Raw genomic sequence first — 55,290 nt, forward strand, 5'->3', positions numbered from 1 at the left:
AAAGTCGCGACCGTGTTCTGGAACGGCAGAACCGTCAGGACTTCGCCCATCGAGACATCGCCGCTATCGATGGAGGAGCGCAGGCCACCGCTATTTGCGAAAGCGATGGTGACGCCCTGATCCTTGACGCGGGCAAGGGTCGCATCCGCTACCAGATTACCCATGGAGCATTCTTTGACGCGGCAAACCTTGCGGTCACCTTCGATCGGGCCTTCCGAAGTGCCGACGACCTTCGATTTCAGCGCCTCGATCGGTGCTTTCAGTTCATCGATACGCTTGAGCGTTGCTTCGTCGGGTTTGAAGGATGAATCGATCAGGATCGGATCGCCCTTGCTTTCCTTGACCACGCCGCTGTCATCGAAGACGACGCGCAGGTCACCCAGATATTTGCTGTATTGCCCTGCCTGAACGACCGGAACCTTGTAGCCGCCGGGATTGTCGACGAGTGTCGGATAAGGCCCTTCGGCCTTCTGGTCGGTGTTGGAGAGCAACGTATGCGAGTGGCCGCCGACAACGACGTCCACATCCGGGATTTTCGCGATAAATTCGAGGTCGCGTGGATATCCGACATGGGTCAGGGCAATGATCTTGTTTACACCCTCGCCTTTCAGCTTCTGCACCTGTTCGCTGATTTTCGCGACATCTTCCGCAATGGTGATGTTGGGGCCGGGGGTCGCAAGTTCCGCCGTGTCGTTGGCGACAGCGCCGACAATGCCGATTTTCTGGCCGCCGACTTCAAGGACGATGGACGGCTTGACGCGATCGCCGATTTTCGAGGCGGCGCTGGCAACCACATTGGCGGTCACGACCGGAAACTGAACCTTGTCGAGGAAGCCCGCAAGCCCGTCTTCGCTATCGTCGAATTCATGGTTGCCGACGGTCATGGCGTCGAACTTCATGGCGTTCAGCACTTCGGCTTCAACGGTACCCTTGTAGGTGGTGTAGAACAGAGAGCCTTGAAAATTGTCGCCGGCATTGAGCAGGAGAACGTTCTTGCCTTGAGCCTTGAGCGCGTCCCTTGTCTGGTTGATTGCGGTCAAGAGGCGCGCGGCGCCGCCAAAGCATTCGTTTTTGCCTTCCTCTTCCGCCGAGCAGGTCGAGTCGAATTTATTGATCGATTCGATACGGGAGTGAAAATCGTTAATGTGAAGAATGTTGAGTTCGTAGTCGGCCAGAGCCGCTCCGGCTGAAAGCGTTATCGCGGAAACGCTCAGCATACTCAGTCTCAAAATTTTCTTCATGGTCCCTCTCTCCTGTTCAAAGCGGAAGCCCTGGCCGGTCGATCATCATCAGGCCGTGCTCATTCTCTAGTCTGAAAGTATGTCAGTCTTTCAAAGCGCGATGTTTCCATTTAGCGGCAGCTGCCGCAAGCGGAAATTGTGACAGTGGCGCAATAAAGCAAAACGCACGCTTGAGGCGTGCGTTTTAAAAGCTCATGCCATTGAAAAGTCTGTGTTATCAGCCCTGACGCGTTAGCGAGAACTGGCTGTTGCTGTCCGTCGTGCAGTTCAGTTGTGACGGGGAGACGAGCGCGCAGTTGACGCGCGATTGCGTGTTGCGCACCAACGACGTCATGTTGATTTCATAGAGCGTCGGCGAAATCGTGACATAGGTGCCTGATGCCAGAAGCGTGTTGGTATCGGTCGAACGGGTGGAGAAAGCACCGTTCTGGAATGTCGATACGATGCCGTTGCGGTCGATCCAGCGGCCATCCACGGCCGGGCCGCGGGCAAGCGAGGGTGCCATCGACGTCTGCTGGGAGGGACCCGGCGCAACGCATGAAGACACCGCGATTGCGGCACAAAGCAAAGCAGCGCTTGTCTTGAAGTTCATGAGCCTGTTCTCCTGCGATTCGATGAAACCCTGATGTTTCGACCATGCCGTGAAGCGTTATTTATTTCAAGGCAACGTTGTTTGCTCTCCCGGGTTCCTGACATCCGTCATGAAAACACCTGCGTGACAAATATGAGACGCCATGTCCTCAGCGCACGAGGATGTTGCGGAACTGCCAGGGATCCGAGGTGTCGATATTGTCTGGAAACAGTCCCGGGCGACCGTCGAGCGGCGTCCAGTCCGTGTAATGTCCTTCGACCGGTCCAAGATAGGGACGCTGCACCTCAAGGCAACGGCGATAATCCATTTCATCCGCCTCGACGATGCCGGCCTGCGGATTTTCAAGCGCCCAAACCATTCCGGCCAGTACCGCGGAGCTGACCTGCAATCCGGTCGCGTTCTGGCTGGGGGCGAGCGCCCGTGCCTCCTGCAAGGTTAGCCGCGAGCCATACCAATAGGCATTTTTGTCATGGCCGTAGAGAAGAACACCCAGCTCGTCGGCACCATCGACAAGCTCGTCTTCGCCAAGCACATGCTGGATCGGCTGCGGCGTGCCGCCATTACCGAAAAGTTCGTGCAGGGAAAGGACGGCGTCGTTGCAGGGGTGGTAGGCATAGTGACAGGTGGGCCGGTAGATCAGATCGCCTTCGTCATTGCGGACGGTGAAATAGTCGGAAATCGAGATCGCCTCGTTGTGGGTGACCAGAAATCCATATTGCGGCCCTTGTCCGGGACACCATGTCCGTACCCGCGTATTGGCGCCGGGCTGATCGAGATAGATCGCTGCCTTGCTGCCCTTTTTTTGTTTTTTCGCGTTTTTCGGCATCCAGTTTTCATGCGTTCCCCAGCCGAGTTCGGCGGGCTGAAAACCTTCGGCGATAAAACCCTCGACGGACCAGGTGTTCCAGAATGCGCCGAAGGGCTTGGGATTTTTTGCCCGCTGCGTATCGCGCTCTGCCACATGCACGCCCTTGACGCCGAGCTGCTGCATGAGCTTTGCCCATGCCTGCTGGTCATGCGGTCGCGGCTCTTCGATGTCGAGACCGCTATCCTTGGCGAGATTGACCAGCGCCTGTTTTACGAACCAGGACACCATGCCGGGATTTGCACCGCAGGTGGAAACGGCCGTTGTGCCGCCCGGTTTCCGAGCCTTTTCTTTCAGCATGGTCTCGCGCAGCGAATAATTGGTACGGGAGGCATTGTCGGCGTCTGCATCGAAGTAAAAGCCGGGCCACGGCTCCACTACGGTGTCGATGTAGAGCATGCCATGTTTGCGGCAGAGCCTCATCAGATCGACGGATGCGGCATCGACCGAAAGATTGACGCAGAAGCCCTGACCCTGAACCCCTTTAAGGAGTGGCTTGAGCACCTCCTTGTAGTTTTCTTTGGTCAGATGCGTACGGATATGGCGAATGTTTCTCTCGGCCAGATACGCTGCGATATCCTCGCGCGGGTCGATGACGACGAGCCTGGTCTTGTCGAAGTTGAAATGACGTTCGATCAACGGAAGAGTGCCGCGCCCGATGGAGCCGAAGCCGATCATGATGATGGGGCCGTCAATATCGCCGTAAATCGGATGGTTTGCGTCCGTCATTCGTCATTTTTCCTTTTTAAGCCAATAAGTAAGCTAGATCATAAAAGCGTGCCACAATAAAGGGCAGGTGCATGACGGACATATGACGGTAGCGCAAGCCCGGGATGCGAAAGTTGTGACGGGTTGGTGTGTGGTGATCCCGTTCTGCGCGGTTGCGATCCGGCGAGATTGAAGTCGAGACCTTCCGACCGCATTCTTCCCCTTCGCATTTTAGAGACTACGTTTATAATCAAGTTCTTCTTTTCGTGTATATGCCCTAGGGCTTGGGGGCTTTTGCAAGATGACGAAAAGGGGGCTTTTCGTCATCACAGGAGTGTTGCCTGTTGAATAGTCTTATTGAGCGTGTCGCAGCGCTTCAGAGCGCCACCCCCGTTCTTATTGCACTTTACGATTCCGAAGACCGGTTGCGGCATGCCAACCCGTCGTTTCGGCAGAGCTTTCAGCTTGCCGACGATGATTTTTCGACCTGGGCGGAAATCATGCGCTTGAACCACCGTCTGCGAACCGGCGTGGTCGTCAGAAACAGCGATTTCGAGGGCTGGCTTTTGTCGGCGCAGTCCCGGCGCGGCAAGCTGCCGTATCGTGCCTTCGAGATGGACATGTATGACGGCCGCTGGTTCTGGATGACGGAGACGGTGCAGCAGGATGGCTGGATGCTGTGTGTCGCAAGCGATGTCACCGAATTGCGCCAGGGCTACAGAACCCTGCGGCAGGACCGGGATCTGGCGGTGCGCGCCTCGCAGACCGACGAATTGACGGGAACGGCGAACCGGCGTTTTGTTTTCGCCAAACTCGCGCTGCAGGTGGAGCGGGTCGGCAAGGGGCTTGAAGCGCCCTTTTGCCTTTGCACGCTCGACATCGACTTTTTCAAGCACATCAACGATCGTTTTGGCCACAAATGCGGCGATGCGGTGCTGCGCGATTTTGTCGGGATCGCCCATTCCGTCGTCCGGCGGGTGGATTGTTTTGGCAGGATCGGCGGTGAGGAATTCATGCTCATCCTGCCGCGCAGTTCGGTTGTTGAGAGCCGGGAGATCGTCGAGCGGCTACTGCAAAAGGTGCGTCTTTCCAGACCTCTGGCCGAGTTTCCGGATTTTTCCTATAGCTGTTCCGCTGGAATGACGACCTATCGGATGGCAGAAAGTGCCGACGATGTTTTCATGCGCGCCGATCAAGCGCTTTACGCTGCCAAGGAAAAGGGCCGCGACCGGCTTTTGGCGGTGACGGTCTAGACCAGCTCCGCCGCAATCAGCCCATGCAGCGAATTTCCCACGAACAGCCGTCGACCGGCAATATCCTCCGGCTTCAATGCCTGCCCGCGTGCCTTGCGCTGGCGGATGAGATCGGCACGCAGAACGCCCGGCAGAATACCGCTGTCGAGCGGCGGCGTCAGCAATTGCCCGTCCGGCATTTCGACGAAGATGCTGGTCGATGATCCCTCGCACAACTCGCCGCGCTCGTTGAGCAGCAGAACCTCGTCTGCATCCCCGGCTGAAAATTCGGCGCGGGCGGCATCATAGGGTTCCCGGCGCGATGATTTGTGGCGATAGAAGGTGTCGGTGGAATCAAGCCTGGTTTGCGTCGCGATGCGGATCCGCCAGACGGTTCCCTCCTGCAACGGCCGAAACTCGGCCGTTTCGATATCGAGCTCACCCTTGTAGTTCATGACCAGCTTCACGCAGAGCGGACTTTCGCCGCCCACCTTCTTCTCCAGTACCTGAACCGCGTTGGCCGGTGCTCGGAAACCGAGCGCATCGGCTGAGCGCAATAGCCGGCGCATATGCTGGTCAATGCGCTGAAAGCCCGATTGCGGCTCCCAGCGCAGCGTTTCTCTCAAGGTCAGATCGGCGGGTTTGCGTTTCATTGCCTTTGCTCGTCGCCTGTCATCGGTATTTTTCGGAGGCAATCAGGCCTGTTTGCTGTCAAGCGCTTCCAGTTCGTCGATCAGCCCTTCGATCACGGCAAGACCCTTGTCCCAGAAGGAAGGGTCTGTCGCGTCGAGGCCGAATGGTTTCAGAAGTTCCGAATGGTGCTTGGTGCCGCCTGCTTTCAAAAGCTCGAAATATTTCTCCTGAAAGCCGGTCTCGGCCTTCTGGTAAACGGCATACAGCGAGTTCACCAGGCAATCACCGAAGGCATAGGCATAAACATAGAAGGGAGAGTGGATGAAATGGGGGATGTAGGTCCACCAGGTCTCATACCCTTCGGAAATCTTGATCGCCGGGCCGAGGCTCTCGGCCTGAATGGAAAGCCACAATTCACCGATCTGTTCGGAGGTCAACTCACCCTGCTTGCGGGCGGTGTGCAGCTTGCGTTCGAATTCATAAAACGCGATCTGTCGCACGACCGTGTTGATCATGTCCTCGACCTTGCGGGCGAGCATGGCCTTGCGTTCCCTGACGTCCTTCGTGTCGTCAAGCAATTTGCGGAAGGTCAGCATTTCTCCGAAAACGGAGGCAGTTTCGGCAAGCGTCAGCGGCGTCGCGCACATCAGCGCGCCTTGGTCGCCGGCCAGCACCTGGTGCACGCCGTGGCCAAGCTCATGGGCAAGCGTCATCACGTCGCGCGGTTTGCCGAGATAGTTGACGAGGACATAAGGATGGGCCGAAGGCACGGTCGGATGCGCGAAGGCGCCCGGCGCCTTGCCGGGCCGGGCGGGGGCGTCGATCCATTGCTCATCGAAGAACCGGCGGGCAATATCGGCCATCTCCGGCGCAAAATCACCATAGGCGGACAGCACGGTGTCCTTCGCCTCATCCCAGGGAATGATCGTATTCGATGTATCGGGAAGCGGCGCGTTGCGGTCCCAGTAGTTCATCTGTTCCATGCCGAGCCATTTCGCCTTCATGGCGTAATAACGATGCGAAAGGCGCGGATAGGCGTTTTTCACGGCGGCAGCCAGAGCGTCTACGACCTCGCGCTCCACACGGTTTGCCAGATGGCGGCTGTCGGCGATGTCTTCGAACTTGCGCCAGCGGTCGGAAATATCCTTGTCCTTGGCCAGTGTGTTGGTGATGAGGGTGAAGACCCGCAGATTATTGGTGAAGGTGGTGCTGAGCGCCTGCGCTGCCTTCTTGCGAGTTTCCGGCTCCGGCTCCTGAAGCATATTGAGCGTTACTTCCAGCGAAAGGCTTGCGCCGTCTATGTCGAAGCGCAGGTCGGCCATCGTCTCATCGAACAGGCGGTTGAACGCGCTGGCACTCGTCATCGATTTTTCGAGGAATAGCTGTTCGAGCTGGTCATCGAGCTGGTGCGGCTTGTCCTTACGCAAATCCACCAGCCACGGCCTGTAGTGCCCAGCTAAGGCATCGTTTGCCATGCAGGCATCCATTACGGCGTCGTCGATGCGGTTCAGTTCAAGCGTAAAGAACAGCAGATGGGCGGAAATATCCGTCAGTTTCGCCTGGGCGTCGCCGTAAAGCTTGCCGTTTGCCGGGTTGGAGGTATCTGAAAAATACGTCAGCCCCGCAAAGGAACCGATGCGGCCGATAAGATCGTCCAACGCTTCATATTCCTTGAGAGCAGCGCCGATGCCGTTGGCGCCCGTCGCCTTTGCAGCGTCTTCAAGCTTGCCCTTCCATTTATCCTCGAAAGCCGCCGCCAGCGCCGCCGCCTTCTCAATGTCGCCCTTGTATTCCGGCGAATCGCCCGAGGGATAGAGATCCGAGAGTTTCCAGCCGGGCAGGTCGCCAAGGGCAGGGCCGGAGGTTTCGGCAAGCGAAAATACGGGGTGCGGTGTTGGGCGATTGAGGGTCATCGAACGCGTCCTTGTCGTTATGCCTGCGCAGCATATGGGGCCTTTGTTTCCCGCAGCAATGGATAAAATGCAAGCAAATCTCAAAACTGGATGTTCAAATCTCCCGTGCCAGAGTGCGCCACAAGGGACCGCATGACGCAGGTCCATAAACCGGAAACCGGAGCCAAAAATGACCGCGCATGTTCTCGTGATAGACGATGATCCCGTCCAGCGCCGCCTGCTCAAAAATGCGGTGGAACGTTATGGGCATCTGGCCTTGCTTGCAGAAAACGGCAGGGCGGGGCTGGAGCTGCTCAAGCAATATAGCGGCGAGATCAATGTTGTCGTCCTCGACCTGATGATGCCGGAAATGGATGGCCTCGCCTTCCTGAAAGCCGTTGGCGAACTCGGCACCGACGTCCCGGTCATCGTCCAGACGGGGCAGGGCGGCATCGATACCGTCGTGCAGGCCATGCGCGCCGGCGCCTTCGATTTCGTCGTCAAGCCGGTCTCGCCGGAACGGATCGGCGCCGCCATCTCCAATGCCCTCAAGCTCGACAGGAGAGAGGCAAAGGCCCGCACGGGCAGGCGCGGACGGAGCAATGCCGTGAATTTTACTGATATCGTTTCCGCAAGCCCGGCCATGCTGAGGGTGATAGAACTGGCGCAGCGCGCCGCCCAGTCCAGCATTCCCGTGGTACTGGAAGGCGAATCCGGCGTCGGCAAGGAAATGGTCGCCCGTGCAATCCAGTCGGCTGGCGACAGGGCGAACAAACCATTCATCACCGTCAATTGCGGCGCTATCCCGCACAATCTGGTGGAGAGTATTCTTTTCGGTCACGAGAAGGGCGCTTTTACCGGAGCCACGGAAAAACACGTTGGCAAGTTCATGGAAGCCGATGGCGGAACGCTGTTCCTCGATGAAATCGGTGATCTGCCGCTCGACGTGCAGGTAAAGCTACTGCGGGCGGTTCAGCAGGGCGAAATCGAAACTGTCGGTTCCGCGCGTGTGCAGAAGGTGAATGTCCGCCTGATTTCCGCCACCAACAAGAATCTCATCGAAGAGGTGAAGGAAGGCCGCTTCCGCGAGGACCTGTATTATCGCCTCAACGTCTTTCCTATCACCATTCCGGCGTTGCGCCGGCGCAAGGAGGATATTCCCCATCTGGCACGGGTGTTCGCGGAGCGTTTTTCGGTGGAACAGAAATTGCCAAATCCCGTCGGCCTCGATGCTAGCGCGCTGGCACTGCTAACGGCCTATGACTGGCCGGGCAATATCCGCCAGCTTGAAAATGCGGTCTTCCGCGCCGTCGTGCTGTCGCAGGGCGAGGAACTGGCTGATTCCGATTTTCCGCAAATCGCGCTGCAATTGCCAGAATTCGCAGGTGGGGACGATGCGGGTGAGTCGATCCGGTCGCCGTCTGGATCGTCGCTGAAACTCGCCGCCTATTCTCCGCCGCCGCCGGTCGCCGAAAGTCACGCCATTCTGGATGAGGCGTCAGATATTTCCACCACGATATACCGGGGAGGAAACCTGATCTCCAGCATGGACGACTCAGGCAATATCAGGAAGCTGGCCGAGATCGAAGAGGAGCTTATCCGTTTTGCCCTTCGTTTTTATCGCGGGCAGATGAGTCAGGTCGCAAGGAAACTTGGTATCGGCCGCTCGACGCTTTATCGCAAGCTGAAGGACTATGGCATTGATCCGGACGATCCGTTGCGGGATGCGGCCTGATTGCACAAACCGCCTGTTCGACGGCAGATAGCAAGATTCGTTAACTTCTGAGCAAGGATATCCGCTTACCGTCTATAAACCTCTTGTTAGTGGCTGATTCACTATATAGAGGAAGGTTGCATCTGTGTGGCAATTTTGCCATCGTGTCACCGTATTTGACGTTCATTTGAGGCAATGTGACAGAAATTGTCTTCCAGGCGGGGATCGAATTGCCATATCTGCATCGAAATATCGCGCTGTCGACCAAGATCGCGCGCGGCTTGATCAAGGATATATGCACGAAGCTGTCGGCACGCGCTGTCACTTTTGCCTGCTTGATGCTCGCCGCAATGCCATTCGCAGGTGTCTCGGCGACGGAAGCTTTCGCCGAAACGCGCAGTCTCAAACTGTATTATATCCATACACGCGAGAAGGCGGTCATAACCTTCAAGCGCAACGGAAAATACGACCAGAAGGGTCTGCAGGAGCTGAACCGCTTTTTGCGTGACTGGCGTCGTAACCAGCCGACGCGGATGGATCCGCGTCTTTTCGATCTTGTCTGGGAAGTCTACCGCCGCAGTGGCGCGACCGATTACATCAACGTTGTGTCGGCCTTCCGTTCGCCTGAGACTAACGGCCTCCTGCGCACGCGCACCAAGGGCGTGGCGGAAAAAAGCCAGCATATGCTCGGCAAGGCAATGGATTTCTACATTCCGGGCGTGAAGCTTTCCACACTGCGCGAAATCGGCATGCAGATGCAGATTGGCGGCGTAGGTTTCTACCCGACCTCGGGTTCTCCCTTCGTGCACATGGATGTCGGCGGCGTTCGTGCCTGGCCGCGCATGAGCCGTCAGGAACTCGTGCGTATCTTCCCCAAGGGCAATACGCTGCACGTTCCTTCCGATGGCAATCCGCTTCCCGGTTATGAACAAGCCTTGGCTGACTACAAGAAGCGCGTCAATTCCTCTTCCATTCAGGTTGCTTCCAGCGCCGGTGCCGGCCCTGCGTCCTCCGGTGGTGGCGGCAAGCGCAAGACACTGTTGCAGGCGCTCTTTGGCGGAGGCGACGAGGATGAAGATCCCGATAGCATCGCTACGCCGCAGCCCGCAGAACGTCCGGCTGTCGCTCGCCCTGCAACGCCACCGCCTGCTGCACCTGAGCCAGAACCGACGATCGCCGTTGCTTCCGCCCAACCGCTTCCCGGTGTGAGCACTGCGCCGCTGCCCATTGCACGTCCAGCTTTCGGCAACCAGCCTCCGGCCAATACGGGCCTTGCCACCGCGCTTTATTCTCCAGCCCGTAATGCGGCGCAGGATGCACTCCAGGCTGCGACAACACCGACGCCAACCTCTGCTCCGGCCGAGCGTCAGCAGTTTGCCGATCTGGCTGAGGTATCCGTGCCTGTGCCGACGCTTCTTGGGCCGCGTGGCATGCGTGGCGACGCTGAAGGATCGATCCTGACCGCATCCGCAGATGGTGCGACACCCGCAGCGACGGGCGAACTTGCGTCTATTCCGGTGCCGGCCAATCGTCCGGCTGTGGCGGAAGCCCTGCTGGCACAGGCCAATGCTGATCCGGAAGGCGACGAAGATCTCGCCGAAGAGCGGAAAGATACGCTTTCGCCGACTGTGGTTGCTGCTCTGGAACAGAGCGGTCAGGCCGCCCGTTCGCAGATCAATTCCGCTACCGTGCCGACAGCCGCGCCGTTCCCGGCTGCCGTCAACCACAAGGTTACAGTCGCGCCCGCCGAAACGGCTAAGGCTGAGCCAGAGGCAGGTTTCGGTGACGCCTTTGATCTGAAACCCTCCATCAATGGTGGGCTGACGGCCGGCTTACCGACCAAGGGCTCACGCCCGAGCAGGCAGGATGCCGCCGTTTCCCATCAGGCCATGGTCGGCGGTGGTCGTCTGACGCAGGATCTGATCTCTGACTGGGCGCTCAACCAGAACAAGGGCTCGACCGGCCGTTCGGTGAAGGCGCCGCGCGTCGTCGCCAACCGTATGCTCAGCCACGACATGTCGGCTTCCGCCACATCGGCTAGCTTCAAGCCCGGTGCAGCGGCGATCGAGTCCAGCCGTTTCAGCACGCCGGTGAAGATGCACTGAGCCCCGCTTTCTGCAATGCGGCCGAAAGGCCAACAAAAAACCCGCCGGTGACGGCGGGTTTTTTATTATGCTTGATATCGCGATATCAGACGCCGCTCTGGCCGTCCGAACCGATATAGGCGATGCGCACCATGTTGGTCGCGCCCGGGGTGCCGAGCGGCACGCCGGCGGAGATGATGATGCGGTCGCCCGGCTTGCCGAAACCTTCGGACACGACGATGCGACAAGCGCGGTTCACCATATCGTCCAGATCGCTGGCGTCACCGGTAACCACGCAATGCAGGCCCCAGACGACCGACAGGCGGCGTGCGGTCTGGATGATCGGCGAAAGCGCAATGATCGGAACCTGTGGCCGCTCGCGCGCGGCGCGCAGACCCGTTGTGCCGGACGAGGTGTAGGTGACGATCGCGGCGAGCTTCAACGTTTCGGCAATCTGGCGGGCAGCAAGCGAAATGGCGTCTGCACCCGTCGCTTCCGGCTGTGGGCGCTGCGCGTAGATGATGTTGGAATAATAGGGGTCCTGTTCCACCGTGCTGGCGATGGATGCCATGGTCGATACGGCTTCGATCGGATAATCGCCGGAAGCGGACTCGGCCGAGAGCATGATGGCGTCGGCGCCTTCGAATACGGCAGTCGCAACGTCCGAAACTTCCGCACGGGTCGGAACCGGAGCTGTGATCATCGATTCCAGCATCTGTGTGGCAACGACAACCGGCTTGCCGGCACGACGGCAGGCGCGGGTCAGCTGTTTCTGGATGCCCGGAACTGCTTCCAGCGGCATTTCCACGCCGAGATCGCCGCGTGCGACCATCAATGCGTCGGAAAGCTCGATGATTTCTTCGATGCGCTCAATAGCCTGCGGCTTCTCGATCTTGGACATCAGGCCAACGCGACCGCGCGAAATCTTGCGCACTTCGGCCAGGTCTTCCGGGCGCTGAACGAAGGAAAGGGCAACCCAGTCCACTTCGTTGGTTGCAAGAACGGCGTCGAGGTCGACGCGGTCCTTGTCGGTCAGAACGCCGACGCCGAGCAGGGTGTCGGGCAGGCTAATGCCCTTGCGGTCGGAAATCCGGGTGCCCGAAACAACAGTGGTGACGATGCTCTTGCCGTCGCTCTTCTCAGCGCGCAGATGCAGCTTGCCGTCATCGATCAGCAGGCGGTGGCCAGGCTTGACCGCTTCGAGAATTTCAGGATGCGGCAGGAAAACGCGGGTGTTGTCGCCGGGCGTATCGTTATTGTCCAGCGTAAACGTCTGGCCGGGAACGAGATCAACCTTGGTCTCGGCAAATTTACCGACGCGCAGCTTGGGACCCTGCAAGTCGGCCAGAATGCCGATGGGACGGCCGTTACGGCTTTCGACGGAGCGAATACGCTCAATCAGCGTCCGCATCACGTCGTGGCTCGCATGGCTCATGTTGATGCGGAAGAGATCGGCGCCGGCCAGATGCAGCTTTTCGATCATTGCCTCGTCGGAAGAGGCGGGGCCGAGAGTTGCAAGAATTTTGACTTTGCGGTTACGCTTCATCAGTTTTGATTTCCCTGTGTGCCTGGCGTATCGGAAAGCTGGACCATCCAGCTGCCCTGTCTGCCCGTGTCATATTCCTTGAAACCCATTCTCTGGAAGCTGCGGGCATAACAATCGTCTACGCCGGCGATTTTGAACTCGTTTTCCGCCACGCACATGTTGACGTCACCGGTCCAGCGGCCGCCGTGAGCGGCGTCCTCGGCATAAAGATAATAATAACGCGACTGCAACTCACCCTCTATCAGCGTTGCGCAGGTAGAGGAGGGGACCTGCCACCAACCTTCACTGACCCAGCCGTCCTGCGCCCGGTAGCCGATTGCGACCCCCACGAGGTTTTGCGTGCTGTTGCAGACGCGGAAATCCGCATGCGCGGCCTCCACGAAGACAAACGGGGTCAGAAACAATGCCGCTGCGGAGAAAAGACGGGCAAGATGCCGAAAGTGGCGAGGAAGAGCGAGAGATGACTGAGTCACGGCTTCCATCCGGATTCCATGGTTATAATGAACACACTTCTTGGCGTGGCCGCCAAAGAAAGTCAACGCGAGTTTAATCGATTATATTGTTCGTGGGATCGTGAGTGCGATAAGGTAGATGGCTGTTCTGTCGCCGAAACTTGCGCCCGGCCTCAAGCCATGCCATCAAGCTTTTCTCCTCAATCCTGCCCCAGAAAATTATCGATGAACGACTTCATACCCTATGAAATCATAGAAGGCGATTATGACAAAGGCATGGTTCTTCTGGCGGACCATGCCATGAACCTCCTGCCGGCACACTACGGCAAACTTGGCCTTCCGCAAACCGCTTTTCATCGTCACATCGCATTTGATATTGGCATTGAAGGGCTGACGCGCTCTCTTGCGGCCCGCCTCGGCGTGCCGGCCGTGCTTGGACGATTTTCGCGCCTCCTGATCGACCCCAATCGCGGCGAGGACGATCCGACCCTTATCATGAAGATTTCGGACGGGGCGATCATCCCCGGCAACCACCCGATTTCGGATGATGAATGGCAAAGACGGATCGAGTTTTTTCATCGTCCCTATCACAATGCCGTCGATCGCGTGCTCACCGGTGTAGCGCAGTCGTCGGGGGAAGCGCCGCTTGTTCTGTCGCTGCATTCGTACACGCCGTTCTGGAAAGAAACACCGCGTCCCTGGCATGCGGCGGTTCTGTGGGACACGGATAATCGTGCGGTCGATCCGCTTCTGGCGCATCTGCGCGCGACCGGCGACATTCTCGTTGGTGACAACGAACCCTATGACGGGGCGCTGAAGGGCGATACCATGTATCGCCATTGCATGATGAAGGGCATACCGCATGCGCTTCTTGAAGTTCGGCAGGATTTGATCGCGGATGAGGAAGGGATTGCCGAATGGTCGGACCGGCTCGCTCCCATTTTCGCCGCAATGAACGACGATCCCATTTTGCATGAATATGAGCTGTTCACCTCTCGCACCGGCCCCTACTGAGCCTGGAGCTGCCCCATGACGACACCGAATGACAAACAGCAGATTGAATTCGAGGCCGCCGCATTTCGCCGTCTCGTCGAGCATCTTCGCGAGCGTCACGATGTGCAGAACATCGACCTGATGAATCTCGCGGGCTTTTGCCGCAATTGCCTTTCCAACTGGTATGGGGATGCCGCTAACGAGGCCGGCGTTGCACTCACCAAGGAGCAATCCCGGGAAATCGTCTACGGAATGCCCTATGAGGAGTGGAAGGAAAAATATCAGGCGGAGGCGAGCGACGCCCAGAAAGCTGCCTTTGAGCAGAACAAGCCAACGGAATAACCCCCGATCGACGGAAACGACTTGACGTGAGGCCCGTCAGTGGGCAGGTCACAGGCCGGAATTTTTGCTGCCCGGCTGGCGGCGACCGGCGAAGGCTTCGCCTGGATTTAATGAACAAGGCTCACCCGAGCTGCTACCAATGAAGGATGATATGATGGACGAAACGAGCACCACCGAAACCGTCGCCGCCGCCGAACTGCGTCAATTCATCGAGCGCGTCGAGCGTCTCGAAGAGGAAAAGGCCGCCATTCAGGGAGACATCAAGGATGTCATGGGTGAGGCGAAGGGTCGTGGCTACGATACCAAGGCGATCCGCACCATCATCCGCCTGCGCAAGAAGGACGCCAACGAGCGTATCGAGGAAGAAACCATTCTTCAGACCTATATGGCTGCGCTTGGCATGGAATGATCGGTTGACGGTCCCACAATGAAAAATCGCCGCTTTTGCGGCGATTTTTGTTTGGATCGTCTGCGATATTCAGCTGCGAGTGCCAGCCAGCTTTTCAGAAAGGTCAGCGGCCTCTTTGCGGGCGTCCTTGTCCGCGGGATAGAGCGCGAGATAGCGTTCCCAGGCTTTCAGCGCCAGATCGTCACGGCCTGAGGCTTCGAGGATGTTTGCAAGGCTCGCCAATGCCGGAAAATAGCGCGGCTCCTTCTCCAGCGTCAGATTGATATCCGCCATCGCCTTTCGGGTGTCGCCATCCGCAAAATGCACCATGGCGCGGCGATAGGGCGCCTGCACGTAGTCCGGATCGAGTAAAATAGCCTGGTCGAGAAAATCGTAAGCGGCGGCGTTGCGCTTCTCGTCTGCGGCTTCGCCTGCCCATTGCATCAGGAGATTGATTGTCGCGCTGCCGGAATCGTTCCATTCGGAAGCGATCTGGTTGGCAATGCTGCGCGCCTTGACCGCATTCCGCTCTTTTTTCAGCGATGCGAAAAGACTGTCAACTGTCTTTGCAGGTGAAGGCGCAGCCTCCAGGGCTGCGGGAGGCTGACCATCTGCCGCATGACCAAGGGACGCCATTCCTGAAAGCAGGAGGCCCGAAAGCAGGAAACCCTGAGCGACGATGATAGCCGTGCAAAAACGATTTGGGCGCATGGGTTAAAGCTTAACCCGACTGCGCCCAATATCAAATGCAAAGTTCTGCACTGTCAACAAAGTGATCCGCGATGTGATCGCGAACCGCAGTGGCACTCAATCAGCCCTGACGAGCCTTGAAGCGCGGGTTCTGCTTGTTGATGATGTAGACGCGGCCCTTGCGGCGAACCAGGCGGTTATCGCGATGACGGGCCTTAAGCGCTTTAAGCGAATTCTTGATTTTCATTTTACTGGTCCGCAGTTTTGCACGGCTTTTACCGTGCTTATTCAAACAATCAAAAGCGCGCAACGGGGCGCGCTCTTTTCGGTTGGCAGGCAAATACCCGTTTGACCCCTGCCTGTCAACACTTCCAGACGTCTTTGCCTTAAAAGACTGAGGCTTTTCCTGTGTGCAAAAGCTCGGTCACATGGCCCATCTTGCGGCCAGGCCGTGCTTGTGTCTTGCCGTAAAGATGCACGAGACAGTCTTTTTTCGAAAGCCATGCTGGCACATCGTTGATGTCATCGCCGATGAGGTTCGTCATGACGCAATCCGAATGGCGGGCCGTGCTGCCGGGGACAAGACCGGAGACGGCTCGTATATGCTGTTCGAATTGCGAGACCACGCAGGCCGCTTCCGTCCAGTGGCCGGTATTGTGCACGCGCGGCGCCATTTCATTGGCAACGAGCGAACCATCGGTCAGGACGAAAAACTCGATGCCGATCACGCCGACATAGTCGAGCGCAGCCAGAAGCTTTTCCGCCGATTGCACGGCAACCGCCTTCGCCGCATCGGAGAGTGCTGCCGGCACCGTGGATGTATGCAGAATGCCGTTCAGATGAATGTTTTCGGCCGGATCGTAGCAGGTAACGGTGCCATCCCTGAAACGGGCGGCAATGATCGAGATTTCCCGCTCGAAAGCGACGAAGCTTTCGAGGATGAGCGGCACGCCACCGAGTGTTGCGAAGGCGCCTGCGATGTCCTCACCACCCTTGAAAAGCCTCTGGCCCTTGCCGTCATAGCCCATGCGGCGGGTTTTCAGCACACCCTTGCCACCAAAAGCGGCCAATGCCGCCTCCAGTTCTTCCTGATTATCCACGGCGCGGAAATCGGCGGTCGGAATGCCGCAACCGTTGAGGAAGCGTTTCTCCGTCAGCCTATCCTGCGAGGCGCTGAGAGCCTGCGGCGGGGGATAAACGGGAACAGAAGCGCTCAGCGTCTCGGCTGCGGTGACGGGTACGTTCTCGAATTCGTAGGTCACGACATCGCAAAGGCGAGCGAGTTCCGCAAGCGCCGTCTCGTCACCGTATTCCGCGACGATCTGGCTGTTGCAGACCTGCGCCGCCGGACAATCGGCTTGCGGTTCGAGAACGATGGTGCGGTGGTTGAGGCGTGCGGCGGCCATTGCCAGCATGCGGCCAAGCTGCCCGCCGCCGATGATGCCGATGGTGAGATTGTTCGTATTCATCGTCATGTTAGAGGCTGTCACTGGGCGCTGTCCATGGGATATTCGGCAACGGCCGCTGACTGGCGCGCGCGCCATGCATCGAGCCGGTCTGCCAGGTCCTCGTCGCCCAGCGCCAGAACCGCAGCTGCCAGAAGTGCGGCATTGATAGCGCCGGCCTTGCCGATGGCAAGCGTTCCGACGGGAATGCCAGCGGGCATCTGGACGATGGAATAGAGGCTGTCCTGCCCGGACATCGTCTTGGATTGTACCGGGACGCCGAAAACCGGCAGCGGGGTCATGGCGGCGGTCATGCCCGGCAGATGGGCGGCGCCGCCGGCACCCGCGATGATGACCTTGAAGCCTTCGTCTTTCGCGCCATTGGCAAAATCATAAAGGCGATCAGGCGTGCGGTGGGCGGAAATGATGCGGGCTTCGTATTCCACGTCCAGCGCATCCAGCGTATCGGCGGCATTCTTCATGGTCTCCCAGTCGGACTGGCTGCCCATGATGATGGCGACGGGGGGTGTCTCTGCTGTCACTTCGCTTCTCCGGCTTACAGCATAGGCGCAAAAATCGATTTTGATTTCTGCAAGGCACGATGCGTAAATTCAATAGATTAGAGCGTCTCTCGTGCATCCGGCAGGAAGCACGGAAGCCACTCTAGGCAATGATATCGGGAATGACCTGATCTTCGATCTGGGTCATCTTGTCCTTGACGGCCAGCTTTTTCTTTTTCATGCGTTGTATTCTCAGCGCATCGCAGTTGGTCTGGATCATCGCGTTGATCGCAGCGTCATAATCCTCATGCTCCTGGCGCAGCCGCGCCAGCGTAAGCCTGATGTCCGCCTGGTCCTGATCGGGCATCTTGTCATCCCCATTTTATGCCAGCCGGAGAGCCTCCGGCGCGTATGTCATCGGTTCTCGAGCCTCTATCATCAAATCGCGGTAACGGGAAGTTATCCCTTGCGACCAAATTGCCCACTTATTGCCTTCATTTCGCCTTCGACAAGACCAACGATCCATGTCACATTGTCGTCGCAAACCTGAAACTCCAGCGATGGAGAGCTGGAGGTAGGCTTAAAAATGGAAGGACGTGCCGCATGACCATTCAGGCTCATATTGCATCGCTCGAAAAGAAACACGGTGCTCTGGAGGAGGAGCTCGAAAGTATTCTTGCTTCCCCGTCCTCTGACGATAGAGAGATCGCCGATCTCAAACGCCGTAAACTGCGCCTGAAGGATGAACTACAGAGGCTTCGCGCCTCCACAAGGCATTGATTGATGCCATTCCCCAGCCTTCGATGAAGGACTGACGGATTCTTTTTCGGCCCTGGCGGTACGTGCGTGCTGCCAGGGCTTTTTAGTGGCCGCCTTGGGTCTAGAAAGGCAGCCCGTCCCACAGCAGTTTCAGCGCCGCGATCAGCGCCATGGTATACATCAGCGGGTAGAACACTGATGGTTTCAGATATTTCACCACCCTTGCGCCGGCAAGCGTCGCCAGCATTGCCACCGGCAACAGGCTGGCCGATGTCTTGAGGTTGGTGGCATCAAGCGCGCCGAGCGCGAAATAGGGAATGAGCTTGATTGCATTCATGATCGCGAAGAAACGCACGCTCATGCCGGTATAGGTCTTGGGATCGAGCTTCAGCGGCAGAACATAGATCTGGAAGGGTGGGCCACCCGCATGGGCCACGAAACTCGCATAACCGGACAGGCTGGACCAGAGTGTTGCAGCCACCGGACGCTGCGGTCTGGCCGGAATCTCCTGCCCTTTGCGGCTTTTGAAGCTCTCCTGGAAATAACGCAGTACGAACAGGATCGTCACCGAGGCGACGACGAGGCGCATGGCGTCTGCCGAGATGAGGCTTGAGGTCGCCCAGCCGAGAGTAATGCCGGCAATCGCGCCCGGAAGCATGATGAGGAGCGTTTGCCGGTGGTTGTGGTGCCGCCAGGCCCATAGCGCCACAAGATCCATCACGATCAGGATCGGCAAGAAGATTGCCGCCGCCTGCACGGGCGGGATGGCAAGCGCCATCAGCGGCACGCCCATCAGTGCCAGCGCACCGCCCAACCCGCCCTTGGAAAGGCCGACAAGCACGACTGCGGGGATGGCGACGAGGAAAAAATGAAAATCGGTCAGCATGGATGAAGGTTGATCCTTTCGCCGGTCCGGTCTATCGGATTTATCATATCAAAACGAGTGCAGATAACGCCGAAAGTGTCTTCTGCCTGAAATGGACGAACCGATGACCAAAGTTGATAACCGTTGCCGCCTTGTTCTGATCGTCCCGCAATTGGACGACGCGCAAAAGCAGGCGACAGAATTGCAAGAAGCACTGCGAGGCGGCGATGTGGCTTCGGTCATCATTCCGCAATATGATCTGGATGACGCCACTTTCCAGAAACGCGCCGAATTGATCGTGCCGATGGTGCAGGAGGCTGGTGCCGCTGCCCTTATCGCGGGCGACAGCCGCGTTGCGAGCCGGGTGAAGGCGGATGGCCTGCATGTGGCGGGCAATGCCGAGGCGCTTGCGGAGGCCGTGGAAAATTTCGCGCCGAAGCTGATCGTTGGCGGTGGCAATGCCGATGATCGGCATAAGGCTCTGGAGATGGGTGAGTCCAATCCGGACTACGTGTTTTTTGGAAAGCTCGAAGGCGACATCAAGCCGGAAGCGCATCCCAAAAATCTGGCACTCGGCGAATGGTGGGCATCGATGATCGAGATTCCATCCATCGTCATGGGCGGCACCGATATCTCGTCGGTGGTTGCCGTGGCCGAAGCCGGCGTGGAATTCGTGGCGATGCGCAGCGGCGTTTTTGACAATGCCTCGGGTGCTGCCCAGGCCGTTTCTGAAATCAACGCGTTGCTTGACGAAAAAGCGCCACGGTTTGACGGTTGATACAGGCGATGTTGATGCGCTCGGTTCACGTCTGCCTTTCTATTTCGCTGCTGGCGCTGTCTTTAGGCGCGCCGGCGGGCGTTGCTTTTGCCCAATCCGGACCGCAAAGCGAAAGCAACGCGCTTTCCCGCCAGTTGGAGGATGAGGCGCAGCCTTCCCGTCAGGGCAGGGTGCAGTCCGAAGAGCAGAAGGACTTGCAACCGTCGCAGGGCGTCAACGTCTATCAGCGCATGGGCGCGGACCTGCCGGCCTTGCCGCCTGAAAAGGAGTTCAAGGGCCGGGTGGATGAGGCCTATGGGCATTTCCAGCGCGGCGAATATGTCCAGGCGCTCGACAAGGCGCTCAACCGTGCGCAGAACGGCGATGCGGCCGCCCAGACGCTGGTGGCGGAAATGATGTCGCGTGGTCTCGGCATCGCCCGCGACGAAAAGACCGCGGCCTTCTGGTACCAGCAGGCGGCACAGGGTGGCGATCCCGTCGCGATGTTCAAATTCGCCCTCATTTTGATGGAGGGCAAGTTCGTTACCCGCGACAAGGCGAAGGCCGACGATTACATGCACCGTGCGGCGGAAGCCGGCAATGCTTCGGCTCAGTTCAACTGGGGGCAGATACTGGTTTCGGAAAATCCCGGCGTAAAGGGATTGCTGATGGCCATGCCGTATTATGAAAAGTCCGCCGAGCAGGGCATTGCCGACGCGCAATATGCGGTGTCGCAGATCTACCACTCGGTCAAGGATGTGCCGGCCGAAAAGAAGGCCAAGGCGCGCGATTGGCTGACGCGGGCCGCAAAGGCAGGCTACGATACCGCGCAGGTCGATCTCGGCATCTGGCTGGTCAACGGTTTTGGCGGCGAGCGAAATCTGGATGAAGGCTTCCGCTGGCTTTACGGTGCTGCGCAGCGCGGCAATGTCGTGGCGCAGAACAAGGTGGCGCATCTTTACATTCAGGCGCTCGGCACACGGCCCGATCCGGTGGAGGCGGCCAAATGGTACGTGCTTTCCCGCCGCGCCGGGCTGAAGGATCCGTCTCTCGAGGATTTTTATCTCGGGATCACCGACGAGCAGCAGAAAAAGGCTATCGAGGCGGCAAATCGTTTCCGTCCGATGTGATGCAAGGCCGGTTGTTCGGCGCCAGCGTGCATGTGCAGGCTTTTTGCCTTGAATTTCCGCGCGTTTTGTGGTCTTGAACCGCAAACTTTCAATTCAAGAAAATAATGACGTTCCTGCCCGGCTAGCTTGCGGGTGGTTCGCAAGCTTTCCAGGAAACAAATTCGATGGCACGTTCAGCCCTTCTCAATGTGATGGTTCAGGCCGCCCTCAAGGCGGGTAAGTCTTTGTCGCGTGACTTCGGTGAAGTGCAGAACCTTCAGGTTTCGGTCAAGGGACCGAGCGATTTCGTATCGCAGGCGGACCTCAAGGCTGAAAAGATCGTGCGCGACGAGCTGATGAAAGCCCGCCCCACCTACGATTTTCTGGGTGAGGAAGGCGGCGAGGAAAAGGGCAGTGATGGTGCGCATCGCTGGATCGTCGACCCGCTGGATGGCACGACCAACTTCCTGCACGGCATTCCGCATTTCGCCGTTTCCATCGCGCTCGAGCGTAACGGAGAAGTCGTAGCCGGCGTGATTTTCAATCCCGCGACCGACGAACTCTACACCGCCGAGCGTGGCGGCGGCGCGTTCCTTAACGATCGTCGTATCCGCGTTGCCGCGCGGAAGGCCTTGACGGATTGCGTCATCGGCTGCGGTGTGCCGCATCTCGGTCGCGGCAATCACGGCAAATTCCTTGTCGAACTTCGCCATGTCATGGGTGAAGCAGCCGGCATCCGCCGCATGGGTGCTGCAGCACTCGACCTTGCCTATGTTGCAGCAGGTCGCCTCGACGGTTTCTGGGAAGCAGAGCTTTCGCCGTGGGATATGGCGGCCGGTCTGGTGCTGATTCGCGAAGCTGGCGGGTTCACCTCCGACGCCAAGGGCGGCGCGGATATCTTCGGCAGCGGCAGTGTTGCTGCCGGAAACGAATATATCCACAAGGCACTTGTGGAAGTTGCCAACCGTCCGATTCCGGGTCGTTGATCGATTTCGGCAGAAAACCTGCCGTTTAATCCAGGTTTTAGGCGCCCGGCGAACTATCGCCGGGCGTTTTTGTTTTTTCGGTCTTCGGTCAAGCCGGCTTTCGTGAAATGCCTGTGACGAAAGACAGGCTTTTCGCTTCAAATCGTCGCAATTTTCAAATAGCGTCCGGTTGATACGTGACCGAAGGGAATGCGAACGTTATGGCGGATTCGGAGTTGCTCGATCTCGGCGTGGAGAAGCCGGTGACCACACGGCAATACAGCCACAAGCTGTCCAGCCCCACACCGTTTCTGTGGACGATGGTTCTGTTTCTGATCCTCGTCGGCTTTCTGGCGGCCATTCTTTACCGGCAGGCGCACACGGCCTTCATGACGAATCCGGGCTTGAACGGCTTCATTCTCGGCGTTCTCGTCATCGGCATCATTCTGGTATTCACCCAGACCATGAGCCTGCGTTCGGAAGTCCGCTGGTTTAACGCATTCCGGGCCGCCGGCAGCGCCGAGAAAGTCGGCCGCGCTCCAAAACTGCTGGCCCCCATGAGCACGTTGATCGGCAAGCGTGGCGAAGTCCGGCTTTCTGCAGTTACGCAGCGGACAATTCTCGATTCCATCGCGACACGCCTTGATGAATCGCGCGATACTTCACGTTATCTTGTCGGCCTTCTGGTGTTTCTCGGCCTGCTCGGCACCTTCTGGGGTCTGATCGGCACCATCGGCGCCATCAGCAATGTCATTCAGTCGCTCGATCCCAGCGCCGGCACCAGCAACGATATTCTAAGCTCGCTCAAGTCCGGTCTCACCGCGCCGCTTTCCGGCATGGGAACGGCGTTTTCCTCGTCGCTCCTCGGCCTTTCAGGCTCGCTGATCCTCGGTTTCCTCGATCTTCAGGCCGGCCGTGCCCAGAACCGTTTTTACACCCAGCTCGAAAACTGGCTGTCGTCGGTGACGGATACGTCGGCGGATGGGCCAAAGGAATTCAACGCTGAACCCGGCGCAATGGTCAGCACTGAGCGCTCGCTCGCCGCCATGACGAGTCTTGCTGAAGGCATTCAAGGTCTGGTCAAGAACATGCGCAGCGAGCAGCAGATGTTGCGTGACTGGATCGAGGCGCAGCAGGAGGAATCGAAATCGCTTCGCCGCACGCTCGACCGGTTGTCGACACGTATCGACGGCGAGACAAAATCCTCCGGACGCACCCGGCACGATAACGGGAGCGAGTAGCCATGGCGCTTGCGCGCAACCGCCGCCGCGACAGGGGTGTGGATTATTGGCCGGGTTTCGTCGATGCGCTGTCGACGCTGCTCATGGCCATCATGTTCCTGCTGACGGTCTTCGTGCTGGCGCAATTTGTTCTGTCGCGGGAAATTAGTGGCAAGGACGAGGTGTTGACCCGCCTCAACAGCCAGATTGCCGAATTGACCGAACTTCTGGCCATGGAAAAGGGCAGCAAGCAGGATATCGAGGACGCGCTGGCGAGCCTGCAATCAACCCTTGCCGCATCTGAAAGCGAGCGCTCACGCCTGCAGTCGCTTCTCGATGCGGGATCGGGCAACAATGCAAGCGCCAATGCCCGGATTGGCAGCCTGACCGGCGAGCTGGATGACCAAAGACAGGCCAATTCCCGCGCCTCCGCACAGATCGAATTGCTCAACCAGCAGATTGCGGCGCTCAGGGCGCAGATCGCATCGGTGGAAGCCGCCCTGCAGGCGTCGGAAGCCAAGGATACCTCATCACAAGTCAAGATCGCCGATCTCGGCCGCCGTCTCAATGTTGCGCTGGCGCAGCGGGTTCAAGAACTCAACCGCTATCGTTCTGATTTTTTTGGGCGTCTGCGTGAAATCCTCTCGGATCGCGAAAACATTCGCATCGTCGGCGACCGCTTTGTCTTCCAGTCCGAAGTGCTCTTTCCATCCGGTGGCAACGACCTCAATCCGCAAGGGCAGGCGGAGATGGAGAAGCTGGCGGCCGCGCTGATCGATCTTGCCAAGGAAATCCCCACCGAGATCAACTGGGTTCTGCGCGTGGATGGCCACACGGACAATGTCCAGCTTTCCGGGTCCGGCCGCTTCCGTGACAATTGGGAACTTTCCTCGGCACGCGCAACCTCCGTGGTGAAGTTCCTGATCTCCAAGGGTGTTTCGGCCAACCGGCTGGTCGCTGCCGGTTTCGGTGAATATCAGCCGATTGCCGAAGGCGACACGCCGGAAGCACGCCAGCAGAACCGCCGTATCGAACTGAAGCTCACCGAGCGCTGACACCTTAAGCCGTATCATAGCGGTTGCCTTGAGCTGCAAGTGAATTTACGTTCGCGTAAACGTAATTCTGTCGCATCTGGGAGGAGCTGATGGAGCGATATGATGTGATCGTTGTCGGCGCGGGGCTTGCCGGTCTGGTCGCAGCGACAGAGGCTGTTGAGCGCGGTTTCAGTGTTTGCCTTGTGGATCAGGAGGGGGAGCAGAACCTTGGCGGGCAGGCCTTCTGGTCGCTGGGTGGTCTTTTTTTTGTTGATAGTCCCGAACAGCGCCGAATGCGGGTGCGCGACAATCTCGATCTTGCAAGGCAGGACTGGTTCGGCTCCGCCGGTTTTGATCGCTTGGAAGATCATTGGCCGCGCCGCTGGGCGGAGGCTTATCTCAATTTCGCCGCAGGCGAGAAACGTGAATGGCTGCATCGGCTGGGCATGCGCTGGTTTCCCGTGGTCGGCTGGGCCGAGCGTGGCGGTGCCCTTGCTCATGGCCACGGCAATTCCGTTCCGCGTTTCCATGTCACCTGGGGCACTGGCCCCGGTGTGCTGGCGCCTTTCGTTGAAAAGGCAAAGATCATGACGGCAAGCGGTCGGCTCACCTTTCGGTTCCGCCACCGCGTCGATCATCTGGATATCACCGACGGCAGGGTGACGGGCATTTCCGGTGTTGTTCTTGCCAGGGATCCGGTGTTGCGCGGGCAACCAAGCAGCCGGGAAGAGCAGGGTGATTTTGTCCTTTCGGCCTCGGCGGTCATCGTCAGTTCCGGTGGCATCGGCGGCAATCAGGAACTGGTGCGGCGCAACTGGCCGTTGGAGCGGCTGGGCAAGCCCCCCGCGACCATGGTCTGTGGCGTGCCTGCGCATGTGGATGGCCGTATGATCGCTATTACGGAAGCAGCGGGCGGAACGGTCATCAATCGCGACCGTATGTGGCATTATACCGAGGGCGTGAAAAATCACGATCCGATCTGGCCGGACCATGGCATTCGTATTTTGCCCGGCCCCTCGTCTTTCTGGTGCGATGCGGATGGAAACCGGCTCGGAGCACCCGCGATGCCGGGCTTCGATACACTCGGCACGCTTAAGATGCTGGGCGAACGCGGCAGCGGTCACAGCTGGTTCATTCTGACCAAGGCAATCATCAAGAAGGAATTTGCGCTTTCTGGTTCGGAGCAAAATCCGGATCTGACGGGCAAGGATGTGCGGCTACTGCTTAAACGGTTGGGCAAGGAGCCGCCGGGGCCGGTGCAGGCTTTCATGGAACGCGGCGAGGATTTCGCCGTCCGTGATACGCTGGAAGAACTCGTGGCGGCGATGAATACCATAAACGGGGACAATCGGCTGAATATTGACCACATCCGCTATCAAATAGAGGCACGAGACCGGGAGATCGAAAACGGTTTCAGCAAGGATGCGCAGGTTACGGCGATCCACGGAGCGCGGCGTTATCTTGGTGATCGGTTGATGCGCACTGCAAAACCACATCGGTTGCTAGACCCGACAAAAGGGCCGCTGATTGCGGTGCGCCTGCATGTGTTGACTCGCAAGACGCTTGGCGGTTTGCATACGGACCTAGAGGCGAGGGTGCTGGACGCGGCCGGCAACCCTGTTCCGGGCCTTTATGCTGCCGGAGAGGTGGCAGGCTTCGGCGGAGGCGGCATGCACGGATATAATGCGCTGGAGGGCACATTCCTCGGCGGTTGCCTGTTTTCGGGCCGTGTCGCGGGGGGTAGCGTGATGGCTTAAGCCCACACGGCTCACGCTTGAGCGCGCAGTTCGTCCGGCCCTGTCTGGAATTGCAGCCGGGCAAGTCTCGCATAAAGGCCGTTCTGGCGGATAAGGCTCTGGTGCGTGCCTTCCTCGATGATACGGCCCTCATCCATCACCAGAATGCGGTCAGCCTTCAGCACAGTGGCGAGGCGATGGGCAATGACGATGGTGGTGCGGGTGTTCATCAGCTCATCGAGCGCCTTTTGCACCAGCGTTTCGCTTTCGGCATCCAGTGCGGAGGTCGCTTCGTCAAGAAGCAGGATAGGGGCGTTACGCAGGATGGCGCGGGCAATGGCGATGCGCTGGCGTTGACCGCCGGAAAGCGTTACGCCGCGCTCGCCCACCTGCGTGTCATAACCATCGTTCAGCCGGGCGATGAAGCTGTCTGCCTGAGCGGCGATAGCGGCCGTGCGCACTTCTTCGCGTGTCGCAGCCGGACGACCGAATGCGATGTTATCGTGGATGGAGGAGGCAAAGATCGCCACATCCTGTGGAACAATGGACAGTCGCGCGCGCAGATCGGCAAGGCTAACATCGCGGATATCGACGCCATCGATGGTGATGCGGCCCTCCTGCGGATCGTAGAATCGCATCAGCAGCGAAAAGACCGTGCTTTTTCCCGCCCCGGAAGGGCCGACGATGGCGACGGTTTCGCCGGCATTGACCTTGAAGGAGAGGCCGGAGATGATCGGGCCACCGGTTGCGAGTGGATAAATGAAACCGACATTCTCGAATGTCGCTTCGCCGCGCGGCGGCTGAACCATCGAAACGGGTGCTGACGGCTCGGCAACGGGCGAGCGCTCGTTCAGCAGTTCGGAAAGCCGTTCAGCCGCGCCGCCCGCCTGCGCCAGTTCACCCCAGACTTCGGAGAGCTGGCCCAGGCCGCTTGCCGCGATGACCGAATAAAGCACGAACTGGCCAAGCGTACCCGCTGTCATGCCGCCGGACAAAACGCTTTGCGCGCCATACCAGAGAATGCCGACGACGCTGCCGAAAACGAGCGCGATGGCGACGGCGGTGAGGATGGAGCGGGCGCCTATCGCCGCCCGCGCACCCTGATAGGCCGCTTCTACGGAGGCGCCGTAGCGGGCATTTGCAAGCGCCTCGGCGTTAAAGGACTGCACGGTGCGGCTCGCCCCGATCGTTTCCGAGGCATAGGCGGCGGAATTGGCCAATGTGTCCTGCGTATTGCGGGAGCGGGCACGAACCGAGCGCCCAAAAGCAATCAAAGGAAAAACGATGAACGGGATGGCCAGGAGCGCGAGGCCGGAAAGGCCGGGGCTGGTATAGATCATCATCGCCACCGCGCCGCAACACATGATGATGTTACGCAGCGCAACGGAAGCTGAGGAACCGAACGCCGAGCGAATCTGTACGGTATCCGCGGTCAACCGCGAGGTCAGCTCTCCCGAGCGGTTGGCATCGAAAAACTGCTGCGACAGCGTGGTGAGATGAGCAAAGACATCCCGGCGCAGATCGGCAACGACCCTTTCGCCGATGGTCATGACATAATAATAGCGCATGGCGCTGGCGAGAGCGAGAAGGACGGCAATGGCCAGAAGCACAGCGAAGTAGCTGTTGATCATGCCACCGTCCGGCGTCTGGAAACCGTGATCGATGATGCGGCGAACGGCAAGCGGCAAGGCAAGCGTCGTGGCGGAAGAAAGCACAAGCGCAAACAGGGCCGCCGCCATCAGGCCGCGATACCGCCTGAGATAGGGAAACAGGCCAAGCAGCGGCTTCAGGTTTCTCTGTTTAGCCGCTTTCTGCTCTTCAATGTCTGCCACGTCCGCTACACTCCTCGTTCCGTGCCGTTTTTCGGCCTTTTGCGGGTGAATTTCCGGCGCGCGGTAAAATTCTAGTCCCTGCGGCCATCTCCTTTCACAAGGGGATAGCAGGCTCTTGTTATCTGGGCGACCTTCATGTATAGGCTCCGCATCGAATTGGGAAGCCATAGCCCATCAGGACTATGGCTTCATTTATTGAAATGGCTCAGTTGACGCAATTGCGGCAAATGGACCGCACGTCACTTAACCAGGAAGATTGTCATGAAGGCTGATATCCATCCCGCTTATCACACGATCAAGGTCGTCATGACCGATGGCACCGAATACGAAACCCGCTCGACCTGGGGTTCGGAAGGCGCAGTCATGAACCTTGAAATCGACCCCAAGTCCCATCCGGCATGGACGGGCGGCAACCAGCAGCTTATGGACCGCGGCGGTCGCGTTTCCAAGTTCAACAAGCGTTTCGGCGGCCTCGGCCTCTAATCCACTTGTGGACGGATCATTTAAAAAAGCCCGGTTTTACCGGGCTTTTTTGTTGTCTGTCGATCCGGTGAAACGAGCCCATTGTAGGCCAAAACAAAAAAGCAGGCCCATGAGCCTGCTTTTCAAATTGTCCGGATAAGGTCGTCTTTTCTCAGTTGATCGAGAAAGCCGTGCGCAGAAGGTTAAGCTGCGCCTGCACGCTGTTTTCGTTGTCAGGTACCTTGGTGGCTTCGGACGGGCGGTAAATTTCACGGTCGAGAAGGGCAACGCGGTTCTGGAGGCGGAGCGACCGCTCGATGAGGTCACGGAAGGACTCAGGCAGGTCGTTCCAGCCCGGAGCGTTGCGATCGACGTTGAAGCTGTCGAGCCGCACCTTGCTTTTTTCGCTGAGAACCTGATCGCGTGTCATCTCGCCATTGTTGACGGCGCGCTGCAGAAGCAGCCAGGACGCCATCTGCATCAGGCGGGTGGTGAGGCGCATCGATTCTGCCGCGTAAAGGACAGACGCCATGCGCGGCAGAACCTTTGAAGCGGTACGACCGGCTCCATCAAGATAGCTCGCCGTTTCCTCAACCAAGGTCATGCCTTCGGTATAGAGGGTCTTGAACTGGTTGGAAGCAGCCGCGCGACCCGCAAAGCTAATGGTATTTAAAACCTGTTCCGACATTTTCTTTGAATCCCTGCTCACGCACCACACTGTCAGGCAACGACGACCGGTAATATTTTGTTCCGGCCTTTAGTGTTTTCAGGATGGTATCTTTACCTGAAATGCGCAAGGCAATTATTAAAGAAGGGTTAATACCCACAGTTTTACGAAATCCGGTGATCGGTAAAAAAAGAGCCGCGAAAGCGGCTCTCAAGGTAAAACAGGGAGAAAAATCAGACCAATTCGCCGTATGGAGAAGATGCCTGAGGCCCAGAAGAACTGGACATGTATAGTAATCTCTCAGAAAGCTTAATTTTTGGTTAATGGTAAACGAAAGACTGCATCAGAATCGTTAATCTCGTATGCCTTTCCGGCAGCAGCTTATCGAGTTAAGACTTGGCCGGAGGTTTTGCTGAAGGCCGCCTGTCAGGACCGGAAGAGGTTCTCCGCCGCAAGCCGGCCGGCAGACTTCCTTTTCCTCTCCTCTTCAAGTCGGGTGATTTCGGTTTGAAGAATGTCGATGCGGTTGCTCAGCTCGTCCACCGAAAGAAGGCTGAGATCGCTGCCGATCTCATGCGCTACCGGTTTTTGCGGACGGTCATCGTCCAAGAGGCTCATATGCCTGCTCCTTTTTCAACATGGTCGCCATCGTCCTCGGGATATTGCGGCGCGCGCGGGTCAAGCGCAATGCTTTCCGGTGTCACGAGCGGTGAGGGCGTTGTCGGCATCATCGTCGAGAAATTGTCCTTTTCGGCGTTCGAAAGCGTGGCGCGCTGACGGCTTCTGATGATGGCATAGGCCGTGATCAGCACATGGGCGACGGCTGTCACCAGGAACAGCGCATAGGGGCCGGAATAGGTCATGACCGCGCCGCCGAGCGTCGGGCCGATGATGGTGCCGATGCCATAAAGCAGTAGCAGTCCACCGGAAACCTTGACGAAGTCTTCCGATGCCGCAAAGTCGTTGGCATGCGCCACGGCGATGGGATAAAGCGCGTTGGCGGCGGCGCCGTAAATGGCGATCATCGGAATGAGGACATAGACATCATGCGGCTGCACGGCCGCCACGGCCAAGCCCGCAACCGCGCCAAGCCCCGCCAGTCCGGCAAGCACATAACGGCGGTCAATCCGGTCCGAAAGGCGGCCTGCTGGAAACTGGGCGAGCGCGCCGACGAAAATCGTGACTGAAACCATGATGGCGATCATGGTCGGATCAAGGCCCGCCCGCGCGCCGAAAACGGCGCCAAGCGTACCGTAAGCACCATTGGCGATGCCGATCATCAGGATACCGACGAAGGAGACCGGCGAATTCCGATAGAGGGCGGGTAAGTCCAGCTTCACCTTTTGCAAGGGCTGGGGACTGGCAGCCTTAGAAAGCGTGGCCGGCAGAATGGCGATGCAATAGATGATGCCGCAGATCATGAACAGCGAGCTATTGCTGATATCGCCCATCGGCACGATCATCTGCCCAGCCACGACGCCAAGCAGCGTTATGGCGATATAGAGCGAAAAGATCATGCCGCGGCTCTCATTGGTCGCGCGCTCGTTCAGCCAGCTCTCGATGATCATGGAAGTGCCGGCGGTGCAGAACCCTGTAAGCGCGCGGAGCGTAATCCACCAGACATCATCGATAACGAGGCCGGTCATCAGCACGGTCAGGCAGACAAGCGCCACGAAGGAGGCAAATGCCCGCACATGCCCCGCACGTCGCACGATGGCGGGCGCCACAAAACACCCAATGACGAAGCCTGCCGCCCAGGAGGTGCCGAGAAAGCCCAGAATTTCATTGGAATAGCCTTCCGCCGAACCGCGCATGGGTAGCACGAGACCCTGAAGGCCGTTACCGAGAAAAAGAAACAGAGTGCTGGATAAAAGAGCGAATACGGGTAGAAGATTTCTGCTCATGAAGACACTCTCATGCGTTCGAACGTATGGTCGGCAGGCCATAAGACGGGGGTTACCCGAATGAGTTGCACTCTTCTGGTGAACGGTAAAAATGTCCAGCCTGTGACGATGCAGAAATAAAGAAAAGGCTCAATAAATGACAAAGGCGATCGGCCTTTTTTTACTGCTGGCGATGATTGTGCAGATCATCCGCCCCTTGGGCCTGCCCGGCCTCAAGAAAAGAGGCGATTGCTGGAAGATAGCGGTTGCCGCCTTCGTCATCTGGTCGGCGACGCTGCTTTTGCGCCCATAAAGAAAAAGCCGCCCAAGGGGCGGCTTCAATTTTTTATAAATGCCTGGGGCTATGCCTCAGGCAGCCTTTTCGAGTTCCTGCTTCCAGTTGCCCTTGGCAGCCAGGGTGTTCATCATCGCGCGGTGTGTGAAAGCACGCTGGCCGGCCGCGACATTTTCCTGCTTACCGCCCCACGCCTTGAGTGCGGTGTCCTGAAGGGCGCGGCCGTACGAATAGGTCAGCGACCAGGGCAGGTCGTAACCGGCATTCATGGCGGAGAGATGTGCCGTCGCCTCTTCGGAGGACTGGCCGCCGGAAAGGAAAGCGATGCCGGGAACGGCAGAAGGCACGGTCGCCTTCAGAACCTTCACGGTCTTTTCCGCCACTTCATCAACGGAAGCCTTGCGGGCATTCTTGCCGTCGATGATCATGTTCGGCTTGAGGATCATGCCTTCAAGGTTGACGCGGGCGTCGAACAAATCCGCGAACACGGTCTGGAGAACCCATTGCGTGACTTCCGCACAGCGATCGATATCGTGCGTACCGGGTTCGCCGTCCATCAGCACTTCCGGTTCCACGATCGGCACGATGTCTGCCTGCTGGCAGAGGGCAGCGTAACGAGCGAGCGACTGGGAGTTTGCCTTGATCGAACCCCAGCTCGGACGCTGATCACCGATGGTGATGACGCCGCGCCACTTGGCGAAACGCGCGCCGGCTTCATGGTACTTGCGCAGGCGCTCATACAGGCCGTCAAGGCCTTCGGTTATGAATTCACCCGGGTGGAAAGCCATCGGCTTGGCGCCGATATCCACCTTGATGCCCGGCAGGCTGCCGGCGGCCTTGATGATGTCCACGAATGGCGTACCGTCGGCGGCCTTCTGGAACAAGGTTTCTTCGTAAAGGATGACGCCGGAGATGCACTTCTTCATGGCGTCGTCGGAGCGGAACAGCATTTCGCGATAATCGCGGCGGGCGGTCTCGGTTGATTCCAGGTTGATGCTGTCGAAACGCTTCTTGATCGTTCCTGTGGATTCGTCGGCGGCGAGCAGGCCCTTGCCGTCTGCAACCATTTTGATTGCGATGTCTTCGAGACGTTCGGTCATTTGCTATTCTCCCAAGGCACAATAAATTCCCGATAACAGAAGTTCCAGGGCAGGGAAATGGCATGCTAACTCATTGAAACGATTGAAATCATTTCAATCGTTTGAAACTTTCCTCCCATGCGCACTTACCAAAAAACAAGGCCGGCCAAGCATCGCTTGTCCGGCCTCGTGTCAGGCAAGTGTGGGAAGTCTACTTGGCGGCGGTCAGGATGGCAACGCCCGGCAATTCCTTGCCTTCCATCCATTCTAGGAAGGCGCCGCCTGCCGTCGAGATATAGGTGAAATCGTCCGAGACTCCGGCATGGTTGAGTGCCGCGACCGTATCGCCGCCACCGGCGACGGAGACGAGCTTGCCGGCCTTCGTGCATTCGGCGGCATGTTTTGCGGCAGCAACGGTTGCCGCATCGAAGGGCTCGATTTCGAAGGCGCCAAGCGGGCCGTTCCAGACCAGCGTTTCCGCGCGCGAAATCCAGGCTTTGATGCTTTCGACCGATTTTGGGCCGACATCGAGAACCATGGCGTCAGCGGGAATGGCGTTGATATCGACGATTTCATTTGCCGCACCGGCCTTGAATTCGCGGGCAACCACGCCGTCTTCCGGCAGTACGATCGCACAGCCGGATGTCGCCGCCTCGATCATGATCTGTTTTGCGGTTTCGGCAAGGTCGTGCTCGCAGAGGGACTTACCGACTTGTGCGCCACGCGCGGCAAGGAAGGTATTGGCCATGCCGCCGCCGATGACGAGGGCATCGACCTTCTTGACGAGGTTCATCAGGAGATCGATCTTGCTGGAAACCTTGGCGCCGCCGACAATGGCGACGACCGGGCGAACAGGCTGGCCAAGGCCTTTTTCCAGCGCCTCAAGCTCGGCCTGCATGGTGCGACCGGCATAGGCGGGCAGATGACGCGCCAAGCCCTCGGTGGAGGCGTGCGCACGGTGCGCGGCAGAGAAGGCGTCGTTCACATAGATATCGCCATTGGCTGCCAGAGCCTCGACGAAGGCGGTGTCATTCTTCTCTTCGCCTTTGTGAAAGCGGGTGTTTTCCAGAAGCAGGATATCGCCATCATTCATTTTCGCGACTGCGTCGGCTGCCGGCGCACCGATGCAATCGGATGCGAAGAAAACGGCGTGATCCAGCACTTCCTCGACCGCAGGCACGATCTGGGAGAGCGACATGTCGGCGACAGGTTCACCCTTGGGGCGACCGAAATGGGCGAGCAGAATGACTTTTGCGCCTTTTTCGGAAAGCTCCAGAATGGTCGGTGCAACCCGCTCGATACGGGTGCTGTCCGTCACTTTGCCATCCGCAACCGGCACGTTGAGATCAACACGGACAAGGACGCGCTTTCCGGCAATATCGTTAAGGTCATCGATGGTCTTGAAGGCGGGCATAGGTCGATCCTGATTTCGTTGCGAGTTCGGGACGGACCATACTATGCCTGATTGCCGACGCAAGCCGGTCAGGCCTCATTTTCTCTTGCCTCGTCTGAAGGCGCGGAAATGCCCTTGCCGGCAGCGGTGGAGCCCGACTGGCGTCGCTGCGCCAGATAAGCGCGCACGCGGCGGAGAATTTCCGAAAAGCTGATAAAGATCGGTAGGCCGATAGCCGGTTCGACCGGCTCAAGCGAAATTCCGATCCCGGTAATCGCCTCATGTTCGTCCAGCGCCCGAACGATGAGAACAATAGAACCAAGGCGCACCCGGTCGGCATAATCTGCCTTGCCGGAAAGGCGCGCCTCGATCAGTTCCGCGATGCTCATGGCATGCTCGTTGGCCGAAATAAGGCCGGGGCCGTAGGCGGCGTCAAGCTCCGTGGCCGGACGCGCGGGAGAGATTGCAAAGATTCCGAAGAAATCGGCGTCGTCATCCGCAACCGGCAGGGCGCTTGCAAACAGCCGGTCGATCAGCCGCGTATAACCGGGCGCGATAAAAAGATAGACGAGATCATTCTCGCGCAGGCGCCCGGCATATTGGTAGCGAATGGATTTGCCATCACGCACGACGAGCGAAGGCATCGCCCAGCGGGGAATTCGCTCGCCCTGCATGATGGCGCTGCCTTTGGCCACGCGGTAGGAAATCAGTTCGTGATTGGCAGTGCCGGGAAGGTCCACTTCCAGTTTGTCGACATCACCCATGCGCGGCGGCACGATCAGCCCGAGCCGTGTTGCCACCGGCTTGATGGTCCAGCCTTGCAGCAGAAGCGACACGAGCACGATGATGAAGGCGGCATTGAAATAGATTTGCGCATCGTCCAGCCCGCCAAGAATGGGCATGATGGCAAGCAGGATGGAAACCGCTCCACGAAGGCCCACCCATGCCACGAAGGAGGTTTCCTGCTGGGTATAGTTGAAGGGCATGAGGCTGAGCCACACCGCAAGCGGGCGGGCGACAAAGATCAGGAAAAGCGCAAGCAGCACGGCCGGAATGGCAATCGCTGGAAATTGCGATGGCGTTGCCAGAAGGCCGAGCATCAGGAACATGATGATCTGGGCAAGCCAGGTCAGCCCTTCATGGAAACGGCGGATGGTCTCCTTCGCAAAAATCCGGCGGTTGCCGGCAACGATGCCCGCCACATAGACCGCAAGAAATCCACTGCCGCCAATAGCGCCGGTGAAGGAGAAGACCAGCAGGGCAAGAGCCAGCACGAAGATCGGCGCCAGCCCGCGGTCGGCAGCGAAACGGTTGACGACTGTTGCGATCATGACGCCGCCGAGCAGGCCGAAAATAACACCGAGACCCATTTCCTCGACGAACAGCAGCAGGAAGCCGGTGTCGATGCCGGCCAGTCCCTGTCCCTTGGCGATGATCTCGACCAGCGCGACGGTGAGGAAAATCGCCATGGGATCATTGGTGCCGGATTCGACCTCAAGCGTTGAGCGGACCTGATCGCGGATATGAATGCCGCCGATGCGCAAGAGAAAGAATACGGCTGCCGCATCCGTAGAAGCGACGATGGCGCCGAGCAGCAGGCCTTCCAGCCACGACAGTCCGAGCAGCAGGGCGGCAGCGCCTGCGAAAAACACGGATGTGAGGATGACGCCGACGGTGGCGAGGGCGACGGCGGGCGCTGCCGAAAGCCGGAAGGATTGTATCGACGTACCGAAACCGGAATCGAAAAGGATGACGGCGAGAACGAGCGAGCCGAGCATATAGGCGAGCGGATTGTTGGTGAACTGGATACCGAGGCCATCCACGCCTGCCGCAAGGCCAATCATCAGGAAGAGCAGCAGGAGCGGTGCGCCGAACCGGAAGGCGATGAGGCTTGAGAACGCTGCGACGAGAACCAGAACAGTTGCCACCAGCAACAGAAGATAAAATGATTCCACGTCCACCGCCTCTTTCAAACCGCGCTGGCCGTCGCAATCAATGCCCTGCACGTTTGCAGTCAATGCGCCACGGGTTGCGGTCTGTCAGCGCTGTTGTGGGTGGCGATGAAAGGCGACGCAAGGCGGGGTGTATCGAATGATACGGCAGGGCCGAAGTGCATTGCGCACGACCGTTGTCCCTGTTCTTCTTGTCCGTTTCAAAGTGGACCAGACGAAGGCAGGAAATGGGATTTTTTTCGGCGCCCGGACGAAACGTTCATGGCGTGTAGCGCTGTGGATGTTTCGCGCAAACAATTCGCATGCCGGCGTTTCGACGTAACATAGAGACAATGCAGCTACGTTAGTTGTCGCGTCCGAGTTGCTTTCACCATGACCGGAGCGATCGGATGAAACGGAAATCCATTACTATATTTATTGCCTTGCTGGCGGTCGGCCCAATTGTTTCGGGCTGTTCTAGCACGGAACAGACGGCTGAAAACATGGCCGCCCAACGCGAGCGTTGCCGGGTGTTTGGTTACCCTGAAGGTTCGCGTGATTTCGCTGACTGCATGATGAAGCTTTCCATGCAGCAAAGCGATTTGAGGCAACAGACTTTCGATACGATCTGGAGCGGTAGCAGTTCGGATCAGATTATCATCAACAACAAGAAATAACGGGTTGTGCAGTTCATCAGACTTGGTCGGTTTGGTCTCATGCGCCTCTTGCCGGGCGATGGTTTTCGATCCGAAACGCCCCGCCTTGCTTCAGGAGCGATACCGGCGGGTCCCTCGTCCCGCCGGCAATTTTTTGGCAAAGAAAAACCGGCAGGATTGCGCCTGCCGGTTTTTCGTAATTCGCGAACCGTGGTGCTTGTTCAGATGGTCTTCGCAAATGCGACGGCCGTATCCGACATGCGGTTGGAGAAGCCCCACTCGTTGTCGTACCAGGAAAGAACGCGCACGAACTTGCCTTCCATGACCTTGGTCTGATCGATCGCGAAGATCGAGGAGTGGCTGTCGTGGTTGAAGTCGCGGGAGACCAAAGGCTCTTCGGTGTAGCCGAGAATGCCCTTCAGCTTGCCGTTGGAAGCGGACTTGATTGCTTCGTTGACTTCCTCAACCGTCGTGTCGCGCTTGGCGATGAACTTGAAATCGACGACCGAAACGTTCGGGGTCGGAACGCGGATCGACGTACCGTCCAGCTTGCCCTTGAGGTGCGGCAGAACGAGGCCAACGGCCTTGGCTGCACCCGTCGAGGTCGGGATCATGGAAAGGGCTGCGGCGCGGGCGCGGTACAGATCCTTGTGCATGGTGTCCAGCGTCGGCTGGTCGCCCGTGTAGGAGTGGATCGTTGTCATGAAGCCGTGATCGATGCCAACGACGTCATCGAGAACCTTCACAACTGGCACGAGGCAGTTGGTGGTGCAGGACGCGTTGGAAATGACCAGATGGTCTTTCGTCAGCTGATCGTCGTTGACGCCGAAGACAACCGTGAGGTCAGCGCCGTCAGCAGGAGCGGAAACGATGACGCGCTTGGCGCCTGCCGTCAGGTGGGCAGCGGCCTTGTCGCGGGCGGTGAAGATGCCGGTGCACTCGAGCGCGATGTCGACACCCAGTTCCTTGTGCGGCAGCGTTGCCGGATCGCGAACGGCCGTAACCTTGATCGGCTTGCCGCCGCCAACGATGATCGTGTCGCCTTCGACCTTCACATCTGCCGGGAACTTGCCGTGGATCGAATCGTAGCGCAGCAGGTGGGCGTTGGTTTCAACCGGGCCGAGGTCGTTGATGGCAACGACTTCGATATCGGTGCGGCCGGATTCGACGATGGCACGCAGAACATTGCGGCCGATGCGGCCAAAGCCGTTAATGGCAACTTTTACAGTCATTTATAGTCTCCCGAACAAGATATGTGCTTGGTCTTTGCGGAATGTGAGGGCTTGGGAAGCCCTCATGCAAGTTTTGCCTCGACTGCGGCGACGACAGCTTCCGCCGTGATGCCGAAGTGCTTGAAGAGATCCTTCGCCGGCGCGGACGCACCAAAGGAATGCATGCCGACGAAAGCGCCGTCGGAGCCGATGAAGTAATCCCAGCCCTGGCGGATGGCGGCTTCCACCGCAATTTTGACCGGAGCCTTGCCGATGATGGCGTTGCGGTAGGTTTCCGGCTGTTCCTTGAAGAGCTCGAAGCAGGGAACGGAAACGACGCGGGCGGAAACGCCCTTGTCCTTCAGCGTCGCTGCAGCCTTGAGCGCTACTTCCACTTCCGAGCCGGATGCAAAGATCGAAACCTTGGCATCGCTTGCGGATACGAGTTCGTAGGCGCCGTAAGCGGAAAGGTTCTTTTCTTCGTATTCCTTGCGCGAAGGCGCAAGGTTCTGGCGGGTGAGCGCCAGTGCCGAAGGACGATGCTTCTGCTCAAGCGCCAGCTGCCAGCATTCCGCCGTCTCGGTTTCATCCGCCGGGCGGAAGACGAGCAGGTTCGGGATGGCGCGCAGCGCGGCGATCTGCTCCACCGGCTGGTGGGTCGGGCCGTCTTCGCCGACGCCGATGGAATCATGCGTCAGAACGTGGACGACGCGGATGCCCATCAGGGCAGCCAGACGGATCGACGGACGGCAATAGTCCGAGAAGATCAGGAAGCCGCCGGCATAGGGAATGAGACCGCCATGCAGTGCGATACCGTTCATCGCTGCTGCCATGCCGTGTTCGCGGATGCCGTAATGCAGGTACCGGCCGGAGAAGTCCGTCGGCGTGATGGACTTCATCTGGCTGGTCTTGGTGTTGTTGGACGGCGTCAGGTCGGCCGAGCCGCCGATCATTTCCGGCAGGATGCCGTTGATGACTTCAAGCGAGTCTTCCGAGGCCTTGCGGGTCGCAACGGTCGGGTTGTTCTCGATGATCTTCTTCTTGAAGGCATCGATCGCGCTGTGGAAGTTGCCGGGCAGATCGCCGGCGAAGCGGCGCTTGAATTCGGCCTTCTTGCCGGCTTCAGTGGCTTCGAGACGGGCTTCCCAGTCCTGACGGGTCTTGGTCGAGCGCAGGCCGGCGAGACGCCATGCATCCAGCACGTCTTCCGGAATGACGAAAGCTTCGGCTTCCCAGTTGAGGCTCTTGCGGGCGGCGGCGATTTCTTCGGCGCCCAGCGGGTTGCCGTGAACCTTGTGGGTACCCTGCTTGTTGGGTGCGCCGAAACCGATCACGGTCTTGCAGGCGATGAAGGTCGGGCGGTCGGATTTATGTGCAGCTTCGATCGCGGCGGCAATCGCATCCGGATCATGGCCGTCGACGCGTATGGTGTTCCAGTGAACAGCCTGGAAGCGGGCGATCTGGTCGGTGCTGTCGGAAAGGCCAACTTCACCGTCGATGGTGATGTTGTTGTCATCCCAGAACAGAACGAGCTTGTTGAGCTTCAGGTGGCCGGCAAGCGCGATGGCTTCATGGCTGATGCCTTCCATGAGGCAGCCGTCACCACACAGCACATATGTGAAGTGGTTCTGCAGATCGGAGCCGAATTCTTCTTCCAGCTTGCGTTCGGCGATTGCCATGCCAACGGCGTTGGCGATGCCCTGGCCGAGCGGGCCGGTCGTCGTTTCGATGCCGGTCGCGTGGCCATATTCGGGATGGCCGGCGGTCTTGGAGCCGAACTGACGGAAACGCTTGATCTCGTCGATAGTCATGTCCTCGTAGCCCGTCAAATAGAGCAGCGAGTAAAGCAACATCGAACCATGGCCCGCAGACAGCACGAAGCGGTCACGATCCGGCCACAACGAGCTCTTGGGATCGAACTTCAAAAAGCGGGTGAAAAGAACAGTGGCGACATCAGCTGCGCCCATCGGCAGGCCGGGATGGCCGGAGTTGGCCTTCTCTACTGCATCCATGGCAAGAAAGCGGATTGCATTGGCCATCCGGTCGTGTTTGTCGCGAGAAATCATGGCTTTTCCGTCTGTTTCCGGGTGAAGGGAGATAGTTTTACGCAACTATCCAAAAAGCGGGTTGATCCATAGCAGGTGAGGCAGGCAAGTCAATAAATCCACGGGCAATTGCGGTTCTCTCAAGGATAAAAATCGTTTAGCAAAACGGGTGTCTCGAGAAAAATCGTGCGATATGTGTCGCCGTTTCCTCGTTCATCCACAGAGCAAAACGCCTCAATGCACTGGTTTGATTGACGTGATGATAAATCGGGTAATAACCTCTTGGATGTTGAAAAGGCCTGAAACCGGACGATTCGGCCGGTTACTTGCGAGTTGGAAAAAACGATGTCGGCTGAGAAGACCGTACAATCTGCGGTGACGGAGCTGAGCGCTGCCATCACAAATCTCGAAAATGCCATCGATATGCGTATCGAACGGCAAAGGGAGACGGGCGAAATCGATAACGAGGTCAAGCGGGTCCATGTCGATCGCGCAAGGCTCGCGCACGAGCTGGACCAGGCCGAGTTTCGCGCCAATCGTCTCGAAGAAGTCAACCGCGAGGTTTCCCGCCGTCTGGTGACGGCGATGGAGACGATTCGCGCGGTGCTGGATCGATAGGGAGCGGTTTCATGGCGCAAGTTACTGTTATGATCGACGGCAAGGCCTACCGCATGGCTTGCGAGGCAGGGCAGGAAGAGCACCTGACCGATCTCGCTACCCGTTTTGACCGTTATGTGGGGCATCTAAAGAGCCAGTTCGGCGAAATCGGTGATCTGCGATTGACCGTCATGTCGGGCATCATGGTGATGGACGAACTTTCCGAGCTCAACCGCAAGATCGAAAAGCTGGAGGGGGAAATAGCGTCCCTTTCTCGCAACCGCGACGGTATGGCCGAACACAAGGCAAGATCGGACGAGATGGTTGCCGTTGCCATCAGCGATCTGGCCGACCGTCTGAACGGTATTACCGAAAAACTCCTGGCGCGGCCAAAGCCTGCGGCGCATTGATCGCCGGCAAAGCTTTCCAGCAACAAAATTCGTTCGTGGCCCTCTGGTGGTTTGGTTGGATACGTCCTATATCTAAGAGGCGTTCTGCGCTTCCCGACAGGAACCACAATCCCTGGGGCCATACTCGATCCAAAGGGAGCTGTCCCTGGCCAGTCCCGTGGGGCTGGACACATGGCGCCCACCTACATTTGTAGGCACCCAGGATCGTAAATCTCCATCGGTCGCCGTGGATCGCACTTGAAGTTTCGGGTCACTCCCCGATTCTTCTTCTGACTCATATAGTGTCGACAGTTATTTTTCATTGCTGCCGGAGACGGCTTTTTTATGCTGCTGTCATTGCAATGGCGGAACAATTCCCTATTATCTCAATTGGTATGTCTGTCATGCCCTTTTTTTTGAAAGAGGGCGCTGCGGCCAAAACCGCGACGTGCCGTTCAACAGCCCAAAGAGCTAAACTTGTTTACTGAAATTATGATCGTGGTCCTGCTCACCGTATTGAACGGTGTGCTTGCCATGTCCGAGCTTGCCGTTGTCTCCTCCAGACCGGCGAGGCTCAAGGTGCTTGCCGCGCACGGCAGCAAGGGCGCCACGATGGCGCTCGGTCTTTCCGAAAATCCCGGACGCTTTCTTTCCACGGTGCAGATCGGCATCACGCTGGTCGGCGTTCTCTCCGGTGCGTTTTCCGGCGCCACCCTCGGCGCCCGGTTCACGGCATGGCTGTCGGTGCAGGGCGTCCCTGATCGGGTTGCCGATGCGTTGGGCGTGGGCTCCGTGGTCGTCGCCATCACGTATTTGTCGCTGATCGTCGGCGAACTGGTGCCGAAGCAGATTGCGCTGCGCGATCCGGAAAAGATCGCTGCCCGTGTTGCACCCACCATGGTGATGCTCTCTAAGGTCGGCGCGCCGCTGGTCTGGTTTCTCGACAAATCCGGCAAGGCCATCCTTGCGCTTCTCGGCCATAGCGGCACGTCCAATGCATCGGTCACGGATGACGAAATCCGCACGGTTCTGGCGGAAGCTCATAGCGCCGGCGTCATCGAAACCGAGGAATCGGCGATGATCACCAGCGTCATGCGCCTTGCCGACCGTAATGCCCGTGGCCTGATGACGCCGCGCCGCGACGTGGAAGTCGTCGATATTGAAGACAGTGCGGAAGAAATCCGTGTTCAGCTTCGGGAAACGCAGCGTTCCCGCCTGCCCGTGCGCAACGGCGCTTCCGATGAAATTCTCGGCGTGCTTTTCGCCAAGGACGCTTTCGATGCGCTGGCATCCGGCAAGGAGCTGAATGTGCGCGAGCTTCTGCGCGAAGTTCCCGTCGTCTCGGATCTGACGAGCGCTGTCGATGTCATCCAGTCATTGCGCCGTTCCACCGTGCATATGGTGCTGGTCTATGACGAATACGGCCATTTCGAAGGTATCGTCAGCTCTGGCGACGTCCTGGAAGCAATCACAGGTGCCTTCCAGGAAGACAATGACGAGGAGCCGGCGATCGTCGAGCGCGAGGACGGTTCGTTCCTCGTTGCCGGCTGGATGCCCGCCGATGAGTTCGCTTACCGCATGGGCTTCCAGATCGACGAAGACGCCGAGTTCGAGACCGTTGCCGGTCTGGTGCTTGACGAGTTCCGTCGCCTGCCGGAACTGGGCGAACACATCACCCGCAACGGCTGGCGTTTTGAGGTCATAGACCTTGATGGACACCGTATCGACAAGGTGCTCGTGAGCCGGGCTGCCTGATGTCTGGCGACATCGCCGAAAAAGCAAGGCTGCGCGGCGAAAGGCTTGCCGCGCGTGATGCGTTGCCACAAGCCGAGCGTCAGCAAAAAAGCGAGGCGATGACGGCATATGGTGCATCTGCCATTCCGTTCTCGCCAGGTGCCGTTATTTCCGGTTTCATGCCCATCCGTTCAGAGGCCGATATTCGGCCGCTGATGGAGGCACTGCGGACAAGAGGCGGGCGCCTCGCCCTTCCCGTTGTGCTGAACCGGGAGACCATCGTTTTCCGCGCCTTTGATGCGGATGCACCGCTGGTGAAGACGGGCTTCGGCACGACCGGTCCGGCGGAGGACGCAGAAGTTCTCGATCCGGATATTCTGCTCGTCCCGCTCTCCGTCTTTGACGGGCAGGGTCAGCGTATCGGTTATGGCGCGGGTCATTATGATCGCGCTATTGCGAGATTGCACAGCAAAGGCCGAGCCCCCGTTCTCATCGGCGTCGCATTTGATTGTCAGGAAGTGCCATCCGTGCCGGCGGAGCCACATGACGTGCCGCTTCAGGCGGTTCTGACGGAGAGTGGCTTGCGCTGGTTTTCGGCGTAGCCGTTGATGACCGGTCGGAAAAAGGCGCTTTAGCACTTTTTAAAAGATGGATTACCCGTTAGAGGGGACGGAATTTAGGAACATGCGCAAGATCGGGGCGGGTGAATGAGGCTTCTTTTTCTCGGAGATATGGTTGGCAAGACCGGACGCACGGCTGTCTGGGACAGGTTGCCCGGGCTTATTTCCGATCTGAAGCTCGATTTCGTCATCGTTAATGGCGAAAACGCCGCCGGTGGTTTCGGCATCACCGAGGATATCTATCTCGAAACCATCAATGCCGGTGCGGATGTGGTGACGACCGGCAACCATGTCTGGGACCAGAAGGAGGCCGTTTCCTTCTGCGAGCGCCATGACCAGTTCCTGCGGCCAGCCAATTATCCCGATGGTACGCCGGGCAAGGGCTCGGGCATCTTTTACGCCCGCAACGGTGCGCGTGTGCTTGTCGCCAACATCATGGGCCGGGTCTTCATGCATCCGGAACTGGACGATCCCTTCAAATCGGCGGAGAACATTCTCGCTGCCTGCCCGCTGAAGGAGCAGGCCGACGCCATCATCTTCGATTTCCACGCGGAAGCGACGAGCGAAAAACAGTGTTTCGGTCATTTCGTTGATGGACGTGCAAGCTTCGTCGTCGGCACCCACACCCATGTTCCGACTGCTGACGCCCAGATCTTGAACGGTGGCACGGCCTATATGTCGGACGCCGGCATGTGCGGTGACTACGACAGCTCGCTTGGCATGGAAAAGGAAGAGCCGATCAACCGCTTCATTTCCAAAATGCCGAAGGGCCGTTTCGAAGCCGCCAGTGGACCTGCGACGATCTGCGGCGTCGGCGTCGAGATTTCCGACCGGACCGGCCTTGCGGAAAAGATCGCACCGCTGCGAATTGGCCCGAGGCTCTCCGAAACCCTCCCGTCCTTCTGGGCGTGAGCTTTCGGCTTCTAGCGCTCATCATCCGTTCACAATGACGAGATCGTGAGCGTTCCGCCGCTGTTGGCGCTGGACGCCCTGCAAAACCTGCCTCATCTTCCTTTCTTCGCAAGTTCGAGGGAGTGGCATGATGCTGCGCGTGCTAATGCTTGCAATGGCCGGACTGGTTGCGTGCGCGGGAGCGGCCTTTTCCCAGGCTGGAAGCCGCCCTCCCGTCAGCCAGTGCCAGGCAATCGCCCGCAACATTCCCGGCGTCATGTTCGCCAGCTTCAAACCGGCAGGTGCCCAGCTGGCGCAGGCCACGGCTAAGGAAGAGGTGAAGATCAGCTTCATCGGCCATTCCACCTATCTCATCGAAAGTCCTGGCGGCGTGACGATCGCCACAGATTATAATGGCGTCTATCGCCCACCGGTCACGCCGACAGTGGTGACGATGAACCGGGCGCATATGACGCATTTCACTCTTAGTCCGGATCCGGCCATTCAGCATGTGCTGCACGGTTGGAGCGATACGCCCGGAGAAAAGGCCGAGCACAAGCTTCTGGTCGGTGATGTCTATATCCGCAACGTCGCGACTGACATTCGCAACCGCTGGGGCGATTACGAATCCTTTCAGGAAAACGGCAATTCCATTTTCATCTTCGAGGTTGCGGGGCTGTGTATCGGCCATCTCGGCCATCTGCATCACGAACTGACGGACAAGCATTATGCCGAAATCGGTCGTCTGGATGTGCTGATGGTTCCAGTGGATGGTGGTTTGACGATGGGGGCCGACAGCATGAGCCGCGTGGTCAAGCGCCTGCGCTCCGCACTGATCTTGCCCATGCACCGCACCGGGCCGCCGTTGGAGCAGTTTCTGACGATGTTTGGGGAAAGCTTCCAGATCGCCTACGCAAAAGATGCGATCATCCGGGTCTCAATGAGGAACCTTCCCCGCCAGCCGCAGATACTGGTGCCAAAAGGCATGTAGTAAAGCGACCGGCGAGGAAAGTCGGGGGAGTCGTATCTCAGGCGAAGGCGAGGTGCTGGCGAACGCCGACATCAGGCATTTTATCGTCGGACATATTGGCCTTGGCGATTTCCCAGCCGAATTTTAGCGTGCTGTCAGTCGAGGCCCAGATTTCCGCGTCGTCAACATGCAGCGCCAGCATCGTCAGTTGCGGATCGCTCTTACCGTGCTCGTACCAGGCTGCGGTTACGGAGTTCCAGTATTCTTCGATCTTTGTCCTGTCGTCGCGCGCCTCGAGCACACCCGAGAGGCAGGCGTGATAATCATGGTCCTTGCCGACGACACAAAAATGCGCCCGCGAACCCGGCTTCAGCGTTTTGACGAGATCGGTGTCTTTCTTGGAGAAAAACCAGATCGTGTTGGTCTTGGGGTCGGCGTGCGGTGCCATCGGCTGCATATGATTGTGCAGGCCCTCGAGGCCAAGCATGCCGGCATGGACCGAATTGACCTCATCCCAGAGCTGGCGGGCAGGGTTTTCTCTTGCTTCAGTCAGGCTGACCATGTGTTTCCTCCGTTGGGTTTGCTGCGGCGACCGGGAGGGTGAAAAATGTCCCGCTCTTCCGCTTTCATTGTCAAAACGAAAAGCGGATAAATCAGTTCCTTATATTCTTGCGGCCAAGAGAAAGCGCTTGCGGGCTTGAACGGCGGGCATATCGCACTTATAAGGCCCGCAATCTCCAAATTAAGACAATCAGGTTTTCCATGGCTGGTCATTCACAGTTCAAGAACATCATGCACCGCAAGGGCAAGCAGGACTCCGTTCGGTCCAAAATGTTTTCCAAGCTTGCGCGTGAAATCACCGTTGCGGCAAAGGCGGGCATGCCCGACCCGAACATGAACGCGCGCCTGCGCCTGGCAATTCAGAACGCCAAGGCCCAGTCCATGCCGAAGGACAATATCGAGCGCGCGATCAAGAAAGCTTCCGGTGCAGACAGCGAAAACTACGATGAGGTCCGTTACGAGGGTTACGGCCCGGGTGGCGTCGCGGTCGTCGTCGAGGCCTTGACCGACAACCGCAACCGCACCGCCTCCAACGTCCGCTCCATCTTCACCAAGGCTGGTGGCGCACTCGGCGAAACCGGATCGGTTTCCTTCTCCTTCGACCGCGTCGGTGAGATCACTTACAAGGCCGAAGTCGGCGATGCCGACAAGGTCATGGAAGCGGCTATCGAAGCTGGTGCCGACGATGTCGAATCTTCTGAGGACGGTCACACCATCATCTGCGGTTTCGAGGCGATGAACGAGGTTTCCAAGGCGCTGGAAGGCGTGCTCGGCGAAGCTGAAAGCGTCAAGGCCATCTGGAAGCCGCAGAACACGGTGCCGGTGGATGAGGAAAAGGCGCAGTCGCTGATGAAGCTCATCGACAATCTCGAAGACGATGACGACGTGCAGAGCGTCTATTCCAACTTCGAAGTTTCGGAAGAAATTCTCGCCAAGCTTTCCGCCTGACGGTTCAGACTAAAAAAAGCCCCGGCAGCGTCATCGCTCCGGGGCTTTTTGTTTAGGCGGCCTTCCTGATGGAGGTCCGCACATCGGCGAAGATCTCCACGGATCGCAGCCGTTTTTCGATATTGTGGATCGGCATCGAGACGATCAGTTCGTCGGCCTGCGTTTCGGCGAGGAAGCCGTCGAGGTGGCGTCCGATTGTTTCAGGCGAGCCGACGGCGGCGAAACGCAAGGTATGTTCCACCGAAAAACGCTCCATCTCGTTCCAGTGGTCGTCCATGCTGTGAACCGGCTTGGGGAACGGGACGCGTACATTGCGGCGCAGGTTGACGAATTGCTGCTGTGACGAGGTGAAGAGATATTGCGCTTCCTCGTCGGTATCGGCGCCGACTCCCATCACTCCAACCATCACATAGGGCTTGTCCAGCGTCGCAGAGGGCTGGAAGCGCTCGCGATAGATATGGATCGCCTCCATCAGCATGTCAGGCGCAAAATGCGACGCAAAGGAATAGGGCAGGCCGAGTGCCGCTGCCAGATGCGCGCTATAGGTGCTTGAGCCAAGCAACCAGAGCGGCACGTGCGAATTCATGCCGGGCACGGCAAGGATCGCCTGATCCTGCTGGGGCTGGCCAAGGTACTGCTGGAGCTCGATGATGTCGTGCGGGAAGTTCTCCGCACCGGCATCAAGATTGCGGCGCAGCGCCCTTGCCGTCCGCATATCGGTTCCCGGCGCGCGGCCAAGTCCGAGATCGACCCGGCCAGGCAACAGTGCCGCCAGCGTGCCGAATTGTTCGGCAATGACGAGCGGGGAGTGGTTAGGCAGCATGATGCCGCCTGAACCGACGCGAATATGTTTCGTGGCGGCACCAACATGGGCGATCACGAGCGATGTGGCTGCGCTCGCAATACCAGGCATGCCATGGTGCTCCGCAAGCCAGATGCGGTTGTAACCGTGGTCTTCAGCCTTGATCGCCATGCGGCGAGAATTTTCAAGCGCCTGGCTGACGCTCTCGCCTTCGCCGATTGGCGAAAGGTCGAGAATGGAAAAGGGGATCATCCAACGCTCCTACACAAATTCTGTCTTTGATGCGGATGTAAGGCGCGTGTCCCGATTTACCATAGAAGTCGCGCAGAATTGAAGGATGGTTCAAAAAAATTGGGGCCTCGAAAGAGGCCCCTTTTCATTTTTTTAGCCCGCTCGACGGAATTGCCGGGTTTCGCGATGGTCTGGAGGTTGCCGGTCGGAAGCGAGCACGAATTGTCCGAGCCTGCCGTCCATCTCTCCCGCCTCGGAAGCGAGATTGTGAATGGCCGCCGTCGTCTCCTCCACCATGGCGGCGTTTTGCTGGGTCATGGTGTCGAGACTGGTGACGGTGCTGTTGATTTCAGCAAGCGTATGCGCCTCCTCGCGGGTGGATTCCATGATCTCTTCGATGCGGGAACTGATGGTCTGCACGTGCTTGCCGATGCCGGTTAGCGAGGCCCCCGCCTTTTCGACCAGTGCCACGCCGGTGGAAACCTCGTCGGTGGAGCGCTTCAGCAGGCTGGTGATTTCTTTTGCGGCGGCGGCCGAGCGTTGTGCCAGCTCGCGCACCTCCTGCGCCACAACGGCAAAACCCTTGCCGGCCTCGCCCGCACGCGCGGCTTCCACACCTGCGTTCAGGGCGAGAAGGTTGGTCTGGAAGGCGATTTCATCGATAACGCCGATGATCTGGTTGATCTGGCGCGACGAGGTCTGGATCGCTTCCATGGCGGCGATGGTCTGCTCCATGACGTGGCTGGACGCAGTGGCCTGCGTACTGGCGTCGCGGGCGATCCGTGTTGCCTGTTCGGCACGTTCGATCTGGTCGCGGACGGCTTCGGTGATTGCCTTGATGGCGCTTGCCGTCTCGGTAATGGAGGCGGCCTGCCGTTCAGTGCGCTCAGCGAGCTGGTCTGCACCTACCCGCATTTCCTCCGAGCCGCCGCGAACGGCGGCGGAATTGCCGCCGATGGCCTGCATGGTCTCGCTGAGCCTTGCAAGCGCCGTATTGAAGTTGTGGCGCAGACTTTCAAGATCGTCTGGGAAGACAGTCTCAATGCGATAGGCGAGATTGCCGCTTGCCAGTCGATCCAGCCCTTCGTCAAGAGAACGCACGACCATTTGCAGCGTGCCGGCCTCGGCCTCTCGTTCCGCAAGATGTGCGCGGCGTGCCGTTTCGGCTTCCTCGCGCGTGCGGGACGTGGTCGCTTCCATTTCCCGCTGCAAAATGAGTTTTTCACGGAAACTGCCAAGCGCGCGCGCCATGCGGCCGATCTCGTCCTTGCGGTCCTGATTGCCGATCTCGGCATCGAGACGGCCTGCCGCCACTTCGCCAGTCAGCCCGGCCAGCTTCTCCAGCGGTGCGAACAGGCGCCGTGCAAAAAAGGCGGTTGCCGCGCACATGGCTGCCAGAACGCAAAGGCCGATGACGGCTAACGTGCCGGCAATCGAAATGGAACCGGCGTTCAACTCGCTGCGCAACATGCTTTCCACCGCGAGGTATTTTTCACCGGCAAACGAGAAGGCGCGGGCATAGGCATTGGCTTCGCCGTCCGGACGGTTGATCTTGGCAATCGTCATGCCGGACGTATTAAGTGCTTGTGCATGGAAGGCATAGATTGCCGGATTAAGGCTGACGAGACCGTTGCCATCCACGCCCAGAACCTTGCCATCGGCGGAAACGATCGCGGATTGTTCGGAGCTGCCGGCGGAGATGCCTTTCGCGAGGATCTGGCTGAAGACCTCTTGTTTGACGCGGAAGAGAACGATGCCCTTGAACGCACCGAATTTGACTACCGGAATACCGAAATAGATGCCGGCCTCTTTAGTCGCGGCGTCGATGCGCAGACCGGAGAAACTCGTCTGCGCCACGTCGTTCACGGCTTTTCCTGCGTTGGTGGCTCCGCGCGCAAAAGCAGCCCCAAGGCCGCTATCCGCCCAGGCGCCACCCGTGACGGTTTCCCCGAAAGCCGGTCCTTTCAGATAGGAGTAATAAACCGTGCCGGCCGGATCGATGAATAGAACATCGCTGAATGGGGTTCCCTTGAGGTAGCCGCCGATATCCGTCTGGGTTTTTTCATGGGTGGAATAATAAAAGCCGCTCGGATTTTCGGGCTTGATGAGCTTTTCTTTCTCTCCGTAGGGGTTCTCCTTGACGAAGACGCGTTGCAGTTCCGCCTTTGCGTCGCCGGAACTCTTCTGCACGGTGCCCCAGCCGCTGCGCATGGAAACTACCGCCATTTGCAGGGATTCGATCTTGGCGATGGAATCCGCCTGCGTTTCAAGCTGCTCAAGGCGTTCCTGCAGCATATCGCCCCTGAAGACGAGAATGCTCTCCATGGATTTCGACGCCTGTTCCTCGAGAACGCCGCTGCTGCTTTGATAGCCGAGAAGCGTGAGAGCCCCGGTCGAGATCGTCATCAGCGCAAGGAAAATCACGAGCACTTTGGTGGATATGGAATGAAAACGGTTCAGCATGGCCGATGCAGCCCTTAATGCCGTATCACTTCCCGCACCATGCATTGATGGCGCCACCGGATGGCTGATATGGCGAAAATATTGCGCTGCGGATCATCATGTCCGCAGCTCCCCTTTTTTGATTTTGTGCGGGAACAATGCGGTACGCGGTTTAAGCAGAGGTAAATGCTGCACTGCAAATTTGATCAATGTTGTCGTTTTGTTCACTTATCGCTGGCAGGGTCGCAGCCGAAAAGATAGGGTGGCTTATGCAAAAGACGATTCGAATCATCGGTATCGACCCCGGGTTGCGGCGCACCGGATGGGGTGTCATCGAAACCTTCGGCAACAGCCTTCGGTTTGTCGCTTCCGGCACGGTGACATCGGATGGTGATATGGATCTCGCCTCCCGCCTGTGCCAGCTGCATGATGGGCTGGCGGATACTGTTCACAGCTATCAACCCGATGAGGCGGCGGTGGAGCAGACGTTCGTAAACAAGGATGCTGTCGCCACGCTGAAGCTCGGTCAGGCGCGCGGCATTGCCATGCTGGTTCCGGCGCGGGCAGGGTTGCCTGTTTTCGAGTATGCGCCGAACGCGGTCAAAAAAGCCGTCATAGGTGTTGGGCACGGCGAAAAGCAGCAAATCCACATGATGCTGAAAATCCTGATGCCGAAAGCAGAATTCAAGGGTAACGATGCGGCGGACGCCTTGGCGATCGCAATCTGCCACGCCCATAATCGCGGCGGCGACAGGATGGCGCGGCTATTGGCAGCCGGTTGAATATTGAAGTCTCATTGCAGCGGGCGGCATCATGATCGGAAAACTTAAAGGCACCATCGAGGAAATCGGCACGGATTACGTGCTGGTGGATGTGCACGGCGTTTGTTACGTCGCCTATTGCTCGGCGCGCACACTCTCAAAAATAGGTTCCGCTGGTGAAGCGGTCGTCCTCTTCATCGAAACCTATGTGCGCGAAGACCAGTTGAGGCTGTTCGGCTTTTTGTCGGCACTTGAGCGGGAATGGTTCAATCTGCTGCAGAGCGTGCAGGGGGTCGGTTCGAAAGTGGCGCTGGCCGTCTTGTCTACCCTGTCGCCTTCTGAACTCGCCAATGCGATAGCGCTGCAGGACAAGGTGATGATTTCACGTGCGCCGGGCGTAGGGCCGAAGGTGGCGGTGCGCCTCGTTACCGAGCTTCGCAACAAGGCGCCTGCCTTTGCAGGAGAAGCTTCGGCTTCCATCGGACTCAAGCAGGAACTTGGCGAGGGTGTGGCCTCCGCGCCGGTGGCGGATGCCGTGTCGGCGCTCACCAATCTCGGCTATTCACGCGATCAGGCCGCAAATGCCGTTGCGGCCGCGCTGAAGAACGGCGGGGAGGGCGGCGACAGTGCCAAACTCATCCGGCTCGGCCTGCGCGAACTTTCACGCTAAGCTGCGCGCAGCAAGCGAACGAAGCCGGGTGCGATGCTGAATTTCGTGAAGCGCCTTCGTGCGACAGTCGTGATATAGCGGCGAAGACCATCTCTTGAATTGGTTTAGAACAATGGAATGCCCTCTATGAGCGATGCGGACAGACTGATTTCGGCGGACAAGCGCGGTGAAGATATCGACACCACAATGCGCCCGCAGTCGCTGGACGATTTTACCGGCCAGGCCGAGGCTCGCGCCAATCTCAAGGTGTTTATCGAGGCGGCAAAGAACCGTGGCGAGGCGCTGGACCATGTGTTGTTCGTCGGGCCTCCCGGTCTCGGCAAAACCACGCTGGCGCAGATCATGGCAAAGGAGCTTGGCGTCAACTTCAAGTCCACCTCCGGACCAGTGATCGCCAAGGCTGGCGACCTTGCCGCACTTTTGACCAATCTCGAGGAGCGCGATGTGCTCTTCATCGATGAAATCCATCGTCTCAACCCGGCAGTCGAGGAAATTCTCTATCCGGCAATGGAGGATTTCCAGCTCGACCTCATCATCGGTGAGGGGCCTGCGGCCCGCTCGGTGAAGATCGATCTTTCCAAGTTCACCCTCGTTGCCGCGACCACGCGTCTTGGTTTGTTGACAACGCCGCTGCGCGACCGCTTCGGCATTCCTGTCCGTCTGGCCTTCTACACTGTCGATGAGCTGGAGCTGATCGTTCGGCGCGGCGCGCGGCTGATGGGTCTGAACATGACCGACGATGGCGCACGCGAGATAGCAAGGCGTGCACGCGGCACGCCGCGCATCGCCGGACGGCTCTTGCGCCGGGTTCGCGATTTCGCTGAGGTGGCACGGGCGGAAGCCGTCACCCGTGAGATTGCCGACGAAGCGCTGACGCGGTTGCTTGTCGACAAAATGGGTCTCGATCAGCTGGACATGCGCTATCTGACCATGATCGCGGTCAATTTCGGCGGCGGCCCTGTTGGTATCGAGACCATCGCCGCTGGCTTGTCGGAGCCGCGTGATGCGATCGAAGACATCATAGAACCCTACATGATCCAGCAGGGTTTCATCCAGCGCACGCCGCGCGGCCGCGTTCTGACCGGCACTGCCTGGAAACATCTGGGCATGCAGCCGCCTAAAGATCTCGAGGCGGCGCAATTCCGGCTGACGCTGGAAGAGGATTGAGGGAACAAGCCCGGCGCTTTCGCATTTGATTTTCTTTGGTCAGGAAATGATGATGTCTGGATATCGCAAGGGTACGAAGGTTCGCTGGAAATGGGGCAACGGAACCGGCGAAGGAAAAATCGTCGAGACGTTTACTGATGATGTCGAAAAAACGATTTCCGGTTCCACGATAAAGCGCAAGGCTAGCAAGGACGAACCCGCTTATCTCATCGAGCAGGAAGATGGGGCGAAGGTTCTGAAGAGCAAGTCCGAGCTTGAACACGTCGATTGAAAAGCGGCGTTATCAGGCTCCATGAGAAGGGACGTCGATGGCCTACGATCCGATGCGGGTTTTCCGCAAACTCGCGCGCAACAACCGGCTGGCTAATTTAAGGCTGCATCAGGCTTGTCGTCAGCTGTTGCAGGAGGAATTCGTGGCCGCTCGCGTCAGCTTCTTTCCAACCCTTCGGGCCACCCTGAACCACATCTACACCGTTGACCTGTTTTATATCGACGCGATTAAAGGCGGGACGCTCGGCCTTGCCGCTTTTGAAGAGGAAGAGCCTTTCGCCACCATGGCGGAGCTGCATGCTGCCCAAGCGAAACTGGACGAAGAACTGATCGATTTTGTCGACATGCTGGATGAAGACGGCCTCGCTGCCATCGTCAATATCCATCGTGGAACACGCATCCAGCAGGATCGCTGCGACGATGTGTTGTCCCATCTCTTCCAGCACCAGACGCATCATCGCGGGCAGGTGCATGCCATGTTGTCCGGCACCATGATCAAGCCGCCACAACTGGATGAATTCATTGTGGGAGACGACGCAAAGGCGAGAAAAGCCGAGATGGATGCGTTAGGGTGGACGGAAACCGATTTGATGTTTCCAGCCAGCAGGTTCAGTTAATGATACAAGACACCACGGTGCAGGACACCCGTATCCGCATGAAATTCAAGCCGAAACGCATTTTCCAGATGCGCGTTGCGGGGCTGGCGTTTCGGGATGGCCACGTGTTGGTGCACCGCGCGTCCCATGAGAAATTCTGGACCTTTCCAGGTGGTCGCGCCGAAATGGGCGAGCGTTCCGAAGAAACGCTGGCGCGCGAAATGGTCGAGGAACTTGGTGTCGAAGCGAAGGTCGGGCGGCTTCTATGGGCGGTCGAGAATTTTTTCCATTATGAGGGTAAGGAGTGGCACGAACTCGGTTTCTATTACCTGATGGATTTGCCGGAGACCCTTGCCTTTCACCCGACGGATATCATTCACCGCGTTCAGGATGGCGATAACGAGCTTGAGTTTCGCTGGGTCGCTGCGACCCGTGATGCATTGACCGAACTCGATATTCCGCCCTATTTCATCGCGGATGAAATAGAACACCTGCCTGAGACCACAAGACACCTTGTCTGGTATGACGGCGACCTGGACGCCAAATGACTTCTGCCCCTGAGCGCCATATGATCCGGCTGGACCGCAAGCCGCAGCTGTTCAGCATGCGTGTGGCGGCGTTGATTTTCCACGACAACTATCTTCTCGTCCAGCGTGGCGCCAAGGATAGCTATTGGGCCCTGCCGGGCGGGCGGGCGGAAATCGGTGAAAGCTCAGAGCAGACCATCATCCGCGAGATCGGCGAGGAGCTTGACCGGGATTGCGCCGTCGAGCGTCTTCTCTGGTCGGCGGAGAATTTTTTCGCCTATGATGATTATGTCGCGCATGAATTGGCATTTTATTATCTGGTTTCGCTGCGCCAGCCTTTGCCGTTCCATGAAAGCGATATAGTGCATCGCGTGCTGGATGGCGTCGAGGTGGAGTTCTGCTGGCTGCCCGCGCAGCCTTCCGCGCTGCTGGAACACGATCTCAGACCCCGTTTCATTGCTGAGCGCATCGCGATGCTGCCTCAGCGCCACGAGCATCTTATCGTCCGCGAAGGTCGTTCAGGTGCGGCCGAACTTTCCAAGGAGATATCATGAGCGAGCTTGTGGTTTCGCTTTCCGGCGAACTCATCGAACATGGGCACCGCCTGACCCAGCGGGTCTATTACGAGGACACGGATTTTTCCGGCCTCGTTTATCACGCGCGCTATCTGCATTTTCTCGAGCGCGGTCGAACCGACTACCTGCGTTGCCTCGGCTGCGAGCAAAGCGCACTCCTGACCGCCGACGAGGAGGGTCTCGTTTTCGTCGTCCATCGTATGGAGATCGATTTCAAGAGCCCGGCCCGGATGGATGATGTGTTGACGATCACCACCCTTACCGAAAAGGCCGGGGGCGCAAAAATGGTGCTCAATCAGGAAATCCGGCGCGGCGAAACGCTCCTTGTTGCCGCCAAGGTCATCATCGCCGTCATCAATGCCAATGGCCGGCCAAGGCGCCTTCCGGAGACGGTGGCCGAAAAATTCCTGAAGTAAGTTCGGGGCTGGTCCAGTAAATCCATCAGACGTGGCGCGGTTGTAACACTCCTTTAACCATAATGGTGTCTTACTTTAGCAACTGGCATTTGTGCGGCGCACGCCTTCCTTTCACCAAATTTATTGGCAAGTAAGGCTTACTGGCAAGTATCGGGGTATGGCAAAGGGGTTTGCGGCTGTTGCTGCATAGCTTCGAGCGTTAACACGCGTTTGAATCGCCCGGTCCCGTACCGGGCGTTTGGATTCGGGGATTGGATATTTATGGAACAGGCAGGTTTGGCAGCGGCGACGCACGATGTAAGTCTCTGGGCGCTGTTTATGCAGGCGGGCCTCATCGTGAAGTTCGTGATGATTGGACTTATCGCCGCCTCGGTCTGGACGTGGGCGATCGTCTTCGACAAATACGTAAGCTTCGGCAAGGCAAAGCGCCAGTTCGACCAGTTCGAACAGGTCTTCTGGTCTGGCCAGTCGCTCGAAGAGCTTTACCGCACTCTGGCAGAACGCCAGAATGTTGGTCTCGCGGCAATTTTCGTTTCCGCCATGCGGGAGTGGAAGAAATCATTTGAACGCGGCGCCCGTTCACCCATCGGTCTGCAAATGCGTATCGACCGGGCAATGGACGTGACGATTGCTCGTGAAGGCGAACAATACGAGGCCCGCCTCGGTTCGTTGGCGACGATCGGTTCTGCCGGTCCGTTCATCGGCCTCTTCGGTACGGTCGTTGGTATCATGACCTCGTTCCAGGCGATTGCCGGTTCGAAGTCCACCAACCTTGCGGTCGTGGCGCCGGGTATCGCCGAAGCGCTTCTGGCAACGGCCATCGGTCTTGTCGCGGCTATTCCGGCGGTTATCGCCTACAACAAGTTCACGGCTGACGCGCACAAGCTTTCCGCTCGTATGGAAGGTT

Annotated in this window: 57 protein-coding genes and 1 other RNA gene (2 of these 58 running past the window's edge); 33 read left to right on the forward strand and 25 right to left on the reverse strand. The window is 58.3% G+C overall.

From position 1 onward, the window contains the following. The 3 genes from GH784_RS00745 to GH784_RS00755 form a co-directional block, all read right to left on the reverse strand. Positions 1-1,241, reverse strand: partial view of a 5'-nucleotidase C-terminal domain-containing protein gene (locus tag GH784_RS00745; protein ID WP_013761852.1) — the 5' portion only. 691 nt of this gene lie to the left of the window's left edge; only the first 1,241 of its 1,932 coding nucleotides appear in the window; it begins with the start codon at positions 1,239-1,241; its stop codon lies off the left edge, out of view. A 217-nt stretch (positions 1,242-1,458) separates the two neighbouring features. Further along, the gene (gene omp10 / locus GH784_RS00750) at positions 1,459-1,833 is read right to left on the reverse strand and encodes an outer membrane lipoprotein Omp10 (RefSeq protein WP_003511448.1); all 375 of its coding nucleotides are present in this window, start codon (positions 1,831-1,833) and stop codon (positions 1,459-1,461) included. Positions 1,834-1,981: 148 nt separating this feature from the next. Continuing rightward, positions 1,982-3,427, reverse strand: coding sequence for a homospermidine synthase (locus GH784_RS00755; protein ID WP_076845435.1), 1,446 nt, complete (start codon positions 3,425-3,427; stop codon positions 1,982-1,984). A 323-nt stretch (positions 3,428-3,750) separates the two neighbouring features. On the opposite strand from GH784_RS00755, the gene GH784_RS00760 reads away from it, so the two are divergent. Then, positions 3,751-4,659, forward strand: coding sequence for a sensor domain-containing diguanylate cyclase (locus GH784_RS00760; protein WP_003511446.1), 909 nt, complete (start codon positions 3,751-3,753; stop codon positions 4,657-4,659). On the opposite strand, the gene GH784_RS00765 is transcribed toward GH784_RS00760, so the two are convergent. Both GH784_RS00765 and GH784_RS00770 read right to left on the reverse strand, forming a co-directional pair. Beyond that, a complete protein-coding gene (locus GH784_RS00765; RefSeq protein WP_013761850.1) occupies positions 4,656-5,291 on the reverse strand; it encodes an aminotransferase class IV family protein in 636 nt (211 codons plus the stop codon). The two genes, GH784_RS00760 and GH784_RS00765, sit on opposite strands and share 4 nt — an antisense overlap. Before the next feature lie 42 nt (positions 5,292-5,333). Continuing rightward, the gene (locus GH784_RS00770) at positions 5,334-7,184 is read right to left on the reverse strand and encodes a M3 family oligoendopeptidase (protein WP_127966111.1); all 1,851 of its coding nucleotides are present in this window, start codon (positions 7,182-7,184) and stop codon (positions 5,334-5,336) included. Positions 7,185-7,353: 169 nt separating this feature from the next. Between GH784_RS00770 and GH784_RS00775 the strand changes: the two genes are divergently transcribed. Both GH784_RS00775 and GH784_RS00780 read left to right on the forward strand, forming a co-directional pair. Continuing rightward, a complete protein-coding gene (locus tag GH784_RS00775) occupies positions 7,354-8,898 on the forward strand; it encodes a sigma-54-dependent transcriptional regulator (protein WP_035199677.1) in 1,545 nt (514 codons plus the stop codon). 176 nt (positions 8,899-9,074) lie between these two features. Next, the gene (locus GH784_RS00780) at positions 9,075-10,982 is read left to right on the forward strand and encodes a DUF882 domain-containing protein (protein WP_003511441.1); all 1,908 of its coding nucleotides are present in this window, start codon (positions 9,075-9,077) and stop codon (positions 10,980-10,982) included. Positions 10,983-11,067: 85 nt separating this feature from the next. On the opposite strand, the gene pyk is transcribed toward GH784_RS00780, so the two are convergent. Both pyk and GH784_RS00790 read right to left on the reverse strand, forming a co-directional pair. After that, positions 11,068-12,507 carry a pyruvate kinase gene (pyk, locus tag GH784_RS00785; protein WP_003511440.1) on the reverse strand — a complete coding sequence of 480 codons (1,440 nt, stop codon included), beginning with the start codon at positions 12,505-12,507 and terminating at the stop codon, positions 11,068-11,070. Continuing rightward, the gene (locus tag GH784_RS00790; RefSeq protein WP_370647635.1) at positions 12,507-12,911 is read right to left on the reverse strand and encodes a DUF1036 domain-containing protein; all 405 of its coding nucleotides are present in this window, start codon (positions 12,909-12,911) and stop codon (positions 12,507-12,509) included. Before GH784_RS00790 ends, pyk begins: the two co-directional genes overlap by 1 nt. Before the next feature lie 273 nt (positions 12,912-13,184). On the opposite strand from GH784_RS00790, the gene GH784_RS00795 reads away from it, so the two are divergent. The 3 genes from GH784_RS00795 to GH784_RS00805 all read left to right on the forward strand — a co-directional run bounded on the left by GH784_RS00795 (position 13,185) and on the right by GH784_RS00805 (position 14,703). After that, on the forward strand, positions 13,185-13,973 hold the full coding sequence (locus tag GH784_RS00795) for an N-formylglutamate amidohydrolase (RefSeq protein WP_035199675.1): 789 nt from the start codon (positions 13,185-13,187) through the stop codon (positions 13,971-13,973). A gap of 15 nt (positions 13,974-13,988) precedes the next feature. Beyond that, complete coding sequence (locus tag GH784_RS00800; RefSeq protein ID WP_035199673.1) at positions 13,989-14,294, forward strand: DUF1244 domain-containing protein; 306 nt, start codon at positions 13,989-13,991, stop codon at positions 14,292-14,294. Positions 14,295-14,445: 151 nt separating this feature from the next. After that, positions 14,446-14,703, forward strand: coding sequence for a DUF2312 domain-containing protein (locus GH784_RS00805; RefSeq protein ID WP_006314683.1), 258 nt, complete (start codon positions 14,446-14,448; stop codon positions 14,701-14,703). A 69-nt stretch (positions 14,704-14,772) separates the two neighbouring features. Here GH784_RS00805 and GH784_RS00810 read toward each other — a convergent pair whose 3' ends face one another. From GH784_RS00810 to GH784_RS00830, 5 genes are all read right to left on the reverse strand, one after another. Next, complete coding sequence (locus tag GH784_RS00810; RefSeq protein ID WP_003511434.1) at positions 14,773-15,393, reverse strand: tetratricopeptide repeat protein; 621 nt, start codon at positions 15,391-15,393, stop codon at positions 14,773-14,775. 100 nt (positions 15,394-15,493) lie between these two features. After that, positions 15,494-15,619, reverse strand: coding sequence for a type B 50S ribosomal protein L36 (gene ykgO, locus GH784_RS00815; protein WP_003497670.1), 126 nt, complete (start codon positions 15,617-15,619; stop codon positions 15,494-15,496). 139 nt (positions 15,620-15,758) lie between these two features. Next, a complete protein-coding gene (locus tag GH784_RS00820; protein ID WP_035199671.1) occupies positions 15,759-16,847 on the reverse strand; it encodes a 5-(carboxyamino)imidazole ribonucleotide synthase in 1,089 nt (362 codons plus the stop codon). Positions 16,848-16,858: 11 nt separating this feature from the next. Further along, a complete protein-coding gene (gene purE, locus GH784_RS00825) occupies positions 16,859-17,326 on the reverse strand; it encodes a 5-(carboxyamino)imidazole ribonucleotide mutase (RefSeq protein ID WP_034501985.1) in 468 nt (155 codons plus the stop codon). 154 nt (positions 17,327-17,480) lie between these two features. Then, positions 17,481-17,684, reverse strand: coding sequence for a YdcH family protein (locus GH784_RS00830; RefSeq protein ID WP_003511431.1), 204 nt, complete (start codon positions 17,682-17,684; stop codon positions 17,481-17,483). A 236-nt stretch (positions 17,685-17,920) separates the two neighbouring features. Here GH784_RS00830 and GH784_RS00835 point away from each other — a divergent pair, with 236 nt between their 5' ends. Beyond that, positions 17,921-18,097: a YdcH family protein gene (locus GH784_RS00835; protein ID WP_003511430.1), complete on the forward strand. Its 177-nt coding sequence runs from the start codon at positions 17,921-17,923 to the stop codon at positions 18,095-18,097. 100 nt (positions 18,098-18,197) lie between these two features. Here the strand turns inward: GH784_RS00835 and GH784_RS00840 are convergent, their stop codons facing one another. Further along, a complete protein-coding gene (locus GH784_RS00840; protein ID WP_003511429.1) occupies positions 18,198-18,962 on the reverse strand; it encodes a sulfite exporter TauE/SafE family protein in 765 nt (254 codons plus the stop codon). Between the two features lie 103 nt (positions 18,963-19,065). Here GH784_RS00840 and GH784_RS00845 point away from each other — a divergent pair, with 103 nt between their 5' ends. From GH784_RS00845 to GH784_RS00870, 6 genes are all read left to right on the forward strand, one after another. Continuing rightward, positions 19,066-19,719, forward strand: a complete 654-nt coding sequence (locus GH784_RS00845) for a thiamine phosphate synthase (protein ID WP_003511427.1) — start codon at positions 19,066-19,068, stop codon at positions 19,717-19,719. An 8-nt stretch (positions 19,720-19,727) separates the two neighbouring features. Next, positions 19,728-20,828 (forward strand): tetratricopeptide repeat protein, encoded by a 1,101-nt coding sequence (locus GH784_RS00850; RefSeq protein WP_019564913.1) that lies wholly within the window; start codon positions 19,728-19,730, stop codon positions 20,826-20,828. Positions 20,829-20,992: 164 nt separating this feature from the next. Then, on the forward strand, positions 20,993-21,793 hold the full coding sequence (locus GH784_RS00855; protein ID WP_003511424.1) for an inositol monophosphatase family protein: 801 nt from the start codon (positions 20,993-20,995) through the stop codon (positions 21,791-21,793). A gap of 200 nt (positions 21,794-21,993) precedes the next feature. Continuing rightward, on the forward strand, positions 21,994-23,013 hold the full coding sequence (locus GH784_RS00860) for a hypothetical protein (RefSeq protein WP_035199661.1): 1,020 nt from the start codon (positions 21,994-21,996) through the stop codon (positions 23,011-23,013). A gap of 2 nt (positions 23,014-23,015) precedes the next feature. After that, positions 23,016-24,047, forward strand: a complete 1,032-nt coding sequence (locus GH784_RS00865; protein WP_035199659.1) for a peptidoglycan -binding protein — start codon at positions 23,016-23,018, stop codon at positions 24,045-24,047. An 89-nt stretch (positions 24,048-24,136) separates the two neighbouring features. Further along, on the forward strand, positions 24,137-25,783 hold the full coding sequence (locus tag GH784_RS00870; RefSeq protein ID WP_065704436.1) for an FAD-binding dehydrogenase: 1,647 nt from the start codon (positions 24,137-24,139) through the stop codon (positions 25,781-25,783). Between the two features lie 11 nt (positions 25,784-25,794). Here the strand turns inward: GH784_RS00870 and GH784_RS00875 are convergent, their stop codons facing one another. Next, on the reverse strand, positions 25,795-27,594 hold the full coding sequence (locus tag GH784_RS00875; RefSeq protein ID WP_065704434.1) for an ABC transporter transmembrane domain-containing protein: 1,800 nt from the start codon (positions 27,592-27,594) through the stop codon (positions 25,795-25,797). Between the two features lie 261 nt (positions 27,595-27,855). Between GH784_RS00875 and rpmE the strand changes: the two genes are divergently transcribed. After that, positions 27,856-28,077, forward strand: a complete 222-nt coding sequence (gene rpmE / locus GH784_RS00880) for a 50S ribosomal protein L31 (RefSeq protein WP_003506183.1) — start codon at positions 27,856-27,858, stop codon at positions 28,075-28,077. Between the two features lie 151 nt (positions 28,078-28,228). Here rpmE and rcdA read toward each other — a convergent pair whose 3' ends face one another. From rcdA to GH784_RS00895, 3 genes are all read right to left on the reverse strand, one after another. Further along, positions 28,229-28,744 carry a protease adaptor protein RcdA gene (gene rcdA / locus GH784_RS00885; protein WP_003511419.1) on the reverse strand — a complete coding sequence of 172 codons (516 nt, stop codon included), beginning with the start codon at positions 28,742-28,744 and terminating at the stop codon, positions 28,229-28,231. A 405-nt stretch (positions 28,745-29,149) separates the two neighbouring features. Beyond that, positions 29,150-29,341 carry a DUF1192 domain-containing protein gene (locus tag GH784_RS00890; RefSeq protein ID WP_003511418.1) on the reverse strand — a complete coding sequence of 64 codons (192 nt, stop codon included), beginning with the start codon at positions 29,339-29,341 and terminating at the stop codon, positions 29,150-29,152. Next, complete coding sequence (locus tag GH784_RS00895) at positions 29,338-30,627, reverse strand: MFS transporter (protein ID WP_003511417.1); 1,290 nt, start codon at positions 30,625-30,627, stop codon at positions 29,338-29,340. Before GH784_RS00895 ends, GH784_RS00890 begins: the two co-directional genes overlap by 4 nt. A 136-nt stretch (positions 30,628-30,763) precedes the next feature. On the opposite strand from GH784_RS00895, the gene GH784_RS27065 reads away from it, so the two are divergent. Beyond that, complete coding sequence (locus tag GH784_RS27065) at positions 30,764-30,919, forward strand: hypothetical protein (protein ID WP_013761835.1); 156 nt, start codon at positions 30,764-30,766, stop codon at positions 30,917-30,919. Between the two features lie 56 nt (positions 30,920-30,975). On the opposite strand, the gene GH784_RS00900 is transcribed toward GH784_RS27065, so the two are convergent. The 3 genes from GH784_RS00900 to GH784_RS00910 all read right to left on the reverse strand — a co-directional run bounded on the left by GH784_RS00900 (position 30,976) and on the right by GH784_RS00910 (position 35,328). Next, positions 30,976-32,001, reverse strand: coding sequence for a class I fructose-bisphosphate aldolase (locus GH784_RS00900; protein WP_003511414.1), 1,026 nt, complete (start codon positions 31,999-32,001; stop codon positions 30,976-30,978). A gap of 190 nt (positions 32,002-32,191) precedes the next feature. Then, positions 32,192-33,394: a phosphoglycerate kinase gene (locus GH784_RS00905; protein WP_003511413.1), complete on the reverse strand. Its 1,203-nt coding sequence runs from the start codon at positions 33,392-33,394 to the stop codon at positions 32,192-32,194. Positions 33,395-33,462: 68 nt separating this feature from the next. Then, on the reverse strand, positions 33,463-35,328 hold the full coding sequence (locus GH784_RS00910) for a potassium/proton antiporter (RefSeq protein WP_026330715.1): 1,866 nt from the start codon (positions 35,326-35,328) through the stop codon (positions 33,463-33,465). Positions 35,329-35,714: 386 nt separating this feature from the next. On the opposite strand from GH784_RS00910, the gene GH784_RS00915 reads away from it, so the two are divergent. After that, the gene (locus GH784_RS00915) at positions 35,715-35,981 is read left to right on the forward strand and encodes a hypothetical protein (protein WP_003511410.1); all 267 of its coding nucleotides are present in this window, start codon (positions 35,715-35,717) and stop codon (positions 35,979-35,981) included. Between the two features lie 200 nt (positions 35,982-36,181). On the opposite strand, the gene gap is transcribed toward GH784_RS00915, so the two are convergent. Further along, entirely contained in the window at positions 36,182-37,192 is a 1,011-nt protein-coding gene (gene gap, locus GH784_RS00920; RefSeq protein WP_003511409.1) for a type I glyceraldehyde-3-phosphate dehydrogenase, read from the reverse strand. A 62-nt stretch (positions 37,193-37,254) separates the two neighbouring features. Further along, positions 37,255-39,237 carry a transketolase gene (gene tkt / locus GH784_RS00925; RefSeq protein ID WP_065704432.1) on the reverse strand — a complete coding sequence of 661 codons (1,983 nt, stop codon included), beginning with the start codon at positions 39,235-39,237 and terminating at the stop codon, positions 37,255-37,257. 324 nt (positions 39,238-39,561) lie between these two features. Between tkt and GH784_RS00930 the strand changes: the two genes are divergently transcribed. From GH784_RS00930 to GH784_RS00965, 7 genes are all read left to right on the forward strand, one after another. Continuing rightward, positions 39,562-39,834 carry a DUF4164 domain-containing protein gene (locus tag GH784_RS00930; protein WP_003511407.1) on the forward strand — a complete coding sequence of 91 codons (273 nt, stop codon included), beginning with the start codon at positions 39,562-39,564 and terminating at the stop codon, positions 39,832-39,834. 11 nt (positions 39,835-39,845) lie between these two features. Beyond that, positions 39,846-40,223, forward strand: a complete 378-nt coding sequence (locus GH784_RS00935; RefSeq protein ID WP_003511406.1) for a cell division protein ZapA — start codon at positions 39,846-39,848, stop codon at positions 40,221-40,223. Between the two features lie 78 nt (positions 40,224-40,301). Further along, positions 40,302-40,460: non-coding RNA, 6S RNA (ssrS, locus tag GH784_RS00940), on the forward strand. Between the two features lie 234 nt (positions 40,461-40,694). Next, positions 40,695-41,957 carry a hemolysin family protein gene (locus GH784_RS00950; RefSeq protein WP_003511405.1) on the forward strand — a complete coding sequence of 421 codons (1,263 nt, stop codon included), beginning with the start codon at positions 40,695-40,697 and terminating at the stop codon, positions 41,955-41,957. Continuing rightward, positions 41,957-42,538, forward strand: a complete 582-nt coding sequence (locus tag GH784_RS00955) for a 5-formyltetrahydrofolate cyclo-ligase (RefSeq protein ID WP_035199653.1) — start codon at positions 41,957-41,959, stop codon at positions 42,536-42,538. The genes GH784_RS00950 and GH784_RS00955 overlap by 1 nt, the downstream gene beginning before the upstream one ends. Before the next feature lie 105 nt (positions 42,539-42,643). Next, positions 42,644-43,468 (forward strand): TIGR00282 family metallophosphoesterase, encoded by an 825-nt coding sequence (locus GH784_RS00960; RefSeq protein WP_003511403.1) that lies wholly within the window; start codon positions 42,644-42,646, stop codon positions 43,466-43,468. Between the two features lie 127 nt (positions 43,469-43,595). Beyond that, complete coding sequence (locus tag GH784_RS00965) at positions 43,596-44,438, forward strand: MBL fold metallo-hydrolase (protein WP_013761825.1); 843 nt, start codon at positions 43,596-43,598, stop codon at positions 44,436-44,438. A gap of 37 nt (positions 44,439-44,475) precedes the next feature. On the opposite strand, the gene GH784_RS00970 is transcribed toward GH784_RS00965, so the two are convergent. Continuing rightward, positions 44,476-44,979 carry a pyridoxamine 5'-phosphate oxidase family protein gene (locus tag GH784_RS00970; RefSeq protein WP_003511401.1) on the reverse strand — a complete coding sequence of 168 codons (504 nt, stop codon included), beginning with the start codon at positions 44,977-44,979 and terminating at the stop codon, positions 44,476-44,478. Between the two features lie 200 nt (positions 44,980-45,179). Here GH784_RS00970 and GH784_RS00975 point away from each other — a divergent pair, with 200 nt between their 5' ends. Next, positions 45,180-45,926 carry a YebC/PmpR family DNA-binding transcriptional regulator gene (locus tag GH784_RS00975; protein ID WP_003497595.1) on the forward strand — a complete coding sequence of 249 codons (747 nt, stop codon included), beginning with the start codon at positions 45,180-45,182 and terminating at the stop codon, positions 45,924-45,926. A 52-nt stretch (positions 45,927-45,978) separates the two neighbouring features. Here the strand turns inward: GH784_RS00975 and GH784_RS00980 are convergent, their stop codons facing one another. Next, the gene (locus GH784_RS00980) at positions 45,979-46,980 is read right to left on the reverse strand and encodes an LLM class flavin-dependent oxidoreductase (protein ID WP_019564904.1); all 1,002 of its coding nucleotides are present in this window, start codon (positions 46,978-46,980) and stop codon (positions 45,979-45,981) included. A gap of 132 nt (positions 46,981-47,112) precedes the next feature. After that, positions 47,113-49,422, reverse strand: coding sequence for a methyl-accepting chemotaxis protein (locus tag GH784_RS00985; RefSeq protein WP_019564903.1), 2,310 nt, complete (start codon positions 49,420-49,422; stop codon positions 47,113-47,115). Positions 49,423-49,670: 248 nt separating this feature from the next. Here GH784_RS00985 and ruvC point away from each other — a divergent pair, with 248 nt between their 5' ends. The 9 genes from ruvC to tolQ form a co-directional block, all read left to right on the forward strand. Then, the gene (gene ruvC, locus GH784_RS00990) at positions 49,671-50,183 is read left to right on the forward strand and encodes a crossover junction endodeoxyribonuclease RuvC (RefSeq protein WP_003511398.1); all 513 of its coding nucleotides are present in this window, start codon (positions 49,671-49,673) and stop codon (positions 50,181-50,183) included. Between the two features lie 31 nt (positions 50,184-50,214). Then, positions 50,215-50,832: a Holliday junction branch migration protein RuvA gene (gene ruvA, locus GH784_RS00995; protein ID WP_003511397.1), complete on the forward strand. Its 618-nt coding sequence runs from the start codon at positions 50,215-50,217 to the stop codon at positions 50,830-50,832. A 126-nt stretch (positions 50,833-50,958) separates the two neighbouring features. Then, positions 50,959-51,999 carry a Holliday junction branch migration DNA helicase RuvB gene (gene ruvB, locus GH784_RS01000; RefSeq protein WP_003511396.1) on the forward strand — a complete coding sequence of 347 codons (1,041 nt, stop codon included), beginning with the start codon at positions 50,959-50,961 and terminating at the stop codon, positions 51,997-51,999. A 52-nt stretch (positions 52,000-52,051) separates the two neighbouring features. Next, entirely contained in the window at positions 52,052-52,270 is a 219-nt protein-coding gene (locus GH784_RS01005) for a hypervirulence associated TUDOR domain-containing protein (protein ID WP_075807662.1), read from the forward strand. 37 nt (positions 52,271-52,307) lie between these two features. Beyond that, a complete protein-coding gene (locus GH784_RS01010; protein ID WP_035199650.1) occupies positions 52,308-52,886 on the forward strand; it encodes a DinB family protein in 579 nt (192 codons plus the stop codon). Next, the gene (locus tag GH784_RS01015; RefSeq protein WP_013761819.1) at positions 52,886-53,413 is read left to right on the forward strand and encodes an NUDIX hydrolase; all 528 of its coding nucleotides are present in this window, start codon (positions 52,886-52,888) and stop codon (positions 53,411-53,413) included. The genes GH784_RS01010 and GH784_RS01015 overlap by 1 nt, the downstream gene beginning before the upstream one ends. Then, positions 53,410-53,946 carry an NUDIX hydrolase gene (locus tag GH784_RS01020; RefSeq protein ID WP_035199649.1) on the forward strand — a complete coding sequence of 179 codons (537 nt, stop codon included), beginning with the start codon at positions 53,410-53,412 and terminating at the stop codon, positions 53,944-53,946. Before GH784_RS01015 ends, GH784_RS01020 begins: the two co-directional genes overlap by 4 nt. Then, positions 53,943-54,383 carry a tol-pal system-associated acyl-CoA thioesterase gene (gene ybgC / locus GH784_RS01025; RefSeq protein WP_003511391.1) on the forward strand — a complete coding sequence of 147 codons (441 nt, stop codon included), beginning with the start codon at positions 53,943-53,945 and terminating at the stop codon, positions 54,381-54,383. Before GH784_RS01020 ends, ybgC begins: the two co-directional genes overlap by 4 nt. 261 nt (positions 54,384-54,644) lie before the next feature. Further along, positions 54,645-55,290, forward strand: partial view of a protein TolQ gene (gene tolQ / locus GH784_RS01030; protein WP_003511390.1) — the 5' portion only. The gene runs 74 nt beyond the window's last position; 646 of the gene's 720 nt are visible here — the first part of the coding sequence; it begins with the start codon at positions 54,645-54,647; its stop codon lies off the right edge, out of view.

It is taken from the genome of Agrobacterium tumefaciens (assembly GCF_009649785.1).
Lineage (GTDB): Bacteria > Pseudomonadota > Alphaproteobacteria > Rhizobiales > Rhizobiaceae > Agrobacterium > Agrobacterium tumefaciens.

What these genes read in the sequence shown, in the direction of transcription:
- omp10 (WP_003511448.1), bottom strand. Translation starts at nt 1,833, where the DNA reads ATGAACTTCAAGACAAGCGCTGCTTTGCTTTGTGCCGCAATCGCGGTG.
- GH784_RS00755 (WP_076845435.1), bottom strand. Translation starts at nt 3,427, where the DNA reads ATGACGGACGCAAACCATCCGATTTACGGCGATATTGACGGCCCCATC.
- GH784_RS00765 (WP_013761850.1), bottom strand. Translation starts at nt 5,291, where the DNA reads ATGAAACGCAAACCCGCCGATCTGACCTTGAGAGAAACGCTGCGCTGG.
- GH784_RS00770 (WP_127966111.1), bottom strand. Translation starts at nt 7,184, where the DNA reads ATGACCCTCAATCGCCCAACACCGCACCCCGTATTTTCGCTTGCCGAA.
- GH784_RS00775 (WP_035199677.1), top strand. Translation starts at nt 7,354, where the DNA reads ATGACCGCGCATGTTCTCGTGATAGACGATGATCCCGTCCAGCGCCGC.
- pyk (WP_003511440.1), bottom strand. Translation starts at nt 12,507, where the DNA reads ATGAAGCGTAACCGCAAAGTCAAAATTCTTGCAACTCTCGGCCCCGCC.
- GH784_RS00795 (WP_035199675.1), top strand. Translation starts at nt 13,185, where the DNA reads ATGAACGACTTCATACCCTATGAAATCATAGAAGGCGATTATGACAAA.
- GH784_RS00800 (WP_035199673.1), top strand. Translation starts at nt 13,989, where the DNA reads ATGACGACACCGAATGACAAACAGCAGATTGAATTCGAGGCCGCCGCA.
- GH784_RS00805 (WP_006314683.1), top strand. Translation starts at nt 14,446, where the DNA reads ATGATGGACGAAACGAGCACCACCGAAACCGTCGCCGCCGCCGAACTG.
- GH784_RS00810 (WP_003511434.1), bottom strand. Translation starts at nt 15,393, where the DNA reads ATGCGCCCAAATCGTTTTTGCACGGCTATCATCGTCGCTCAGGGTTTC.
- ykgO (WP_003497670.1), bottom strand. Translation starts at nt 15,619, where the DNA reads ATGAAAATCAAGAATTCGCTTAAAGCGCTTAAGGCCCGTCATCGCGAT.
- GH784_RS00820 (WP_035199671.1), bottom strand. Translation starts at nt 16,847, where the DNA reads ATGACGATGAATACGAACAATCTCACCATCGGCATCATCGGCGGCGGG.
- purE (WP_034501985.1), bottom strand. Translation starts at nt 17,326, where the DNA reads ATGGGCAGCCAGTCCGACTGGGAGACCATGAAGAATGCCGCCGATACG.
- GH784_RS00830 (WP_003511431.1), bottom strand. Translation starts at nt 17,684, where the DNA reads ATGCCCGATCAGGACCAGGCGGACATCAGGCTTACGCTGGCGCGGCTG.
- GH784_RS00835 (WP_003511430.1), top strand. Translation starts at nt 17,921, where the DNA reads ATGACCATTCAGGCTCATATTGCATCGCTCGAAAAGAAACACGGTGCT.
- GH784_RS00840 (WP_003511429.1), bottom strand. Translation starts at nt 18,962, where the DNA reads ATGCTGACCGATTTTCATTTTTTCCTCGTCGCCATCCCCGCAGTCGTG.
- GH784_RS00845 (WP_003511427.1), top strand. Translation starts at nt 19,066, where the DNA reads ATGACCAAAGTTGATAACCGTTGCCGCCTTGTTCTGATCGTCCCGCAA.
- GH784_RS00850 (WP_019564913.1), top strand. Translation starts at nt 19,728, where the DNA reads ATGTTGATGCGCTCGGTTCACGTCTGCCTTTCTATTTCGCTGCTGGCG.
- GH784_RS00855 (WP_003511424.1), top strand. Translation starts at nt 20,993, where the DNA reads ATGGCACGTTCAGCCCTTCTCAATGTGATGGTTCAGGCCGCCCTCAAG.
- GH784_RS00860 (WP_035199661.1), top strand. Translation starts at nt 21,994, where the DNA reads ATGGCGGATTCGGAGTTGCTCGATCTCGGCGTGGAGAAGCCGGTGACC.
- GH784_RS00865 (WP_035199659.1), top strand. Translation starts at nt 23,016, where the DNA reads ATGGCGCTTGCGCGCAACCGCCGCCGCGACAGGGGTGTGGATTATTGG.
- GH784_RS00870 (WP_065704436.1), top strand. Translation starts at nt 24,137, where the DNA reads ATGGAGCGATATGATGTGATCGTTGTCGGCGCGGGGCTTGCCGGTCTG.
- rpmE (WP_003506183.1), top strand. Translation starts at nt 27,856, where the DNA reads ATGAAGGCTGATATCCATCCCGCTTATCACACGATCAAGGTCGTCATG.
- rcdA (WP_003511419.1), bottom strand. Translation starts at nt 28,744, where the DNA reads ATGTCGGAACAGGTTTTAAATACCATTAGCTTTGCGGGTCGCGCGGCT.
- GH784_RS00890 (WP_003511418.1), bottom strand. Translation starts at nt 29,341, where the DNA reads ATGAGCCTCTTGGACGATGACCGTCCGCAAAAACCGGTAGCGCATGAG.
- GH784_RS00895 (WP_003511417.1), bottom strand. Translation starts at nt 30,627, where the DNA reads ATGAGCAGAAATCTTCTACCCGTATTCGCTCTTTTATCCAGCACTCTG.
- GH784_RS27065 (WP_013761835.1), top strand. Translation starts at nt 30,764, where the DNA reads ATGACAAAGGCGATCGGCCTTTTTTTACTGCTGGCGATGATTGTGCAG.
- GH784_RS00900 (WP_003511414.1), bottom strand. Translation starts at nt 32,001, where the DNA reads ATGACCGAACGTCTCGAAGACATCGCAATCAAAATGGTTGCAGACGGC.
- GH784_RS00905 (WP_003511413.1), bottom strand. Translation starts at nt 33,394, where the DNA reads ATGCCCGCCTTCAAGACCATCGATGACCTTAACGATATTGCCGGAAAG.
- GH784_RS00915 (WP_003511410.1), top strand. Translation starts at nt 35,715, where the DNA reads ATGAAACGGAAATCCATTACTATATTTATTGCCTTGCTGGCGGTCGGC.
- gap (WP_003511409.1), bottom strand. Translation starts at nt 37,192, where the DNA reads ATGACTGTAAAAGTTGCCATTAACGGCTTTGGCCGCATCGGCCGCAAT.
- tkt (WP_065704432.1), bottom strand. Translation starts at nt 39,237, where the DNA reads ATGATTTCTCGCGACAAACACGACCGGATGGCCAATGCAATCCGCTTT.
- GH784_RS00930 (WP_003511407.1), top strand. Translation starts at nt 39,562, where the DNA reads ATGTCGGCTGAGAAGACCGTACAATCTGCGGTGACGGAGCTGAGCGCT.
- GH784_RS00935 (WP_003511406.1), top strand. Translation starts at nt 39,846, where the DNA reads ATGGCGCAAGTTACTGTTATGATCGACGGCAAGGCCTACCGCATGGCT.
- GH784_RS00950 (WP_003511405.1), top strand. Translation starts at nt 40,695, where the DNA reads ATGATCGTGGTCCTGCTCACCGTATTGAACGGTGTGCTTGCCATGTCC.
- GH784_RS00955 (WP_035199653.1), top strand. Translation starts at nt 41,957, where the DNA reads ATGTCTGGCGACATCGCCGAAAAAGCAAGGCTGCGCGGCGAAAGGCTT.
- GH784_RS00960 (WP_003511403.1), top strand. Translation starts at nt 42,644, where the DNA reads ATGAGGCTTCTTTTTCTCGGAGATATGGTTGGCAAGACCGGACGCACG.
- GH784_RS00965 (WP_013761825.1), top strand. Translation starts at nt 43,596, where the DNA reads ATGATGCTGCGCGTGCTAATGCTTGCAATGGCCGGACTGGTTGCGTGC.
- GH784_RS00970 (WP_003511401.1), bottom strand. Translation starts at nt 44,979, where the DNA reads ATGGTCAGCCTGACTGAAGCAAGAGAAAACCCTGCCCGCCAGCTCTGG.
- GH784_RS00975 (WP_003497595.1), top strand. Translation starts at nt 45,180, where the DNA reads ATGGCTGGTCATTCACAGTTCAAGAACATCATGCACCGCAAGGGCAAG.
- GH784_RS00980 (WP_019564904.1), bottom strand. Translation starts at nt 46,980, where the DNA reads ATGATCCCCTTTTCCATTCTCGACCTTTCGCCAATCGGCGAAGGCGAG.
- GH784_RS00985 (WP_019564903.1), bottom strand. Translation starts at nt 49,422, where the DNA reads ATGCTGAACCGTTTTCATTCCATATCCACCAAAGTGCTCGTGATTTTC.
- ruvC (WP_003511398.1), top strand. Translation starts at nt 49,671, where the DNA reads ATGCAAAAGACGATTCGAATCATCGGTATCGACCCCGGGTTGCGGCGC.
- ruvA (WP_003511397.1), top strand. Translation starts at nt 50,215, where the DNA reads ATGATCGGAAAACTTAAAGGCACCATCGAGGAAATCGGCACGGATTAC.
- ruvB (WP_003511396.1), top strand. Translation starts at nt 50,959, where the DNA reads ATGAGCGATGCGGACAGACTGATTTCGGCGGACAAGCGCGGTGAAGAT.
- GH784_RS01005 (WP_075807662.1), top strand. Translation starts at nt 52,052, where the DNA reads ATGTCTGGATATCGCAAGGGTACGAAGGTTCGCTGGAAATGGGGCAAC.
- GH784_RS01010 (WP_035199650.1), top strand. Translation starts at nt 52,308, where the DNA reads ATGGCCTACGATCCGATGCGGGTTTTCCGCAAACTCGCGCGCAACAAC.
- GH784_RS01015 (WP_013761819.1), top strand. Translation starts at nt 52,886, where the DNA reads ATGATACAAGACACCACGGTGCAGGACACCCGTATCCGCATGAAATTC.
- GH784_RS01020 (WP_035199649.1), top strand. Translation starts at nt 53,410, where the DNA reads ATGACTTCTGCCCCTGAGCGCCATATGATCCGGCTGGACCGCAAGCCG.
- ybgC (WP_003511391.1), top strand. Translation starts at nt 53,943, where the DNA reads ATGAGCGAGCTTGTGGTTTCGCTTTCCGGCGAACTCATCGAACATGGG.